The following is a 57,421-nucleotide window of genomic DNA, read 5'->3' as shown; positions in this document are numbered from 1 at the left end:
TGTGCCAGTGCAGGCCGCCGTCGTCGGAGCGCCAGACACCGTGGTGGTTCTGCTGATAGAGGCGGTCGCCGTGGGCGTGCTCAAGGTGGTGCACGCAGAAGCCGGTGTGGCCGTCGGATCCGGCCGCGGGGTGGGTGTTCCCCTCGCCGTCGGCGGCATCGGCGAGGTCGTTGCGCCGCTCCCAGGTCACACCGCCGTCCTCGGTCGCGAAGACGCCTGCGGCGGAGATGCCCACCCACATCTTCTCGGGGTTCTCGGGGTCGACGACGATGGTGTGCAGCACCAGCCCGGCGGCGCCGGGTCCCCAGTCGGGCGCGGACGGATGATCGGTCAGGCCCTTGACCGTCTGCCAGGTCTCGCCGTCATCGTCGCTGACCAGCAGCGTGGCCGGTTTCGTCCCGGCGTAGAGCCGGCCACCGCCACGGCCGAGGGACCACACCTGAGAGAAGTCGGCCCCGAACGGCACCGGTGTCTCGGTCCAGCCGATCGACGCGGCGAACTCGGGGTCGGTCGCCGCCCAGCTGTCCATCTGTCCGGTGGTCAGCTTCGCCGGCTCCCAGGTGTGACCGCGGTCGCGCGAGCGCCATACGCCCGCACCGGTCCAGTCGCCCCCACCGCCGGCCCACAGGGTGCCGGACGCGGCGTCGCCGATGACGTGGTTGATCGGCCACCCGTCGCAGTAAGGGCCGCGGACCGTCCAGCGGGTGCGGTCGCCGGCACCGTCGAGGATGAAGGCGCCCTTGGTCGTGCCGACCAACAGGTGGATGGCTGTGTCGGACATGGGATGCCTCTTCCTCACGGTGCGCCCCGGTGTGGGACAAGATTTCATTCTGGCGCCGTACGAGCTGCTGGGGCAATGCTCGGTTTTCGCGGATCGGGAAGTTTTCCGCGGACCGATGTCGAAGATGTCGGAGGCTGTTCGACGTACGTGTGACAAGCAAGCCGGACCAATCAAGTGGGAGTGATCGACATGCCGCGTTTCATGGGATTCGTGCGGATGGAAGAGGGCATCGGGATGCCGCCGAAGGCGCTGTTCGAGGCGATGGACGTCTACGTCGGGGAACGGGCCGCCAGTGGCGTGTTCCTCGACGGCGGCGGGTTGTTCGGCACCGAGGATGCCGTCAACTTCGTCGTCCGCCACGGCGAGGTGAGCCGAGTGGACGGTCCGTATGCCGAGGCGAAGGAGGTCGTCGGCGGGTGGGCCATCACGCAGTACGACACGCTGGAGGAGGCCGTCGCCGACCAGGAGAAGTTCGCTGAACTGCATGCCAAGCACTGGCCGGAGGTGACCGTGATCGCGACCCTGCGGCAGATCTCCGACGGCCCGGAGGAGCCCGCGCAGTAACGGCGGGGTCACTACGCTGGCCGGGTGCCGGCACACACGCAGACGGGTGATCCGCACGCAGCGATCGTGGCGGCGTGGCGGGCCGAATCGGCCCGCCTCGTCGGCGCGCTCACCCGTATGACGCGAGATCTGGCGCTCGCCGAGGATCTCGCCCAGGATGCGCTGGTCGCTGCGCTGGAGCAATGGCCGGCGACCGGCGTCCCGGACAATCCGGGCGCGTGGCTGATGACGACCGCGAAGCGGCGGGGCATCGACCACTTCCGGCGCGCGGACGTGCTGCGCCGCAAGGTGGCGGAGTTGGAGTCCGCCGGTGGGGGAGAGGAGGGCTCGGTGCCCGATCTCGACGCTCAGGTCGACCACATCGAGGACGATGCGCTGCGGCTGATCTTCCTGTCCTGCCACCCGTCGCTGACGGCCGAGTCACGTGCGGCGTTGACCCTGCGGTTGGTCGGTGGGCTGACGACGGCGGAGATCGCGCGGGGGTTCCTGGTCAGCGAATCGACCATGGGACAACGGATTGCGCGTGCGAAGAAGACACTGGCGCGGGCTCGTGCGGAGTTCGAGCTGCCGACCGGGCAGGAGCGGACCCGGCGCCTCGACGACGTCATGGCAGTCATCTACCTGATCTTCAACGAAGGGTATGCCGCAACCGCCGGCGCCGACTGGATGCGTCCGGAGTTGGCGCACGAGGCGATCCGGCTTGCTCGCATGGTGGCGGCGCTTGCTCCGGGCGAGCCGGAGGTGTTCGGGTTGGTGGCGCTCGTGGAGTTGCAGGCGTCCCGGATGCCGGCCCGGTCGGGCGAGGACGGCACGCCGGTGCTGTTGGAGGCGCAGGATCGGACACGCTGGGACGGTCGGCTGATCCGGCGTGGCCTGTCGGCGCTGCATGAGGCGCAAGTCCTTGCCGCGCAACGGAAACCGGTCGGGCGCTACTTTCTGCAGGCGTCGATCGCCGCGCAGCATGCGCGGGCCGTGCGTGCGAAGGACACCGACTGGCGCCGGATCGCTGCGTTGTACGACGTGTTGGCGGACGCGGCCCCGGGTCCGGTGGTCGAGGTCAACCGCGCGGTCGCGCACGGGCGTGCCTTCGGGGCGGCTGCCGGACTCGAGGTGCTGGCGGCGGTCGCCGAAGACGCGTTGGGTGACTCACCGCTCGTGCCGAGTGTGCGCGGTGATCTGTTGGAGCGGGCGGGGCGGCATACCGAGGCGCGGGACGCGTTCACCGAGGCGGCGGCGCGGACCAGGAACGACAGTGAGCGCGCGATCCTGCGCCGGCGTGCGGGGTTGGCATGATGCGTGGCCGGGTGAAGGTTCAGAACGGTGGCTTCGGCTCGGGCAGCTCGAGGCGTATGTCGCGGGTGGGCCGGTAGATCTGCAGGTTGCAGCCGGCGCGGCGTTCGATGGCTCGGTCCTCGTGTTCTTCCTGGATGAGTTGCAGGTCGTCCAGGTCGGTGAACACGTTGGGTATGACGTCGTGTTCGCGGCAGAGAGCCAGGTGGATGCCGAGTTGTTGCTCTGCGCGACTGACCCTCGGGGGGGCACTGGTCATCGGGCCGATGATGGTCGAACGGCGTGGTGCGCAATCGTCGCGTCAGCGTGTGCCACGTGATGGTGGCATCGTCGTGTTGTCGGCTGGACCAGAACCTGCCGGTCTTGGTGTTGTGATGGCCGCGATGCATGGTGTGCAGATTGTCCGGATGCGTGGCACCGTCCGCCGGTGCGGTGGCGCCGGGTTGGTATTCGGTGTCGTGATCCAGGTCGCCTTCGTATGCCGGCACGCCGCAGTCGCCGGGTGACCGGCAGGTGTGGTCGCGGCCCTGCACCAGCCGCGCCATCGCGGCCGGCGCGCGGTAGGTGTTGGCGGCGTCGATCACTTCGCCGGTGACGGGGTCGGTGACCAACCGTGCCCAGGTCGAACCGGCCTGCAGTGCCACAGCACGGACCTGGTCGGGGGCCAGGAATCCGAGACCGGGCACCTCGGCCGGTCCCTGCGCCATTCCGGGAGCCGAGCGCCGCACGAGATCCTCGGGCAGCAGTGCGGCGAAGGGGACGATGACGTGCAACCGGCCCGCGGGCGCGTCGCCGAGGTGCGCATGGCCGGGAATGGTCCCGGAGATGAGCAGGTCGATGGCGATGTCGGCGCGCAACTGGGCCCGGGGCCGTTCGTCACCACCGGCCCGGGCCGCCTTGGCGAGGTTGGTGATGCGTTGTTGGGCGGCGAAAACGCGAGCCGCGTCACCGGATGCCTGGAACGTCGCGGTGCCGTCCCGGTCGGCGAAGCTGCACGCGTCCCGTGCCTCGAGAGCTTCGCGGTGTTTGCGTGCGCGGTCTGCTTTCGCGCCGTCGACCAGCGCGAGTTGGCGGCGGACCCTGGCGCGGAAACCGGCATGCGACAGCGGCACGGTCGCCATCCAGCCATCGACGGTCGTCGTGCGGTCCGGTGGTGCCAGGAGGCGCTCGATGACTTGTCCGGCCAGCACCGGGTCGAGGTGTGCGGTCTCGGCATACGCGATCCGCGCGCGCTGCCAGCTGCAGCCACCGGCGCGGAGCAGGTCGTGAGCTGCGCCGACACGTTCGCGCATCGCGGTGGCGAAGCGGACCTGCTCGCGCGCCGCTGTCAGCGTCGAACCGGTCAGCAATTGGATCTCGTGCACCACCGCCCGGCACGCGGCCTTGCGGTGCACGGCCACCTTGCGGGCGTATCGGGGATCGTCACGCTGGATGCCGTGCTCGCCGGCCACGTCCTCGACCAGTGCGGCGGTCGCCTCGAGGGACGAGGCGTCCGCGAAGGCCTTGACGGTCTCGGCTGCTTGCACCAGGTCGCCCATGCGCTCCCGCGGCACGTCCCGCCAGCCGGTGTGCCGCGCTTGTTCGGCGAGCTCGGTGAACGCGACGATGACGGCGTCGGGCAGGCCTGACACGTCGATGACACGAGCGGCGTCGCTGGGCGCGTTGGCACCGTCGTCGGAACCCATCACCGGTCACCTCCCACCGTCTCGTCGCTTCTTGATGTCTTCGACTCTAGCGGCGACCACCGACAACCCTCCTCGGCCAAAGCCCATGAGTCACAGAGACTTCCGCGACATGATGGTGGCATGCGCACACGCCGCGGACTCTTCGTCGCACCGTTCGATGCCCTGGCCGACCCACGGGTCGTTGCCGACTTGGCCGCCCGGGCGGAAGGAGCCGGCTGGGACGGGTTCTTCCTCTGGGACCACTTGCAGTACGGCGATCGCGTGGATGCCATCGCGGACGTGTGGACGTGCTGCGCGGCCGTCGCGATGCAGACCGAGCGGTTGCTCTTCGGCCCGATGGTGACGCCGCTGCCGCGGCGTCGACCGCAGGTGCTGGCGCGGCAGGCGGCCAGCCTGGCGGTGCTCTCCGCTGGCCGGTTCGTCCTCGGTCTCGGGCTGGGTGACGACTGGGTGGGTGAGTTCAGTTCCTTTGGCGACGAAGCTGATCCGAAGGTGCGTGGCCGCATGCTCGACGAAGGTCTCGAGACGCTCACCGCACTGCTGAGCGGCAACCCGGTCGACCGTGAAGGGACCCACTACGTCGCCCGGAACGCTCGTTTTCGTCCTGCTCCCGCCGTGCCGATCTGGCTGGCCGGACGCTTCGGCAATCGTGCGCCGTTGCGCCGGGCCGCGAGGTATGACGGCTTCTTCGTCATCGGCCTGGAGACCCCGGACGACCTGGAAGAAGTGACAGCTGCGGTGGCCGATCACGACCCGGCTCCGGGCTTCGAGATCGTGCTCGACCTTCGGCCCGATCAGGACCCTGGCCCATGGCTGGACCGCGGCGCATCATGGGTGCTCACCCGGATCGGTCCGTTCGACATCGATCTCGCCGATGTCCGGCGGATCATCGACGCGGGCCCCGGCGACTGAACGCAGGGCCCTCAGCGGTCGGTGCTCCGCGCGCCCGGAGAATAGGCTCGGCGTGCCTACCCCACGGCGCTCACGAACCGCTCACGAACGCTTTCGATTGGATGTAGATGACAACCACCACACAGATCCGGCTGGCGGCATACCCGGTGGGCATGCCGCAGGACAGCGATTTCGAGACGGTGACGGCCGAGCTGCCCGCGCTGGCCGACGGCCAGGTGCTGCTGCGGACGATCTACCTGTCGCTCGACCCCTACATGCGTGGCCGGATGAGCACCGCCAAGTCGTATGCCGCCTCGCTGCAGCTGGGTGATGTCATCGTGGGCGGCACCGTGTGCGAAGTGCTGGACTCGCGGGCGGACGAATTCGCCACCGGCGACATCGTGCTGGCCTACACGGGGTGGCAGACCCACGCCGTCGCGGCCGCCATGCAGCTGCGCCGGCTCGACCCCGAGCAGGCACCCATCTCGACGGCGCTCGGTGTGTTGGGTATGCCGGGGTTCACGGCATACGCCGGTCTGCTGGAGCTGGGAAAGCCCAAGCCGGGCGAGACCGTGGTGGTGGCCGCAGCGGCCGGCCCGGTCGGGTCCGCTGTCGGACAGATCGCACGCGTCAAGGGCGCACGCGCCGTGGGCATCGCAGGTGGTCCGGAGAAGTGCCGGATCCTGTTGGAAACGTACGGTTTCGACGCCGCGGTCGACCACTGGTCACCGACGTTCGCCGAGGACCTCGCCGCCGCGACACCCGATGGCATCGACGTCTACTTCGAGAACGTCGGCGGGCCGGTCACCGAGGCCGTCGTGAAGCGGCTGAACCTCTACGCGCGCATACCTGTCTGCGGGCTCGTCGCCGGATACAACGCCACCGAGAAGCCCACCGGTCCGGACCAGCTGCCCGGCTTCATGCAGCGCATCCTCACCTTGAGTCTGACGGTTCGCGGATTCATCCAATCCGAGTTCGTGCCCACGCATTACGAGTCCTTCCAACGTGACATGTCCGCCTGGGTCCGCGACGGCCAGGTCAACTACGTGGAGGATGTCGTGGACGGGCTCGACCAGGCGACCGAAGCGTTCCGCGGCCTGCTCACCGGCCGCAATGTCGGTAAGCTACTCGTCCGCGTCGGGGACGACCCGACGCCGGAGGCACGAGGTCAGTGAATCTGCTGGCGCAACAACGGGATCCGCCCACCGGCGAGCACCATGTCGACCTGGCGCGGCGACAACCGGTGCCGCAGCGTGTATGACGCCTCGCTCCGCGAGTTGGAGGCCTGCACCGTGTCGCCCGCTCGCAGCGCGTCGTGCAATCCCTCCAACACGAGGGTGTCGCCCAGCTTCAGGTCGTCGTAGTTGTCGGCGTCGTCGAACTCCAGCGCGAGGATCCCGAAGTTGGCGAGGTTCTGCCAGTGGATCCGGGCGAACGACGTGGCGATCACCACGCGCAGACCGAGGTAACGCGGTGCGATCACGGCATGCTCACGTGACGACCCCTGCCCGTAGTTCTCCCCGCCGACGATGATGTGCCCGCCGTCGTCCCGCACAGCCGTCACCCGTTCGACATACTCCGGATCCACCGCGTGATAGACGAATTCGGCGATCTTCGGGATGTTGCTGCGGTAGGGCAGCACCTTGGCGCCGGCCGGCAGGATCTCGTCGGTCGAGACGTTGTCTCCCACCTTCAGACCGACCGGTGCCTCGACGCGGTCGGGCAGTCCGTCGAAGTCCGGCAACGTGGAGATGTTCGGCCCCTTGACGAGCTCGACCTCACGCGCCTCCGTCTCGGGCAACGGCGCGACGAGCATCTCGGTGTTCACGCTGGCGTGCTCCGGCAGCGTCGGACGCGGACAGGGCATATCCAGTTCGCGCGGATCGGTGATCACCCCGGTCAGCGCAGCGGCCGCCGCCGTCTCCGGCGAACACAACCACACCGAGTCCTCTTGCGTGCCGGACCGTCCCGGGAAGTTGCGCGGCATGGTCCGCAGGCTGTTGCGCCCGGTGGCCGGGGCCTGACCCATCCCGATGCAGCCGAGGCAACCGGACTGGTGCACCCGCGCACCGGAGCTGATCAGGTCGAACAGCCAGCCGCCCTTGGTCAGGTCCTGCAGGATCTCCCGGGACGTCGGGTTGATGTCGACCGACACACCCCGGTCGGCATACCGGCCACGCATCGTCTCGGCGACGACCGCGAAATCGCGCAGCCCCGGGTTGGCCGACGAGCCCACGACCACCTGCGACACCGGCTCGCCCGCGACCTCGCGCACCGGCACGACGTTGCCGGGCGAGGACGGCTTGGCGATCAACGGCTCCAGGGTGGACAGATCGATCTGCTCCTCCACGTCGTATGACGCCCCGGCGTCGGCCAGGATCTGCTGCCAGTCGTCGGCACGGTCCTCGCTGGTCAGGAATCGTCGTACCTCGTCATCGGAGGGGAAAACGGTTGCAGTTGCTCCGAGTTCGGCTCCCATGTTGGCGATGACGTGGCGATCCATCGCCGTCAGGCCGGCCAGCCCCGGGCCGTGGTATTCGATGATCCGGTTGACGCCGCCCTTGACCCCGTGCCGACGCAGCATCTCCAGCACGACGTCCTTGGCCGACACCCAGTCGGGCAGTTCACCGGTGAGTTCGACACCCCAGATCTGCGGCATCCGCAGGTAGAGCGGCTCGCCCGCGAGCGCCATGGCCACGTCGAGCCCACCGACCCCGACGGCCAGCATGCCGATCGCACCGGCGGCGCAGGTGTGCGAGTCCGAGCCGGCCAGTGTCGCACCGGGCCGCCCGAACCGCTGCTGATGGGTCGGGTGCGACACCCCGTTGCCCGGGCCGGAGAACCACAGCCCGAACCGCTGCGCGGCCGAACGCAGGAACGCATGGTCGTCCGGGTTGCGTTCGTCCTCCTGCAGCAGGTTGTGATCGACATACTGCACGGCGACCTCGGTCCGGACACGGTCCAGGCCCAGCGCCTCGAGCTCCAGCATGACCATGGTGCCGGTGGCGTCCTGCACCAACGCCTGGTCGACACGCAGCGCGATCTCCGAGCCGGGCGTCGGCTCGCCGTCGACGAGATGGTCGCGAATCAGCTTCTGTGCCACGGTGAGCGCCACCGGCCGCTCCTCTCCGGTCGAGCCGCCGGAGGAAGGGCGCTCGGCCTCGTCGGGTCCTTCCACCCTAGACCGGACGTGCCCGACCGGCGCGGCTCACCGCTTCGCCCGGCCGCCGAGCTCGCGCCGGGCGCGGTCGTAGAACGCGTACGTCGCCTGCATCGCGTCGTCGAAGGTGACCCGCGGCGGACGTGCCCGGGTGGACGCCTTGAGCTGCTCGACGCGTTCGGCGTCGACCAGCAGCTTCGCCAGGCTCTCGACCATGTCGTCGGCGTCGTCGACCAACAGTCCCTCGACACCGCTCTCGACGAAGTCGGCCAGCCCGGTGAAGTTGTATCCGACCACCGGGACGCCGGCGCTGCGCGCCTCCAGTGCCGCGATCCCGAACGCCTCCTGCCGGGACGGGGCCACGAACAGGTCCGACTCGTGCAGCAGGTCGCGGATCTCCTCGGGGGTGCGGTGGCCCAGCAGGTGAACCCAGTCCCGCAGCCCGAGCTCGTCGATCTGCTTGGCCCGGTCGTCGTGCCGCGGGCCGGCACCGACGATGGAGACCGACACCGGCGTGCCGGCCGGCACCTCGGCCTGCACCCGGGACATGATCTCGATGAACTCGTCGATGTGCTTGCGCTTCTTCAGCCGGCCGACCAGCACCACCCGGAAGTCCGGGTCGCCCGCGCGATGCAGCGAAGGCGCCGCGGGGGACCACCACTGGGTGTCCACCAGATTGGGCACCACCGACACCTCACCGCAGCGTGGATAGACCCGCCGGATGTGCCGGGCGATCATCGTGCTCACGCCGGAGTAGACCACCCGCATCCGGGACGGCCCGAAGAACACGCCGCTGACGAAGCGGTGCACGGAAGCGACCTTCCACCACACCGAGTGCACGGTCACCGCAACCGGTATGCCGCGCCGGCTCGCCGCCCGGACCGCGTAGATCGCGATGGGGGAGGCGACCGTGAAATGCGCATGGACCACGTCCACGTCCTCGCGGTCGAAGACCTCGGCGACCATCGCGTGGTTGAGCGACGGGAACGCGATCGTCAGCCACCGGGTGCGCAGGCCGCGGTGCACGTCCAGGCTGGTCGGCGCCGCGCCGTCCTTGTTGACCGCGGTGATGATCGACACGTCGTGACCGTCGGCCTGTTCGGCGAGCGCGAGCGCCTCCACCTGCCGCTCGATGCCGCCGACGTCGGGCGGGAAGGAATCTGCGACGTGGACGATCCTCACCGGCTCCTCCGCGACGTGTCGGAGTGCTGCGGGGTCGTCGTCATGCCACGCGGCCGGGGGCGCTGTGCAGCCGGACCGGCAGCGAGTCCACGCCATACACGATGGACAGGTCACGGAAGGTGAGCTGCTCCGGCGGCACGGCCAGCTCCAGCTGCGGGAAGCGGCCCACCAGGCCGAGGAACGCCGACCGCAACTCCATCCGTGCCAGTTCGGCGCCGACGCAGCGATGGAATCCGTGACCGAAGCCCAGGTGGGTCGGGCGGTCCAGGTGCGGGTTGATCGTGTCGGTGTCGGCCCCCAGCGCACCGTCCCGGTTGGCGCCGGAGAGCGACACGATGACGACGTCACCCTTCTTGATCGGCTTGCCGAACAACTCCATGTCGTCCTTGGCGAACCGCGGGAAGGTGATCTGCACGACCGACAGATAACGCAGCAACTCAGCCACCACGCTGTCGACGTGCTCGGGCCGGCCGGCCAGCGCGTAGCTCGCCGGTTCGCGCAGCAACGCGAGGGTGCCCAGCGACAGCATGCTGGCGCTGGTCTCGTAACCGCCGGTGAAGACCCCGTCGGCCAGGCCACCGAGGTCGTCGTCGCTGACGTCGTCGCCGAGTTCGCGGATGATCTGCCCGATCAGCCCGTCGCCGGGCTGGAGCCGCTGCCGGTTCACCGCATCCTGCAGGAAGGCGCGTGACTCCGACATCGCCCCAAATGCGCCGGCGCCACCCTCGGTGATGTCGAAGCGGGCATGGCCCAGCTTGCGGAAGTGCTCACGGTCCTCCACCGGCAGCCCCAGCAGCTCGCAGATGACCAGGAACGGGATCGGGAACGCGAACTCCTCGACCAGATCGACCACCGGACCGGCGGCCTCCATGGCGTCCAGGCGTTCGCTGACCACGCGATCGATGACCGGTTGCAGCCGCGCCAGCCGGCGCAGGGTGAACTCCGGCGTGAGGATCTTGCGCAGCCGGGTGTGTTCGGGCGGGTCGGTGAAGCCCAGCCCGCCGATCGTGACGTCGCTGCCCATGCCCAGCATCGGACGGATGTCGGTGCTGTAGCTCTTGGTGTCGGCCAGGACGGCCTTGGCCTCGTCGTAGCCGGTGACCAGCCAGACGTTGATGCCGAACACCCGGCGCATGCGTTGCACCGGGCCTTGCTCGCGCATCAGCCCGAGCTCGGGGACGGGATCCATGCCGTTGCGCCGCAACGGCATGGTGAGCTTCTTGGGAAGCACCGGAAGTCCTGCCAGCCCCGAGGAACGACCTGCTGCGGCAGTTGACAGCAGTCGCTGGGCGACCCACCGACGGATCGATGTCGTCGCGTTCACTGTGGTTCGTCTCCTGGAAATACGGTGGATGCTGCGTGTCCCCTGTGCCGGGTCGCCGCGGTGTCGCGCGGCCTCGGCACCGTAGCGGAGCCGAGCGGGCAGCAGCATCAACCGTAACCGACAGGGGGTCCGTTCGCGGCCCGGCACGCTCACGCCGTGTCGAGCCGTCGGTCCACTGCCGTTAATCTGTCGGCCGTGTTGCTTCCAGCTGTTCCGCGACGAGGCGGGTCGTCATGACCGGTGACGACCGGCGCGCCCCCGCGAGCGCACACTTCGGGCACTACGAGCTGCACGAGGTCATCGGCACCGGCGGCATGGGCCAGGTCGCCCGCGCCACCGACACCCGGCTGGGCCGCGACGTCGCGTTGAAGGTGATGCACCCCTCGACCGCCACCGACGACGAATATCGCGCGCGCTTCCAGCGCGAGGCGGCGATCGTCGCCCGGCTCACCGACCCGCACGTCATACCGATCCACGGGTATGGCGAGATCGACGGCCGGCTCTACCTCGACATGCGGCTGGTCGAGGGCCGCAACCTGGCCCAGCTGCTGGACCGGGGGCTGCTGGAGGTGTCCCGCAGCCTCGACCTGCTCAGCCAGATCGGCGCCGCGCTGGACTCGGCGCACCGGGCCGGCCTGGTGCACCGGGACGTCAAGCCGTCCAACATCCTGGTCGACCCCAAGGGCTTCGCCTACCTGGTCGACTTCGGCATCGCCGCCAGCGTCACCCAGCAGGACCTGACCGCGACGGGGCAGATCGTGGGCAGTGCGTCATACATGGCGCCGGAGCGCCTGCAGTCACCACCGCGCTCGGACGCCCGCAGCGACGTCTATTCCCTCGCGTGCGTGCTCTACCAGGCGCTGACCGGCAGCAAGCCGTTCGTGGCGGGGGAGCAGGTGCAGCTGATCTCCGCGCATCTGAACGCCCCGCCGCCGTCGCTGCGGCAGCATCGCAGCGATCTGCCGGAAGCGCTGGACCGCGTGGTGCGCTCCGGTATGGCGAAGGACCCGGCGCAGCGGCCGGCCAGTGCGCCGGAACTGATGGACGCCGCACGCGCCGCGATGTCGCAACCACGCCGGCCGGTCACACCCGCGGCGCCGCGCCACGCCGCGCCCGCCGCTGCCGCTCCCCGCGCCGCGGACCGACCGCCGCAGAGCCACGGCGCCACCAGGACGCCGGGGCCGGGGCATGGCGCGACGCGCACACTGTGGGTCGTCGCGGCGCTGATGGCGCTGATCTGCGTCGCCGTGGTGGCGTACGCGATCGCCACCCGCTGAGCGGCGCCGAGTAATCTGTCACCGCGTCGCCGGGCGCTCCAGCTGTATGGCGAGCCGGCGCTCGCCATACACCCGCCATACCGAAGGAGAACACCCGTGTCAGCAGGCCCAGCCGCCCCCACCGCCGCCACCGGCCGACGGGTCGAGCAGGCCACGACGGGCACCGAACTCTTCGGCGACGACCGCACGATCGTGGCGATGACCGTCGACGGCGAACTGCAGGACCTGTTCCGGCAGATCCCGGCGGGCGCGCTCGTCGAGCCGGTCCCGATCGACTCGCCCGACGGCCTCAACGTGCTGCGCCACTCGACCGCGCACGTGCTCGCGCAGGCGGTGCAGCAGATCTACCCGGACGCCAAGCTCGGCATCGGGCCGCCGATCACCGACGGGTTCTACTACGACTTCGACGTCGACACCCCGTTCACGCCCGAGGACCTCAAGGCCCTCGAGAAGGCGATGCAGAAGATCATCAACGAGGGCCAGACGTTCCAGCGCCGCGAGATCAGCGACGACGACGCGCGCGCCGAACTCGCCTCGGAGCCCTACAAACTCGAGCTCATCGGGCTCAAATCGAAGGCCGGTGACGCGGCCGAGGGCGCCGACGCCGAAGTCGGCGAGGGCGGCCTGACGATCTACGACAACGTGCGCCGGGACGGCACCGTGGCCTGGGGCGACCTGTGCCGCGGGCCGCACCTGCCGTCGACCAAGCTAATCGGCAACGCCTACAAGATCATGCGGTCGGCCGCGGCCTACTGGCGCGGCTCGGAGAAGAACCCGCAGCTGCAGCGCATCTACGGCACCGCGTGGCCGACCAAGGCCGAGCTGAAGGCCTACCTGGACCGGCTCGCCGAGGCGGAGAAGCGCGACCACCGCAAGCTGGGTGCCGAGCTGGACCTGTTCAGCTTCCCCGAGGAGCTCGGGTCCGGGCTGCCGGTCTTCCACCCGAAGGGCGGCGTCATCAAGCGCGAGATGGAGGACTACGTGCGCGCCCGGCACCTGGAGGAGGGCTTCCAGTACGTCGGCACGCCGCACATCTCCAAGGACGGGCTCTTCCACACCAGCGGCCACCTGCCCTACTACGCGGACACGATGTTCCCGGGCATGGAGCTGGAGGGCGCGCAGTACCGCCTGAAGGCGATGAACTGCCCGATGCACAACCTGATCTTCTCCTCGCGCGGACGTTCCTACCGCGAACTGCCTTTGCGTTTGTTCGAATTCGGCTCGGTCTACCGCTACGAGAAGTCCGGTGTCGTGCACGGACTCACCCGGGTGCGCGGTATGACGCAGGACGACTCGCATTCCTATGTGACCGCGCAGCAGGCACCCGACGAGATCCGGCACCTGCTGAACTTCGTGCTGTCGCTGCTGCGCGACTTCGGCCTGGAGGACTTCTACCTGGAGCTGTCGACCCGCGACACCGAGGGTGACAAGAAGGACAAGTTCATCGGCACCGACGAGCAGTGGGAGACCGCCACCGCGATCCTGGAGCAGGTCGCCACGGAGTCGGGCCTGGAGCTGGTCCCGGACCCGGGCGGTGCGGCGTTCTACGGCCCGAAGATCTCGGTGCAGGCCCGCGACGCCATCGGCCGCACCTGGCAGATGTCCACCATCCAGTACGACTTCAACCAGCCGCACCGCTTCGGGCTGGAGTACCAGGCTGCCGACGGCACGCGCCAGGAGCCGGTGATGATCCACTCGGCGAAGTTCGGGTCGATCGAGCGTTTCCTCGGGGTGCTGGTGGAGCACTACGCGGGCGCCTTCCCTCCATGGCTGTCACCGGTGCAGGTGCTCGGAGTGCCGGTGGCCGAGGAGTTCGCGCCATACCTGCAGGATGTGCTGGATCAACTGCGCGCCAAGGGCGTTCGCGTCGAGCTGGACGACTCCGACGACCGCTTCCCGAAGAAGATCCGCAACGCCAGCAAGTCCAAGGTGCCGTTCGTGCTGATCGCCGGCGAGGAGGACCGCTCGGCCGCCGCCGTGTCGTTCCGCTTCCGCGACGGCTCGCAGCGCAACGGCGTGCCGGTCGCCGACGCCATCGCCGAGATCGAGTCGGCGATCCGGGACAAGCGGCAGGTCTGAGCGGACCCGGTGAGCTGGGAACTTCCTGAGCGCACCGCCGGTTGAACACAGTGCAGCCCCCACGGACACTCGAGGCCCCGGGGGCTGCACCACGTTCTTGACCTCGCCCCAAGGGCAGGGTTCAGACTCATGGGCATGCAGGAACTGACCGCCGGAGACTTCTCCCGAGCGACCGGGCTGAGTCCCAAAGCCCTTCGGCTGTATGCCGACTCGGGCCTGTTGCTGCCGCAGCGGATCGACGAGCGCAACGGCTATCGCTACTACGGCGCGGAACAATTGGCTCGCGCGCAGCGCATCACCCTGCTGCGTCGTGCCGGTGCCCCGTTGTCGATCGTCGAGGCGGTCGTCGATGCGCCGGACCGGATCCGTGCGGCACAAGTCCTCGATCAATGGTGGCGTGGCCACGAGCAGCTGCATCGCGAACAGCGGAACGTCGTCGATCACCTGCGCGCCGAGTTCGAGTCCGGTGCAACCGCGGCCGTCGAGCTCGACGTCCGACGTCGCACGGCGTCCGAGCGCACGGTCGCATCCGTGACTCGCCGGGTGCTGCAGCCCGGACTGGTGGCGACGTTCGTCGAGGCGGAACAACTCATCTGCGAGCACCTGAAGGCTCACGATGCGAGCCGAACCGTCGAGTTCTGGGTGATCTACCACGGCGTGGTCAGCCCGGACAGTGACGGGCCGATCGAGATCTGCGTGCCTTTCGAAGGGTCGGTGCCACCGACCGCAGACGTGATGATCCGGGTCGAACCCGGCGGCGATCAGCTCTACACCGAGATCGGCGCCGCACTGTGCGGCTATCCCCAGATCCTGCAGGCGTATGCCGCGGTAGCGCGTGCCGCGCACGGGCTGCAACCGATCGGCGCACCCCGCGAACGCTACGTCAGTGACTGGGACGGCAGCCCCGGGGCGCAGCACGTCGCGGACATCGTCCAGCCGATCGCCACGAATCACTGAGAGAACGGAACTGCGCATGACAACACTTGCTCCCACCGGCACGATCGATTACGCGACCCACACGCCATACAGCGACCCCGGGCGCTTCGCCGGCCGGCTCGAGGCAGTTCCCACGGACTTCGACCGGCTCTGCGCCGTGGTGCGCAACGTGATCGAGCACTACCGCGCGTCCGAGTACGAACTCCCGGCGGACACCATCGGCGACATTCACGCGCGGTGGATCGATCGCACCCTCCGGTCGGACGACGACCGGCACGGTACCGACCTCGCCGCGCCGCGTGAGCCGCGGTCCCGTGTGCAGGGATGTTGTCGCGACCACACGCTGCTGAGCATCGCGATCCTGCGCCAGCACGGCATACCCGCGCGCTCGCGGATCGGCTTCGCCGACTACTTCGTCGACGGCTGGCACCACGACCACGTCGTGCCCGAGGTGTGGCTGAGCGGCCGCTGGGTCCGGTTCGACCCGGAACTGGCAGCGCCGACACCGCTGCTGCCGGATCCACGGGACATTCCGGCGGGCAACGGATTCCACACCGCCGCAGAGGTATGGCGAGCCCATCGTGCCGGCACGATCGACGTCGAGACATACGGGGTGGATCCGTCGATACCGGTGGCGCGCGGTGCGTGGTTCGTCCGCAACTATGTCGTGCTGGAGGTGGCACACCGCTTCGGCGACGAGCTCTTGCTGTGGGACAACTGGGGGACGATGGCCGGCCCCGGCTCGGATGGCCAGGACGCCGACCTCGTCGACGACGTGGCGGCGCTGCTAGTGGCAGCGGACACCGGTGACCGCGGCGCCGAGCGACGCCTGCTGGAGTGGTACCGCGCCGACGATCGCCTGCACCCGGGTGATCATGTGCTCCGGGTGAGCCTGCCGGGCGAAGACGTGGTCCTGGACTCGCTCCGCTGACCCAGCCGGCGCGTCGACACGTACACCTGCCGGGTTGATACGCCAGTCTCGAGAGGTCGACGGATGCCGTCAAGCCGAATCCTCACGACATCCGGTGACCTCTCGGTGCTCGGAGGCGGTGACAGGGCGTGGCCGTCAGACGCGATACGGATCAATACGTTTCGCGACGAACGTATCGACGTCTGACCGCCCATGGGACACTCGCCCTGTGACCGACGAACTGGACGGCGTGCGCATCGAGCGAGCCGCGCCCGAGGACGCCTTCGTGCTGGCGGCGATGACGCTGCGGTGGGATCTGGAGGGTGGATCGCCCCGCCGGGACGGGTTCATCGACGAGTTCGCCGAGGCGTGGCTGGCGCAGGGGGAGACACGCCCGGCCTGGCTGGCCAGGCGGGCCGATGGTGACCCGGTCGGCTTCGTGATCGGCATCCTGGCCACCAGCCTGCCCAGTCTGCGCCGACCGACCGGTGGCTGGCTGCACCTCAGTTCCTTCTACGTCGTCCCGGCACTGCGCGGCCACGGCCTGGGCGAGCGGATGATGCAGGAGGTGCTGGACTGGGCGCGTCGCAAGCAGCTCTACCGGCTGCAGCTGAACGCGACCGACCAGGCGCGCGGCTTCTACCGGCGGGCCGGGTTCGGCGGTCCGCAGGACACGCTGATGCAGTACGTACTCACCGACCGCTTGCCCACGTCCTGAGTGCCGCGCGGGCTACTCGGGACGACGCTCGTCCGACGGGGAGGTCGGTTCGACGACGAACACCGGGATCAGTCGGTCGGTGTTGGCCTGGTACTCGGCATACGGCGGGAAGGCAGCCACCGCGCGCTCCCACCACTGCTCGCGCTCCGCGCCGCTGATCTCGCGCGCGATGCCGTCGTGTTTCACCGCGCCGTCCTGAACCTCTACTTCAGGGTTGGCCTTGATGTTGTGGAACCAGGCGGGGTGCTCGGGAGCGCCGCCCTTGGACGCCACGGCGGCATACACGCCGTCGTGCTCGACCCGCATCAGCGGGACGCGGCGCAGCTTGCCGGTCTTGGCACCGCGGATCGTGTAGACGACGACCGACATCCCGTTGACGTCCACCGAGGCGGTGGTGCCGGTCTCGTCGATCTTCGCCAGTTGGTCCTTGACCCATCCGGTCTTCTCGTCGGCGTATTCGCCCTGCAACGGCATGTCGTCTCCTCAGTGCATCTCGGGAAGTCCTCCTCGCTCGTCAACCGAGACGGGACGGCGGTTGTTCCACGGCCACGACATACCATCGCGGTATGCCGCAGGAGATCGAGCCCGAAGCCGACTTCGCACGCGTCCCGGACGGGTTCGAACGGCTGTGGACCCCGCACCGGATGGCCTACATCGAGGCCGCCAAGCCGGACCATGACGACGACGGCGCGTGTCCGTTCTGCGCCGCGCAGGGCCGAAGCGACGAGCGGGCGCTCATCGTGCACCGCGGCCGGACCTGTTTCGTCATCCTCAACCTGTGTCCCTACAACCCCGGCCACCTGCTGATCTGTCCGAACCGGCACATCCCGTCCTACCTCGATCTGACCGACGAGGAGACGACCGAGTTCACCGCGCTCACCCGCCAGGCGATCCGCGCACTCACCGCGGCGTCGGCGCCGCACGGGTTCAACCTGGGCATGAACCAGGGCGAGGTCGCCGGGGCCGGCGTCGCCGCCCACCTGCATCAGCACGTCGTGCCGCGCTGGGCGGGCGACTCCAACTTCCTGCCCATCGTCGGACAGACCAAGGCGCTGCCCGCACTGCTGGCGGACACCAGGTCGCGGCTCGCCGACGCCTGGCCAAGGGACTGAGCCCGACCGACCGGTAACCTGACGGCACCATGCTCAACCGTTACGCCCGGGCGGCGATCACCACATTCTTCACGCCACTGGCGAAACTGCTGCTGCGGCTGGGCATCTCTCCCGACGTCGTCACCATCGTCGGCACGCTGGGCGTGTGCTTCGGCGCGCTCGCCTTTTACCCCCGCGGCAGCTTCTTCTGGGGCACGGTCGTGATCACCCTGTTCATCTTCTCCGACACCCTCGACGGCAACATGGCCAGGATGTCGGGCCGCTCCAGCGTGTGGGGCGCCTACCTCGACTCGACACTGGACCGCGTCGGTGACGCAGCCATCTTCGGCGCCCTGGTGCTCTGGTATGCCGGTGACGGCGACAACCTCGTCATGGCCGGTCTCGCCCTCGCCTGCCTCATCCTCGGCATGGTCGTCTCCTACTCCAAGGCCCGCGCCGAGGGCCTGGGTATGACGGCCAACGTCGGCATCGCCGAACGCTCCGAACGCTTGGTCGCAGTGCTGGTCACCACCGGACTGGTCGGGATCCCGTGGCTGCACCTGCCCACGGCGGTGCTCGGAGTGGTCCTGGCGCTGCTGGCGATCGCCAGCCTGGTCACCGTGCTGCAGCGGATGCTGACCGTGCGCAGCCAGGCGCTGGGCGGAGCCGGGGAACTGCCGAAGTGACCCTGCGGGACCGCGCGGAGGGCGTGGCCTATCGCGCCGCCTGGCGGCTGGTCCAGCGCCTACCCGAGCGCGCCGCCTACGGCGCCTTCGACCGCGTCGCCCGGACCATGCACCGGCGCAACGGTCGCTCGGTGCAGCGCATGCGCGACAACTACGCGCTGGTCCGCCCGGAATTGGACCAGGCCCGGCTGGATGCGCTGGTGGCGCAAGGCGTTGCGTCCTACCTGCGTTATTGGTGCGACGCCTTCCGGCTCCCGCGGGAGACCCCCGCGACACTCGACGCGCGGATCCGGCTGACCGGACACGACGCCGCGGCCCGGGCCATCGTCGAGCGCGGCGAGCCGCTGATCCTCTTCCTCGGGCACCTGGGCAACTGGGACCACTGCGGCGCCTGGGCGACCCACCACTTCGCGCCGGTGACCACGGTCGCCGAACGGCTCGAGCCGGCGTCCGTCTTCGACGCGTTCGTCGACTTCCGGGAGTCCCTCGGCATGCGGATCCTGCCGCTGACCGGTGGCGACAACGCCTACCCGCAGCTGCGGCAGGCCGTCGCCCGTGGTGGATTCGTGCCGTTGCTGGCCGACCGCGATCTCACCCGCAGTGGCGTCGAGGTCACTCTGTGCGGACACCGCACCCGGGCGGCCGCCGGGCCGGCCCGGCTGGCGCTGGAGACCGGTGCCGCGCTCTTCCCGCTGGCGATCACCTATGAGCCGATCCAGGGGCGGTCGGCGCACCGGGTGGTCGCCCGCTTCGGCGCCCGGGTGACGGTGCCTGCCGACGGCTCGGATGCCGAGCGGGTGCGCGCGATGACGCAACAGTGCGTCGACGACCTCGGGGAGACGATCAGGGCGCGGACCCAGGATTGGCACATGATGCAGAAGGCCTTCGTCACCCCGCGGGACCCGCGATGAGGATCGGCATGGTCAGCCCCTACGCGTTCAACGTGCCCGGGGGCGTGCAGTTCCACGTGCGCGACCTGGCCGAGCACCTGTTGTCCCAGGGGCACGACGTGCGGGTGCTCGCCCCCGCCGACGAGGACGCCGACCTGCCCGACTACGTGGACCCGGCGGGCCGAGCCGTGCCGGTGCCCTACAACGGGTCGGTCGCCCGGTTGCTCTTCGGCCCGGTCACCGCAGCACGGGTCGGCCGCTGGATCGACCGCGGCGGCTTCGACGTGCTGCACGTCCACGAACCCTTCGCCCCGAGCGTCTCCATGCTGGCGATGATGGCCGCCGACGGCGCGGTGGTGGGCACGTTCCACTCCAGCACGATGCGCTCGCGGGTGCTGCTGACCCTGATGCCGTTGCTGGAGGCTCAGCTGGAGAAGTTGAGCGGCCGCATCGCAGTGTCGCCGGAGGCGCTGCGGACCATCCACCGGCACGAGGGCGCCGCCGACGCGCTGATCATCCCCAACGGGGTGTATGTCGATCGGTTCGCCGGCGCCCCGCTCGTGCCGCGCTGGCGGGGGAGTGACGACCGTCCCACGATCGCCTTCTTGGGCCGGCTCGAGGAGCCGCGCAAGGGTCTGTCGGTGCTGCTCGAGGCGATGCCGCGGCTGCTGGATGCGCGTCCCGGCCTACGGCTGCTGGTCGCCGGTCCGGGTGACCCCGGAGAGGCGCTGCGCCATACGACGACCAGGGTGCGAGCGGCCACCGAGTTCCTCGGCATGGTCAGCGAGCCGGACAAGGCCTCGCTGCTGCGGTCGGTCGATGCGTATGTCGCGCCCAACACCGGTGCGGAGAGCTTCGGCATCATCCTGGTGGAGGCGATGAGCGCGGGAGCTCCCGTGGTCGCCAGTGACCTGCCGTCCTTCACCGATGTGCTGGCCGACGGCGCCGCCGGTGCCATGTTCCGCACCGGCGACCCGGACGCCCTGGCCGGGACCGTGGTGCGGCTGCTCGGTGACCCGGGCGAGCGTGCCGCGTTGTCGGCAGGCGGCGCGCTGCGGGCGCGCGACTTCGACTGGCCGAGAGTGTCGGCGGACCTGATGGATGTCTACGAGACCTGTCGTGCGGCGCGGCCCGGCGGTGTGCGAGCGGCGTCCACCGGGCGTGCCAAACGAGTGCTGCGGGGGCGTGACTGATGCGGATCCTGGCGTGGATCGCGCTGGTGGTCGCTATCGGTGCGCTGGTCGCCTGGTACCTGTCCTACACCGCGGCCCGGCTCGACCGGCTGCACACCAAGGTCGAAGGGTCGGTGTCCTCGCTGGACGCGCAGCTGGTGCGGCGTGCCGAAGTGGTGCGCGAGGTCGCCGGCTCGGGGGTGCTCGATCCGGCCAGCGCCGCACTGCTGGCCGATGCGGCCAGCGCATCCCTGGACGCGGCCGACGTGGTCGCACTGCACGACAAGGTGCGCGCCGACGGGATCGGGGCACAGCGCGCCGGCACCGAGACCATGCTGACCGAGGTGCTGCGCGCCACGCTGACCGCCGACGTGATCGCCGAGCTGCGCGACGAGAACGCCGGCTGGCCGGAAGTCGTCGAACGACTGCGCTCGGCAGGACAGCGCGTGGAAATCGCGCGGCGCTTCCACAACGAGGCCGTCCGGGACGTATGCCGCCTGCGACGCCGGCCGCAGGTGCGCTATCTCGGGCTGGCCGGGCACACCCCCTTGCCGTCGCCGGTGGAGTTCGACGATCGACTGCCCGACGGCATCTGACGCACCATCGCTGGCCGGTAGTCGCCGTGGCCTGAACCTGCCATGGCGACTTGTATGGCATGAAGCTGCCGAATCCGGCGGTACGCTGGGCGAAACATCCACCCCGCGACGAGGAGACCCAGAAGTGACTGCACAGGCCGAGACCCGGACCGGGACCGCGCGGGTCAAGCGCGGTATGGCGGAGATGCTCAAGGGCGGCGTCATCATGGATGTCGTCACCCCGGAGCAGGCGAAGATCGCCGAGGACGCCGGCGCGGTCGCGGTCATGGCGCTGGAGCGGGTGCCCGCCGACATCCGCGCGCAGGGCGGCGTCTCCCGGATGAGTGATCCGGACATGATCGACGGCATCATCGAGGCCGTCTCCATCCCGGTGATGGCCAAGGCCCGGATCGGTCACTTCGTCGAGGCGCAGGTGCTGCAGAGCCTCGGTGTCGACTACGTCGACGAGTCCGAGGTGCTCACCCCGGCCGACTACGCCCACCACATCGACAAGTGGGAGTTCACCGTCCCCTTCGTCTGCGGTGCGACCAACCTGGGCGAGGCGCTGCGCCGCATCACCGAGGGCGCGGCGATGATCCGCTCCAAGGGTGAGGCCGGCACCGGTGACGTCTCCAACGCCACGACGCACATGCGGCAGATCCGCCAGGAGATCCGCCGCCTGCAGAACCTGCCGGAAGACGAGTTGTATGTCGCCGCAAAGGAATTGCAGGCGCCATACGAGCTGGTCAAGGAGGTCGCGGCGGCCGGCAAGCTCCCGGTCGTGCTCTTCACCGCCGGTGGTATCGCCACCCCGGCCGACGCCGCGATGATGATGCAGTTGGGCGCCGAGGGCGTCTTCGTCGGCTCCGGCATCTTCAAGTCCGGCGACCCGGCCAAGCGCGCCGAGGCGATCGTGAAGGCGACCACCTTCTACGACGACCCCGACGTGATCGCGAAGATCTCGCGTGGCTTGGGCGAGGCGATGGTCGGGATCAACGTCGAGGAGATCCCCGAGCCGCACCGGCTCGCCGAGCGCGGTTGGTGACCTGACTTGCCGAGAGGCACACTCACGCATTGAGGGGCATACCGACAAGGTATGCCCCTCAATGCGTTGCGCTGCCTCTCGGTGGCTACTTGATCAGCGGCGCCAACGCCTCGCCAAGCAACTGCACCCGGCCCGGGATGTGCCCATTGGCAGGGGCATTCACGGTCACTCCGTCGATGCCGGTCGCCAGGACCTCGGTGTATGCCGCAGCCACCTCGTCCGGCGACCCCACGATCGCCGAACCGGCGCGCTCTCGAGCAGCGGGGTTGCGTTCGAGATAGGCGTCGAGGTCACGTTGCGCTTCCTCGTGTGTCGGCGCAATGCACGCCGTCGTCTGGTAGCTGACGGTGACCTCAGATCGGTCCCTGCCCAGCCGTTCGCAGTGCTCGTCCAGCGCCTTGAGCTTGGTGGGAATCTCCTCGCGGGCACAGATGATGTTGGACTCGTCGGCATACTGGGCGGCCATCCGCAGGGTCTTGCGCACGCCGCCGCCACCGATCATCACCGGCACGCGGCTGAGGGGAGCGGGGGAGTTGACCGCGTCCTTCACCCGGTAGCGCTTGCCGTCCAGCGTCGGCCGCTCGCCACGAAGCATCGGCAGGATGATCTGCAGCGACTCCTCGAGCCGCTCGAACCTATCCGTGAATGTATCGAATTCGTAGCCGAGAGAGTCATGTTCGAGTTCGTACCAGCCGGCGCCGATGCCGAGCTGGGCGCGGCCGCCGGAGACGACGTCGAGTGCGGTGATCTCCTTGGCGAGCAGGGTGGGGTTGCGGTAGGTGTTGCCGGTGACCAGCGCCGACAGCCGGACACGCTCGGTGTGCTGGGCGAGTGCCGCCAGCAGGACATAGCACTCGAGCATCGGTTCGTCGGGCTCGCCGAGCCCGGGGAGTTGGTAGAAGTGGTCCATCACCAGCACGGTGTCGAAGCCACTGGCGTCGGCCTCTTCGGCCTGCTGGACCACGGTCGGGAACAGCTGGCCGGGGGAGACGTCGGGGTAGGTGAAGTTGGGGATCTGGTAGCCCAGTTTCGTCATACCGATCGACGCTACTCCTGGTTGTGACCGGATCGGTCCTCACGCGGCAGGATCATCAGGTGGATCGGTAGGTCGGTGCCGGGATGCCACGGCGCCTGGGTCGTTTCAATGATGCGCCAGCCGCGGCTGAGGTACAGCTCGATCGGGATCCGGTGCGCGGCGACGACGTCGAGCACCGGATATCCCTCGGCCAGCGCGGCGTCGGTGGCGGTCGCCAGCAGACGTGACCCGATGCCTTGGCCGGATCGGCTGATGTCGGCGAAGAACACTGACACGCATCGCAGTTCGTCCACTGTGACGTTGTGTGCCTGCGCCCACGAGCGACCGATCGGATCGTCACGGACGCTCTCGAGCGCCACATGCCCGACGAGCTCGCCGTCGAGCTCGGCGACCCACGCACGAAGCTCCGTGGGCCTCTTCAAGAACTCCCCGATCGGCCTGGGGAACGGCCAGACGAACGGGTAGCGCGTCTGGGCTTGCTGTCGTCCCAGCAGTTCGGCGAGACCGGACAGGTCGTCGTCCTGCCGTTGCCGTATGACGAGATCCACATCCGCACCGTAGCCGGACGCCGCGGAGCACCCGCAGCGGGTCAACCCGCGAGGGGAGCGACCGGGCGTTGGCCGGCGCGAGCGCGGCGTACACGTTTCCCCGGGCCGTTGCGCAGCAACTGCCGCAACCGCGTCTTGTCGTAGGTCGACGCAGGTGTCGACGCCATGAAGTCGCGGACGAATCGCACGAAGTCATCCGGGTGATCCCGGTGCGGGAAGTGGCCGCTGTCCTCGATGATTTCAATGCGCGCCCCGGGGGCGAGCGCGTCCACGTTGCGGGCCTGGGCGGAGGGGATGATGGCGTCATCGGCTCCCCAGATCACCGCGAGCGGCATCGACTCGGTGAGGTAGGCCCGATCCGTCATCGTCACGATCTGGCCCTTCCGGTCGACCACCGCGCGCAGGACGTGGTGCACGGCGGCCCGCGCCTGCCGGTCGCGGAACGAGTCGTAGATCGATGCGAACTCCTCGATGTCCTGGGTGCCGGGCAGGTGGACCGCGTGCGCGAGACGCAGTCCGGCGAGGCCGGCGTGGCGCACGCCCGGCAGCGTCAACGCACCCATCAGCTGCTCGAACCCGGGCACGGTCGCCATTCGGATGATCGGACTCACGTCCGGTCCCAGGCCACCGGGGGCGACGAGGACGAGGCGCTCGGTCAGCTCGGGGAACTGGTAGGCGAACTGCATGGCGACCCCACCGCCGAAGCTGTGCCCGACGACCGTGGCCCGCTCGATCTTTAGGATCGACAGCAGGTCTCGCATCCCGTTGGCGTAACCGCCGAGCGTGTAGTCGGCGCGCGGTTTGGCGGACTGTCCGTGGCCGAGCAGATCGGGCGCGATGACCGTGTAGTCCTTCGCCAGTGGAGCGATCACGCGGTTCCAGGTGGAGTGGTCGCAGGCGACTCCGTGCAGCAGCAGGAGGGCAGGGCCGGAGCCGACCTTGACGAATGCCCGGCGGTGGCCGTGGACATCGACGAATCGGACTCGGCGGGAACCACTCATGAACGGGGAGTCAATCATGTGCGGACGCTCCGGGGTACGAATCGGTAACTTCGTGTCTGCTTCGTTGTCATACGCTCGGGCCCGTGGGGCGGGACGACGAGAAGACGGCTGCGGCACGAAGTCCGGCCCTCACCCGAGGTCGAATCCTCGAGGTGGCGGGTGACCTCGTCCGCGGGGAGGGCGCGCCCGCGCTCAGCATGCGGACCCTGGGCGCTCGGCTGGGTGTGACGCCGATGGCGATCTATCGGCATTACGCAGGCCGCGACGAATTGTTGGTCGCACTCCTGGACGAGGAGTTCGCGCAGGTCACCTGGCCGGAGCTGCCTACACCGGGCGCCGAACGTGCTCTGGAAGTGCTGCTGCTGCTGCACGGAGAGCTTGTCCGGCGGCCGTGGGTGCTGGACGCGCTGACCCGTGGCGACCTGATGGCCCCGTCGGCCGCGACCGCCACGGACGACGTGTTGGGTTCGCTGTTGGCAGCCGGCTGCTCGCCGGAGCAGGCGGCACATCGGTACTCGACAGCGTGGCGTTTGATCCTCGGTGCCGCGCAACTCGACGCGCGCAGCGCCGAGGCCGAACAGGGGCTTCGGCGACCGACCGTGCAGGAGAGTGTGCGTCGCGATGCCGCGGACAACGGCTTGGCGGCGCTGGCGGAGTGCGGTCCGGCGCTGGCCGAGCAGCGAGCGAACTTCGGCATACGCGGCGCGCTGGTCTTGATCGTGTATGGCGCCGAACAGTAGCGTGTACGCGTAAACATCGGCACCAAGGAGCACTCATGCCGCAGACGTCGATCTTCGAGGCCGCCGGTGGTGCGGACGGTATGACGCGCATCGCCGCTGCCTGGCACCGGCGTGCGATGGCCGACCCGGTTGTGGCGCACGCCTTCCATGGCGGCGCGAAACCGGACCATGTCGAGCGGCTGGCGGCATACCTGGGTGAGGCGCTCGGCGGACCCGCGCGCTACACCGAGACGTATGGCGAGCATGCCGACGTCGTCCGCATGCACAGCGGCGACGGTGAGCACGACGAGATGAACGAGCGCGCCGTCGAGTGCTTCGCGGCTGCATTGCGGGACGCCGGCATCGACGCGAGTCTCGAAACGTACCAGGCAGTTCTGGACTACTGGAGCTGGGCGACCTGGCACCCGATGAACAGTTACAACCGGTCTGCGGATGACGTGCCGACCGACCTGCCGATGCCGCACTGGAGCTGGGATGCACGCGTCACCTATGGATCGGAGACGCAGTGATCACGCCATACCTCACGGTTGCGGACGCGCGGGCGGCGATCGACTGGTACCGCAGCGCATTCGGCGCGCGTGTCTCCGTCGAGCCGATCGTCATGGATGACGGGCGGATCGGCCATGTCGAGCTCACCATTGGTAAGGACAGCCGATTCATGCTGTCCGACGAGTTCGAGGGTGCCGGTGTCGTGGCGCCGGATCCCGCGCGACGTAATTCCGTCTCCCTGCACGTCGAGACGACCGCCGTGGACGTCGTTGTCCGGCAGGCGAAGGCCGTCGGTGCGCAGATCGATCGGGAGCCTGCTGACACGCCGCACGGTCGTATTGCGGTGCTGCACGATCCTTTCGGTCACCGCTGGATGTTCAACCAACAGAACGACGATCCGGAGCGTCCGACCGGACCGGCTCTCGCCCGGGCCCTGACCGCCAATCTGCCGGTGCCCGACCTGGACCGCATCGACGGTTTCTGGGGTGAGTTTCTCGGCCTCACCGACGAAGGCTTCAACCTCGGGTGGGTCGCGCATCGCAGTGCGCCGCAGTCCGGCGCGTGCGTGCAGTTGGTGACCCGGGATGCCACCGCACCGGTCGACTCGGCGGTCTCGGTGCATGTCGCCGATGTCGACGCCGCGTATGCCGAGGCACAGCGTCGCGGCTACCGGATCGTGCACCCGCTGACGCGCGAGGAGTGGGGCGTGCGTCGCTTCTTCGTGCAGGCGCCCGATGGCACCGTGGTCAACATGGTCAGCCACGCCGATTGAGTCGCGATAAGGCCTCGGCCTACTCGACCAGCATGGGCTCAGAGGCGTTCGCGCAGCCAGGCGATGTCGGCCTTGTGCTCGTCGGCGCCACCGGGAGTTTCACAGATCACCGGTGCGTCCGCAGCACGCACGACGGAAGCCAATTCGTCCGGATCTATCTGTCCCGCACCGAAATTGGCGTGCCGGTCGGCCCCGGAGTCGAAGGCGTCACGACTGTCGTTGCCGTGGACCAGGTCGATCCGGCCGGTGATCTCATGGATGCGTTCGGCCGCTTCGGCAAGCGCGATGCCGCCCGCCCAGGCGTGACAGGTATCCAGGCAGAAGCCGACCTGCTCGTGGCCGTCGGCGTGCGTGATGGCTTCCCACACCGCGGCGATCCGGTCCAGGTGACGAGCCATCGCGTTGTCGCCGCCCGCGGTGTTCTCGATGAGCAGCGGGATCTTGCAGTCGGTGGCCTCGATCGCTTTGCGCCAGTTGTCGAAACCCTTCGCCGGGTCGTCCGAGGCGTTGACGTGCCCGCCGTGCACGATGAGCCCGGCCGCGCCGATCTCGGCTGCCGCATCCATGTGCTGCTGCAGCAGTTTGCGGCTCGGAATGCGGATCCGGTTGTTCAACGTGGCGACGTTGATGATGTACGGCGCGTGCACGAAGACCGTGACGCCGGCAGCCTCCGCGTCGGCGCGCAGCTTCGTCGCGCCACCGTCATACGCGATCACCGGACCCTTGTAGCTCTGCGGATCGCCGAGGAAGAACTGCACGACGTCGGTGCCGCGTGCGGCGGCCTCCGCGATCGGGTCCTGCTGGTCCACGTGTGCGCCGATGGAGATCGTCATACCGACCAGCCTACGAAGCTGGTCGGACATCGCGCCCGGGCCGGTCGAGCGGCCGCCCGAGCAGCAGATCCGGATACCCCCTCCGTTTTCGCCGCGGGGAGGCGTAGCGTTGACGTCGTGACGGATTCGACCACTGCGACACCTGCACCCACCATCACGACCGTCGGCGCACTGCGCGCCTCCGGGCACCGGCAGCGCGGCATCCGGGAGGAGCTGCGTGACAACCTGCTGGCGAAGCTCGCAGCCGGCGAAGACCCGTGGCCCGGCATCCAGGGCTTCGAATTCACCGTGCTGCCGCAGCTGGAACGTGCGCTGCTCGCGGGGCACGACATCGTGCTGCTCGGCGAGCGCGGACAGGGCAAGACCCGCGTGCTGCGCACCCTGGTCGGCCTGCTGGACGAGTGGACCCCGGTGATAGCCGGCTCCGAGTTGGGCGAGCACCCGTACGAACCCATCACGCCCGCATCCCGGCGGCGTGCGACCGAGCTCGGCGACGACCTGCCGATCGCCTGGCGGCACCGAGATGAGCGGTATGCCGAGAAGCTCGCCACCCCGGACACCTCCGTCGGCGACCTGGTGGGCGACATCGATCCGATGAAGGTGGCCGAGGGCCGCAGCCTGGGCGACCCGGAGACGATCCACTTCGGTCTCATCCCGCGCGCCCACCGTGGCATCGTGGCCATCAACGAACTGCCCGACCTGGCCGAGCGCATCCAGGTCGCCATGCTCAACGTCATGGAGGAACGCGACATCCAGGTGCGCGGCTACACGCTGCGACTGCCGCTGGACGTGCTGGTGGTCGCCAGCGCCAACCCGGAGGACTACACCAACCGCGGCCGCATCATCACCCCGCTGAAGGACCGCTTCGGCGCCCAAGTCCGCACCCACTACCCGCTCGAGGTCGAGGGCGAGATCGCCGTCATCGAGCAGGAGGCGCATCTGGTGGCGGGGGTTCCGGCATACCTGATCGAGATCCTGGCGCGATTCACCCGCGCACTGCGGGAGTCGAGCGCGGTTGACCAACGCTCAGGTGTGTCAGCGCGATTCGCGATCGCGGCGGCCGAGACGGTGGCTGCGGCGGCACTGCACCGGGCGACCGTCCAAGGCGAGCGCGAGGCGGTCGCGCGCGTCATCGACCTGGAGACCGCCGTCGACGTGCTGGCCGGCAAGGTGGAGTTCGAGTCCGGGCACGAGGGCCGGGAGGAGGCGATCCTCGAGCACCTGCTGCGCACCGCGACCGCCGAGACCGCCCGTAGCCGGCTTCGCGGCATCGACCTCGGACTCCTGGTGCGAGCCCTGGAGCACGGCGCACGCGTCACCACCGGCGAACAGGTCAGCGCCGCAGAAGTGCTCGGCGGGCTCCCGGTGCTGGGGGAGTCCGACCTCTACGACCGGATCGCCGAGCGACTCGACGCCACGACGCCCGGCGCACGCGCCGGGGCCGTCGAACTCGCCCTCGAGGGGCTCTACCTGGCCAAGCAGGTGAGCAAGGACTCCGACGACGAGGGCAACGCCGTCTACGGCGAGAGCGAGCAGGGATGACGACGCGCGCAACCCCCTTCCGGCGACCGCGCAGGACTAGCGTCTGAAGGATGTTCACCCACACTGCATCGAAACGCTCCCTGCGCCTTGCCGGGGTCCTGACCGCGGCGTGCGCCACCGCCGCACTCGCCGCCCCGACCGCGTCCGCTGCATCGGCGCACTATCCCGCGCACCACCAGAATTACTCGTGGTCGCCACGTCCGACCGGCGTGCAGGAGCAGTTCCGTGGCCTGGCCGCCGTCAACGCACGCGTTGCGTGGGTCAGCGGCGAGCAGGGCAGCGTCCTGCGCACGACCGACGGCGGACACAGCTGGACAGACGTGTCGCCGGCCGTCGCGAAGGCGGACGGACTGGCACTGCGCGACATCGAGGCGTGGGACAGCCGGCATGCCGAAGCGCTGTCGATCGGGGAAGGCGGCGACTCGCGGATCTTCCGCACGGACGACGGCGGACAGACCTGGCAGCAGGTCTTCACCAACACCGATCCCGCCGCGTTCTACGACTGTATGGCGTTCAGCTCACGAGGGATCGGCCTGGCGATGAGCGACCCGGTGGACGGCTACTTCCGGATCGCGCGCACGACGGACGGCGGGAAGTCGTGGAAGGTGCTGCCCACCCAGGGAATGCCTCCGGCCTTCGCGAACGAGTTCGGTTTCGCCGCATCCGGCACCTGCCTGGTCTCGGCACAGGACACGCGCGGTGCCCGACCGGGCGAGTTCTGGTTCGCGACCGGCGGACAGTCCCCGCGGGTCTTCCACACGACCAACGCAGGCACCAGCTGGACCGCGGAGACGACGCCCGTGCGCGCGGGGGACGCAGCTGGCATCTACAGCATCGCGTTCAAGCACCACGGCACAGGCGTCGCGGTCGGCGGTGACTACACCGCGCCGACCGATGGCACTGACGCCGCTGCGACCCAGCACGGCACGTCGCCGTGGAAGGCAAGCCGCACTGCGCTGGGCGGCTACCGCTCCGGCGTGGCCTACGTGCCGGGCCGCGGCAATGTGGTGATCGCGGTGGGTCCGACCGGCAGCGACGTGAGTCGCGACGGTGGGCGCACGTGGACGACGTTCGACGGCACCGACTACGACGGGATCCACTGCGCCACCGACGGCGCGTGCTGGGCGTCCGGCCCGGACGGAGCCGTCGCGAAACTGATGACCCCGCGGCACACCCACGGCCAGGAATAGCGCATGGAGGCGTATCTCGTTGACACGTAAGCACACTCACCGCTCACGCTATGGCCGGTATGCCGGCGGGCCCGACCCGCTGGCGCCACCGGTCGATCTGGCCGAGGCGCTCGACGCGATCGGCGAGGACGTCATGGCCGGCTACAGCCCCGAGCACGCGATGCGGGAGTTCCTGCGGCGCGGCGGGCGGCAGCAGCGTGGGCTGGACGATCTGGCCCGGCAGGTCGCGGAGAAGCGCCGCGAGTTGCTGGCCAAGCACAACCTGGACGGCACGTTCGCCGAGATCAAGCAGCTGCTGGACGACGCGGTGCTCGCCGAGCGCAAGCAGCTGGCGCGCGACCTGGACGACGACGCGCGGTTCGCGGAGATGCGCATCGAGAACCTCCCACCCTCTACTGCTGCCGCCGTCAACGAACTCGCCGACTATCCCTGGCGCAGCAGCGAAGCTCGCGAGAAGTACGACCAGATCAAGGATCTGCTCGGCCGGGAGATGCTCGACCAGCGGTTCGCCGGGATGAAGCAGGCACTGGAGGGGGCGACCGATCAGGACCGGCAGCAGATCAGCGACATGCTGCGCGACCTGAACGACCTGCTCGAGGCCCACGCCCGCGGCGACGACAGCGATCAGCAGTTCGCCGACTTCATGGCGAAGCACGGTGACTTCTTCCCGGAGAACCCGCAGAACATCGACGAGCTGCTCGACTCCCTCGCGCAGCGCGCCGCCGCCGCTCAGCGGATGCTCAACTCGATGACGCCCGAGCAACGCCAAGAGCTCATGGAGCTGTCGCAGCAGGCGTTCGGTTCGCCGGAGCTGATGCAGCAGCTGGCGCACCTGGACGGCAACCTGCAGGCGCTGCGGCCGGGGGAGGACTGGTCCGGTTCGGAGCAGTTCGGCGGCGAGCAGGGGATGGGCCTCGGCGACGGCACCGGCGTCATACAGGATCTGGCGCAGTTGGACGATCTGTCCGAGCAGTTGTCGCAGCAGTATGCCGGCGCTCAGCTGGACGACCTGGATCTGGACGCGCTCGCCAGGCAGCTGGGCGACGCGGCGGCGGCCGACGCCCGCACCCTTGCCGCACTGGAGCACGCGTGGCGCGAACGCGGTTATCTGACAAAGGATTCCACCGGCGAGCTGAAGCTGTCGCCACGCGCGATGCGTGAACTCGGCCGCACCCTGCTCAAGGACGTGGCGACCCGGCTCAGCGGCCGGTCCGGCTCACGGGACGCGCGCCGAGCGGGTATGGCGGGGGAGCCGACCGGCGCCGCCCGGGAGTGGCAGTTCGGTGACACCGAGCCCTGGGACGTGACCCGGACGCTGACCAATGCCGCGTTGCGCAGGGCCGGTGGCGACGACACCCGAATGCTGACCATCGCCGACGTGGAGGTGCAGGAGACCGAGGCCCGGACCCAGGCCGCGGTCGCCCTGCTGGTCGACACGTCCTTCTCGATGGCCATGGACGGGCGCTGGGTGCCGATGAAGCGCACCGCACTCGCCCTGCACCACCTGATCCAGACCCGCTTCCGCGGTGATTCGTTGCAGCTCATCGGTTTCGGGCGGCATGCCCGGTCGATGGACATCGACACCCTCACCGCGCTGTCGGCCGAATGGGACCCGCGCACCACCCAGCATCACGCACGGATGCTGGCCACCCACCACTTCCGGCGACACCCGAACGCCCAGCCGGTCCTGCTCATCGTCACCGACGGCGAGCCGACGGCGCACCTCGAACCGGACGGCGAGGCGTGGTTCAGCTATCCGCCGCACCCGCTGACGATCGCCTACAGCGTGCGCGAGCTCGACACCGCGGTGCGGCTCGGCGCGCAGACGACGATCTTCCGGCTCGGCGAGGACCCCGGCCTCGCCCAGTTCGTCGACCAACTCGCCCGACGCGCCGACGGCCGGGTCGTCGCACCCGAACTCGACGAGCTGGGTGCAGCGGTGGTCGGCGGCTACCTGGGCGGACGCGGCGGTCGGCCCACGTACGGCGCCTTCGGCGACTGGGGTCTGCGCGGCGGCTGGGTCGGCTGATTCGCCGGCCGCGCCCAGCCGGCACACCGCTGCCTCCGGGCTGCGAATCAGGTTCTCATCAGCCTTCATTCGATGCATTGACGCGCTCATATCGGCGGGTGTCTATTGCATAGGCCGGCCGATCGGCCAGCGCTCGATCTCCTCCACGTATCGGTGAGGTGTCTTGATGAAACAACCCACGTCGCGCACCACAATTGTCGCGATCGCAACAGCAGGAACTCTGGCGGCAGGCATGGGCCTCGCCTCCGCCGGCGCCGCCACGGCAGCGTCCGGCCCCAGACATCAGCTGCAAGCCCGACCGACCTGGCTGGGCAAGGCGCACGCCAAGGGCGCGCTGCCCAGTGGGCAGACCCTGAGTTTCAGCATGCTGCTCGGCATGCGCAACCAGTCGGGAGCGGACGCCATGGTCCGCGCCCTCAGCGACCCGTCCAGCCCCAAGTACGGAAAATGGTTGAGCCTCAAGCAGTTCGACGCGGCATACGGCCCCCGCGAGGCCGACATCACCGCCGTGACCTCCTGGGCCAGGTCGCACGGCCTGCACGTCTCCTCGGTCGCGCCGAGCGGGATGCTGGTCAACGTCAGCGGTTCGACCAGCACGGTCAACCGGGTCTTCGCCACCACCATGGCGTCCTACTCGTTCCTGGGTGTCACCGTCCGGGCGAACACCACCGCGCTGACCTTCCCGAGCGACACCCCCGCCGCCGTGCTGACTGCCGTGCAGGGTGTGGTCGGCCTGGACACCGGCGCCACGGTCAAAAAGCCGGCGGCCACGCTGCCCGGCCCGCCACCGGGCGGCCGCTACGGTGTCCAGCCGTGCTCGTCCTACTACGGCCAGAAGACCGCGGCCGACCAGCCCGCGGCATACGGCAAGAAGTGGCCGTACGCCGTCTGCGGCTACACCCCCAAGCAGCTGGAGAGCGCCTACGGCGTCGACCAGCAGCTCAAGCACGGCTACTCGGGCAAGGGCCAGACGGTCGTCATCACCGACGCGTTCGCGGCGCCGACGATCGCGGCGGACCTGCGCAAATACAACGCGAAATACGGCCTGCCGCAGTTCAAGAAGGGCCAGTTCAGCCAGCAGACCCCCGGGCCGGACGGGTACGACCTGGTGAGCGAGTGCGGCGGCAACGGCTGGTACGGCGAGGAGACCCTCGATGTCGAGGCGGTGCACTCGATGGCGCCGGGCGCCAAGATCGTCTATGCCGGCGCCCCGGACTGTGCCTCCGGGCTGGACAACACCTGGGCCGCGGCGATCGACAACCACACCGGCGACATCATCACCAACTCGTGGGGCGACGGCGTCGACACCGTCGCCGACCTGGGGCAGTCCTACATCGACTTCTACCAGCAGTACTCCACCGAGGCGGCCCTGCGCGGGATCACGGTGAACTTCTCCACCGGCGACGACGGCGACCAAACCTCCGGCGGCACCGACCTGGGCGCCAAGAGCCTGAGTTTCCCCTCGGACCTGCCCTACGTGACCGGCGTCGGCGGCACCAGCCTCGATGTCGACAGGAAGGGTGCCTGGACCGGTGAATGGGGCTGGCAGAACGCCTATGCGCAACTGTCGCCGGACGGAACCTCCTGGGTGTCACCTCCCGGGAAGTACTCGTCCGGCGGTGGCGGCGGCACCAGCCAGCTGTTCGCGCAGCCGTGGTACCAGAACGGCATCGTCCCCACCGCGGTGGCCGACTACTACGGCAGCACACCGATGCGGGCGACACCGGACATCTCGACCGTCGGTGATCCGAACACCGGCCTGGTGGTCGGCGAAACGCAACAGTTCCCGGACGGAACCTATTGGGACACCTACCGGATCGGCGGAACCAGCCTGTCCTCGCCGGTGATGGCGGGCATCGTCGCAGTGGCCGGTTCCCGGGCTCATCGGACACTGGGGTTCGTCAACCCGCTGTACTACTCGCTGCTGGACAGCCGGGCACTGCACGACCTGAAGGCACCGACGCAGCCGCTGTCACAGGTCCGCACCGACTACGTCAACGGGCTGGACCGATCCGGCGGTCTGCACTTCGAGTTGCAGCGCATCGACGTGCAGAGCTCGACGCTGCACGACACCCGCGGCTGGGACAGCGAGACGGGCGTCGGTTCGCCGGCCGCCGCGTTCTTCCGGATGGCAGCACGCCGGTAGAGGTCGGCCGTTCGGAGGTGGCAGCGCGTCACACGCGCGCTGCCGCCTCCGCCTCGGCGTCGGACGCGATCTGCTCGTCCGTGGCGTCCGGCACGTGGCGCAACGTGCCCGGCCACCAGATCTTCGGGCCGATGTCGAGGGTCAACGCGGTGACCAGCACTGCGCGCACCACGATGGTGTCCAGCAGGACACCGAGGGCCACGGCGAAGCCGATCTCGGCGAACGCGACCAGCGGCAGGGTTCCGAGGACCGCGAACGTCGAGGCGAGCACGAGACCGGCCGAGGTGATCACCCCGCCGGTCGCCGACAGGCCGACGATCGCGCCGCGTCGGGTGCCGTGCTGACGCGCCTCCTCACGGACGCGGGTCATCAGGAAGATGTTGTAGTCGATCCCCAGCGCGACGAGGAAGACGAAGACGAACAACGGCAGTGACGGGTCGGTGCCGGCGAACCCGAAGACGAAATGGAACACCAGCGACGACAGGCCGAGCGCCGCGCCGAACGACAGGATCACCGTCAGGATCAGCAGCACCGGAGCGACGAGCGCCCGCAGCAGCACCGCCAGAACGGCCAACACCACCAGCAGTGTCAGCGGGATGATCACCCTGCTGTCGTGATCGGTGGCGTGCTGCACGTCATACGTCGTGGCGGTGTTGCCGCCGACGAGCGGGTCCGCGCGGGGTATGCCGTGCACGATGCCCCTGACCTGCGCGATCTGATCGAACGCCTCGGCGCTGTACGGATCGCCGGAGATGGAGGTCTGCAGCAGGGTGCGGTCGCCCCGGACGATCGGCTTCGCCGCCGGTGCGAAGCCCGCGGCCGACAATCGCTGCGTCACCGCGTCCGATCGGGCAGAGTCGACCAGCACATAGACCGGGTCGGACGCGTTGGATCGGTAGTGACTCTGCAGGATCTTGCTGGCGGTCACCGAGTCCGGGTTGCCGGTGAAGCTCTGGGTCGTCGACAGGCTGTGCGAGTGGAGCTGGGTCAGTCCGGCGGTGCACAGCAGCAGGACGCCGACGGTGACGAGCCACACGGTGCGCGGGCGCGGGCGAATGAATCCACCGACCCGGGACCACAGACCGCTCTGCGTCGGCTCCGCGCTCCCGTAGGTGGGACGTCGTGGCCAGAACACCCATCGGCCGACGGTCACCAGCAGCGCCGGCAGGAGCGTCAGCATCGCGAGCAGCGCGAAGACGATGCCGAGCGCGGCAACGGGTCCCAGCCCCTTCGTCGAGTTCATCTGCGCCGCGAGCAGGCACAGCATGCCGAGGATGACGGTGCTGCCACTGGCCAGGATGGCCGGCCCCGACCGATGGAGCGCGAATGCCATTGCCTCATGCCGGTCCTCGTGCCGGCGCAGCTCCTCGCGATAGCGCGCCACGAGCAACAGGGCATAGTCCGTGCCGGCCCCGATGACCAGCACGGTGAGGATCCCGTAGCTCTGGCCGTTGACGGTCAGCCCGGTGTGGTCGACCAGCAGGTAGATGAACGCCTGTGCGGCCGTGAGCGCCACGCCGGCGCTGAGGATCGGCAGCACCCACAGCACCGGGCTCCGGTAGGTCAGCAGCAGGATCAGGATGACGACGCCGAGCGTGCCGAACAGCAGCGTGCCGTCGATGCCCGAGAAGGCGTCGGCCTGGTCGGCGCCGAAACCGACCGGTCCGCCGAGATGCACGCCCATGCCGTGTGCCCCCTCAGTTGCGGTGGCACGGATCTGGTCGGCCGTCTTGGGCAGGTCGTTCCAGCCGGACTTCGGGTCGATGTGCAACGGGATCAGCGTTTGCAGGGTCGTCCCGTCCTCGGACGGGATCGGACCGACGACCGGGCCGGCCACGTGCGGTGTGTTCTTGTATGCCGCGGCGTCGGCGGCCGCCTTCGCGCGGTCGGCCGCGGTCAGTCCGCCGTCCCGGTGATAGACGACGATGGCCGGGATGCTGTTGCGGTCCACGAAGGCGCCCAACTGGTCGTAGGCCTTGGTGGACTCGGCACTGGCCGGTAGCCATGACGAGGTCTGGTTGTCCTGCGCGCCGGACAGTTTGCCGGCCAGCGGGCCGAGCGCGACGAGCGCAACGACCCAGATGACGAGGACTGCGTATTTGCTGCGGCGGCCGCACACCAGTGCCGCGAGTCGACGATCCATCCGATGACCCCTCCGTCAGATGTGGATGCGCGGCAGATACTTAGCTTTCCTCACTGTCGCGATATATCGTGATTTTACGGGATGACGCCCATGACGTGCAGGTATTTCTTTGTGGGACGCTGGCAGCGTGAAGTCACTCATCGGCGTGCTCGCCGTGCAAGGCGATGTCCGCGAGCATGCTCGTTCTCTCGAATCCGTCGGAGCCGCAACGCGATTGGTTCGCCGGCCGGAGGAGCTGGAGGGCCTCGACGGGATCGTGCTCCCCGGTGGGGAGTCGACCACGATGGACAAACTGCTGCGCGCCTTCGAGCTGCGGGACCCACTGCGGGAGCGGTTGACGGCGGGCCTGCCGGCATACGGCTCGTGCGCCGGGATGATCCTGCTGGCCGACCGCGTGCTGGACGCGACGGCCGGCCAGCAGACGCTCGGCGGCCTGGATGTCACGGTGCGGCGCAACGCCTTCGGGCGGCAGGTCGACTCGTTCGAGGAGGACCTCGAGATGCCGCAGATCGTCGGGGAGTCGGCGCCGCCGGTGCGGGCGGTGTTCATCCGGGCTCCCTGGGTGGAGGCGGTCGGCCCGCAGGTGCAGGTGCTCGGCACCGTGACGACCGGCCCGGCGGCCGGGCGGATCGTCGCCGTGCGCCAGGGCAATGTGCTCGCCACGTCGTTCCACCCGGAGGTCACCGGCGACCACCGGATCCACGAATACTTCCTGCGTATGGCGCACCAGCGGCGCGGCGATAACATTGCCGGTCGAGACACCAGCACGTTCTAGCCAGAAGAGGGATGTATGTCAGGTCACTCCAAGTGGGCGACAACCAAGCACAAGAAGGCTGCGATCGATGCCAAGCGCGGCAAGCTGTTCGCCAAGCTGATCAAGAACATCGAGGTTGCGGCGCGCTCCGGTGGCGGTGACCCGGCAGGCAATCCGACGCTCTTCGACGCCATCCAGAAGGCCAAGAAGTCCAGCGTCCCCAACGACAACATCGATCGCGCGGTCAAGCGCGGCTCCGGTGCCGAGGCCGGTGGCGCCGACTACCTGGCGCTGACCTACGAGGGCTACGCGCCCGGTGGGGTCGCCCTGCTCATCGAGTGCCTGACCGACAACAAGAACCGCGCCGTGGCCGAGGTGCGCACCGCGCTGTCGAAGAACGGCGGCTCGATGGGCGAGTCCGGCTCGGTCGCGTTCCTCTTCAACCGCAAGGGCGTCGTGATCGTCCCCAAGAAGCAGCCGGAGGGCGAGGCCACCGAGGACGGGCTGCTCGAGGTGGTGCTCGACTCGGGTGCCGAAGAGGTCAACGACCTGGGCGAGTCCTTCGAGATCGTCTCGGAGGCCACCGATCTGGTCGCCGTCCGCGAGTCGCTGCAGGGCGCCGGCATCGACTACGACTCGGCCGACTCCTCCTTCCTGCCGACCACCGAGGTGCCGCTGGACAAGGACGGCGCCCAGAAGATGTTCCGCATCATCGAGGCGCTGGAGGACAGCGACGATGTGCAGAACGTCTACGCCAACGGCGACGTCTCGGACGAGGTGCTCGCGGAGCTCGAGGCCGAGGACTGATCCCGTCGGTTCGCCGACGCGCCGCCGCAGCCTTCGCCGGTATGCCGCTGCCGCCGCCTAAGCTGACACGGACCGAACATATGTCGGACCCCGTATGTCGTGAAGGAGCTGCCCTGCTGTGCGAGTGCTCGGAGTCGACCCCGGCCTGACCCGGTGCGGTCTCGGCGTGGTCGAAGGAGGCATCGGGCAGCCGATGCGGATGGTCGCCGTCGGTGTCGTGCGCACGCCGGTCACCGACGACCCGGCCGAACGCCTGCTGAGCCTGCAGACCGAGATCGACGAGTGGATGGAACGCCACACACCCGACTCGGTCGCGGTCGAGCGGGTCTTCGCCAAGGCCAACATCAAGGGCATCATGGGCACCGCGCAGGCGTCCGCCATACCGATGCTGGCCGCCGCGCGGCGTGGCCTGCCGCTGGCGCTGCACACCCCCAGTGAGGTGAAGGCGGCCGTCACCGGCAACGGCCGTGCCGACAAGGCACAGGTCACCTCGATGGTCACCCGCATCCTGCGGCTCGAGGTCGCGCCGAAGCCGGCCGACGCGGCGGACGCGCTGGCCATCGCCATCTGTCATGTATGGCGCGGCGGCGCCCAGGACCGCATCGCGGCGGCCGTCGCCCAGCAACGCGCCGTCGCAGGTGTACGTCGATGATCGCCACACTGCGCGGGACCGTCCTGCAGGTCGGGCTCGACCAGGTCGTCGTCGAGGTCGGCGGCGTCGGACTGCTGACCCACACCACGCCCGGCACCGCTGCCGCGCTGCGGACCGGGGGAGAGGCGACGCTGTCCACGACGCTGGTGGTCCGGGAGGATGCACTGACGCTCTACGGGTTCGGCACCGCGGACGAGCGGGACCTCTTCGAGCTGGTGCAGACGGTCAGCGGCGTCGGTCCGCGGATCGCGCTGGCGATGCTGGCCGTCGCCAGCCCGGACCAGATCCGGGTGGCCATCGCCGGCGGTGATGTCGCCGCGCTGGTGAAGACGCCCGGCATCGGCAAGAAGGGCGCCGAACGCATCGTCCTGGAGCTCAAGGACAAGGTCGGCCCGCTGCTCGCCGGCGACACGACCGACACGCGCCCCGCACCGGTCGGTGGCGGGCACGACCAGGTCAGCGAGGCGCTCATCGGGCTCGGCTGGTCCGCCAAACAGGCCGATGACGCCGTCGCGAAGGCCACCGCGGCCGACCCGGCACTCACCGAGGTGTCCGCGCTGCTGCGGGCGGCGCTGCGCGAGCTGGGACGATGACGGGCGTGGAGCACGAGACAGAGCTGAACCCCGACGGCTCCTACGATGCGACGTCCCGCATCGTCGACCCGGGCGGGGACGAGGAGGAGCGCCGGCTCGAGGTCGCGCTACGCCCCAAGCGGCTGGCCGACTTCCCCGGTCAGCCGCGGGTGCGCGACCAGCTCGGCCTCGTGCTCGAGGCCGCGCGCCGCCGCCAACGGCCACCGGACCACGTGCTGCTGTCCGGACCGCCCGGCCTCGGCAAGACGTCGCTGGCGATGATCATCGCCGCCGAGCTGGAGCAACCGATCCGGATCACCAGCGGGCCCGCCATCCAGCACGCGGGCGATCTGGCCGCGATCCTGTCCTCGCTCGCCGAGGGCGAAGTCCTCTTCCTCGACGAGATCCACCGGATGGCCCGGCCGGCCGAGGAGATGCTCTATCTGGCGATGGAGGATTTCCGCGTCGACGTGGTCGTCGGCAAGGGCCCGGGCGCCACCGCCATACCCCTGGAGCTGCCGCCGTTCACCGTCGTCGGGGCCACCACGCGAGCCGGCCTGCTGCCGGCGCCACTGCGCGACCGGTTCGGTTTCACCGGGCACCTGGACTTCTACGCGACCGAGGACCTGGCCGCGATCCTGACGCGCAACGCCCGCCTCCTGGGCATCGACTCCACCGCGCAGGGCATCGACGAGATCGCCGGACGGTCGCGCGGCACACCACGCATCGCCAACCGGCTGCTGCGCCGGGTCCGCGACTACGCGCAGGTGCACGGCAAGGACGTCGTCGACCTCACGGCGGCGCGGGCGGCCCTGTCCCTCTTCGACGTCGACCAGAGCGGTCTGGACCGGCTGGACCGTGCCGTCCTGGAGGCACTGTGCCGCCGGTTCGGCGGCGGTCCGGTCGGCCTGTCGACCCTCGCGGTCGCCGTCGGGGAGGAGCCGGACACGGTCGAGACCGTCGCCGAGCCCTACCTCGTCCGGGAGGGCTACCTGGTGCGCACACCGCGCGGCCGGGCGGCCGCCCAGCTCGCCTGGGACCATCTCGGTCTCACCGCGCCACCCACGGCGGTCGCCGGCGCCATACCCTTGCCACTGGACGAGGACGGCGGCGGTCGATTCAGCGACTGAGCCCGACACGCTCGGAACCCGGACGCCCGTCGATGACGTTGCTCACTTAGACTCACCCGTCGGCCGCTGATGCTGCCCGACACCCACCAATCCAAGGACTGACTTTTCGATGTATGCACTGGAGCAGACATGGGCTCTCTGATCATTCTGCTGCCCTTGCTGTTGCTGGCCTATCTGTTCTGGACGCAGCGCAAGCGCCAGCAGCAGATGCGTTCGGCCCAGGACTCGATCCAGGTGGGGCAGGAGATCAGCACCACGTCCGGGCTGCTCGGCACGCTGGTCGCGCTCGACGACGAGGAGGGCACCATCGAGGTGTCACCCGGCGTGCAGCTGCGGTTCGTGCGCCGGGCGATCGTCCCGCGCAGCCAGGTCGGCGCGCCCGCGCCGGCGGAGACGGCGGACGCCGAGTCGACACAGATCGAGCCGACGCCGGCCGAGTCCACGCCGGCCGACGTCGCGGAGCCGGGCCCCGTCGACCTGGGCAAGCGTGAGGGCGTCCGGCAGGACGACCACACCCCCGAGACGAAGGCCGAATAGGTGGCCAGCCGAGCCCGTCGATCCACCACCGGCAAACCGCGGCAGATCCTGACGATCCTGTTGCTGCTGATCGTCGCGCTGTATGCCGGCATCGCCGGCACCGCAGCCTGGGCGTCGCCCAAGGGCAAATGGGTGCCGCTGCTCGGCCTCGACCTCGAGGGCGGCCGGCAGATCACCCTGCAACCGCTGGTCGGCAAGGGCCAGCAGGTCAACGCCGGGCAGGTCCAGCAGGCCGTCGACATCATCCGCAACCGCGTCAACGGCAACGGGGTGTCGGAGGCCGAGGTCTCCACCCTCAACAACTCGCTGATCGTCGTGTCGCTGCCGGGCAACCCGAGCGAACAGACCCTCAAGTCGCTCGCGCAGTCCTCGCAGCTGGCCTTCCGGGCCGTCATCCAGGCGCAGCCGATCCCGGCCCCCGCACCGAGCGCGAAGTCCACCCCGAAGTCGAGCCCGACGTCGAGCCCGTCCAGCTCCGGCACGGCGACTCCGAGCACGTCCACGCCGAGCACGTCCACGCCGAGCACGTCCGCGTCGAGCAAGGGTGCCAACGACCTGCTGCCCCAGGCGTTCCTGCGCGACACGAAGTCGCCGTCCTCGACGCCCTCGTCCAAGGCCTCGCCCAAGGCGTCGCCTTCCTCGACCCCGGCGTCGACCCCGGCGTCGACCCCCACGGCGACGCCCACCCCGACGCCCACGCAGCCGTCCCGGCAGCTCCCGGGCGCGCGCCCGGAGCCGACCTCGCCCAGTGACACCGCTTGGGGCACCATGCCGGTGGACAACATCTGGGTCGAGAACAACCTCGCGACGGCGGGGGAGACCTACTCCGAGCTCTTCGCGGCATACCCGTGCACCGCGGCCCAGGTCACCAAGGGCGGTGCCTCCGTGGAGAAGTGGCGCGAGGTCGGTGCTCAGGCTCCGCAGGACCAGCCGAGCGTCGCCTGCTCCGACACCGAGAAGTTCCTGATGGGCCCGGCCGAGGTCACCGGCTCCGAGGTCACCGATGCCTCCTGGGGCAACGAGACCAACCAGCAAGGCGTCGCCACCAGCACCATCGGCGTCAACCTGACGTTCAACAGCAAGGGCAAGGACGCCTTCGCGAAGGTGACCGAGCGGCTGATGCAGCACCAGGGCACCGACCAGAACCGCTTCGCGATCACCATGGACGGTCGGGTCATCTCGGCGCCGCAGACCAACTCGGTGATCACCGACGGGCACGCCCAGATCACCGGCAACTTCACCGAGTCCGAGGCCAAGACCTTGGCCAACCAGTTGAAGTTCGGTGCGCTGCCGTTCTCCTTCAAGGAACTGACCTCCAACCAGGTCAGCCCCGAGGTCGGCACCGACCAGTTGCAGAAGGGCATCATCGCCGGCCTGATCGGCCTGCTGCTGGTCGTCCTCTACTCGCTGCTGCAATACCGCGCGCTCGGTTTCGTGACCGTCGCGTCGCTGATCGTGGCGGGCGTGCTCAGCTACGGCCTGGTGACGCTGCTCGGCACCACCAGCGGCTTCCGCCTCACCATGGCCGGGGTCACTGGTCTGATCGTCTCCATCGGCATCACCGCGGACAGCTTCATCGTCTACTTCGAGCGGGTGAGAGACGAAGTCAGATCCGGCAGGCCCCTGCGGGCCGCCGTCGAGACCGGATGGGCCCGGGCCCGCCGGACCATCATCATCTCCGACATGGTCAACTTCCTGGCCTCCGCGGTGCTCTACGTGCTCAGCGAGGACAACGTCAAGGCCTTCGCGTTCACGCTCGGCCTGTCGACCGTCGTCGATCTGGTCGTCGTCATGATGTTCACCCACCCGGTGCTCACCCAGCTGGCCCGCACCAAGTTCTTCGGCAGCGGCCACAAGTGGTCCGGGTTCGACCCCGACCGGCTGGGCGCCGCGGGAGTCACGTATGCCGGTCGCGGTCGGGTGACGATCGCCGACCGCAAGGCGGCCGCCGGCTCGGCCACGGTCGAAGGAGGGCAGGCCTGATGGGCAGCTTCGCGCAGTTCGGCAACGACCTGTTCACCGGTCGGCGGCAGATCAACTTCATCGGCCGCCGCCGCACCTGGTACCTGCTGACCGGTGTGCTGCTGGTCATCGCGGCAGTGGGGCTGTTCGGGCGCGGGCTGAATTTCAGCCTGGAGTTCGAAGGCGGTTCCCACCTGTCGGTGACCAACATCCAGAACACCAGCAACTTCGACCAGCGGGCCCACGACGCCGTCAAGTCCGCAGTCGGTTCCGCCGACAACCTGCAGGTCACCAAGGCCGGCGCGAGCACCGTCAACGTCGAGTCCAAGAAGCTGGGCAAGGGCACCTCCGCCGACACCGACAAGGTCGCGGCCGCGCTGGCCAAGGAGTTCGGCGTCAAGGACAGCGCCGTCACCACGCAGTTCATCGGACCGTCGTGGGGCAGTTCGGTCACGCACAAGGCGATCCAGGCACTGATCGTCTTCCTGCTGCTGCTGGCGATCCTGCTGTCGGTCTACTTCCGTACCTGGACGATGGCGGCAGCCGCGCTGGTCGCGCTGGTGCACGACCTGTTCTTCACCGTCGGCATCTACGCGTTGACAGGCATCGAGATCTCGCCGGCGACGATGATCGGCTTCCTGACCATCCTCGGCTACTCGATCTACGACACCGTCGTCGTCTTCGACAAGGTCCGGGAAAACACCGACGAAGCCATCCGCGACGGCAACCGCACCTACGCCCAGGCGGCCAACTACGCGGTCAACCAGACGCTGGTGCGCTCGATCAACACCTCCGTCGTGGCGTTGCTGCCGATCACCGCGATCATGGTCGTCGGGATCTTCCTGCTCGGACCCGGCACCCTGCTCGACCTGGCGGTCGCGCTCTTCTTCGGTATCGCCGTGGGCACCTACTCCTCCATCTTCATCGCGACCCCGCTGCTGACATCGCTGCGGCACCGCGAGGCCTCGATCAAGGAGCTGGACCGCCGCGCGAAGGCCTACCAGGCCAGCCAGGCCAGCGTGCTGGCACGGACCGGCACCCGCGAGGAGCACACGCCCGGCGAATCGGTGTCCGGTGTGATCGAGCCCGAGCACGCCAAGGCCGCGCGCGCGGCCGCTGCGACGAAGGTGCGCAAGCGGGAGATCCACCCGCTCGCCAAGCGGAACGCGGATGACTGACACCGCGGCGCAGGTGCTGGCCGCGCACACCCGCGAGGTCGCGGACTTCCCCAAGCCGGGAGTGAAGTTCAAGGACCTGACACCGCTGTTCCGCGAGCCGGGGGCGTTCAGTGTCGTGCTGGACGACATCGCGGGCCGCTGGACCGGCCAGGTCGACGTGGTCGCCGGCGTCGAGGCGCGCGGCTTCATCCTGGGCGCGCCGCTGGCCATGCGGATGGGGCTGGGTTTCGTGCCGATCCGCAAGGCGGGCAAGTTGCCCGGCGACACCCACACCCGCTCCTACGACCTCGAATACGGCACCGCCACGATCGAGGTCACCACGGACGCATTCGCTGCCGGCCATCGCGTGCTGCTGGTCGATGACGTGCTGGCGACCGGCGGCACGGCGGCCGCGGCGTGCGCGCTCGTCGAGAGCGCCGGCGCCGAGGTCGTGGCCCTGGAGATGCTGCTGGAGCTGAGCTTCCTGCACGGCCGGGACAAGCTGCCGGGTCGGGACGTCCGCGCGATTCTGGTCGATTGACCCCCACTACACTCGGTTTATGAGTCAGGACGAGCGCACCAGCAATCCGTCGGGTGCCTCGCGGGTCCGAGCCAGGCTCGTGCGGTTCGGGGCTCCCCGGCCCAGCAGCAACCGGGAGATCGAGCCGTTGCTCGCCATCGTCCGGGCGACCCACCCGAAGGCAGACCTGGCCGTCATCGACCGCGCCTACGGTGTCGCCGAGCGCGCCCACCGTGGTCAGCTGCGCAAGTCCGGCGACCCCTACATCACCCATCCGCTGGCCGTCGCCACCATCCTGGCCGAGCTTGGTATGACGCCACCGACCCTCGCCGCGGCGCTGCTGCACGACACCGTGGAGGACACGGCATACAGCCTGACGCAGTTGACCGACGAGTTCGGTCCCGAGATCGCCATGCTGGTGGACGGTGTCACCAAGCTCGACAAGGTGACCTACGGCGACGCCGCGCAGGCCGAGACGGTCCGCAAGATGGTCATCGCGATGGCCAAGGACATCCGGGTGCTGGTCATCAAGCTGGCCGACCGGCTGCACAACGCGCGGACCTGGCGCTACGTGTCGGCCGAGTCCGCCCAGCGCAAGGCCACCGAGACGCTGGAGATCTACGCCCCGCTGGCGCACCGGCTGGGCATGAACACCATCAAGTGGGAGCTGGAGGACCTGTCCTTCGCGACGCTCTACCCCAAGGTGTACGACGAGATCGCCCGCCTGGTCGCCGACCGCGCGCCGGCCCGGGAGGAGTACCTGCGCGGCGTCCGCGAGCAAGTGACCGGCGACCTGCGGGCCGCGAAGATCAAGGCGACCGTCACCGGCCGCCCGAAGCACTACTACTCCGTCTACCAGAAGATGATCGTCCGCGGTCGCGACTTCGAGGACATCTACGACCTGGTCGCCATCCGGGTGCTGGTGGAGTCGGTGCGCGACTGTTACGCGGTCCTCGGCACGATCCACTCGCGGTGGAGCCCCCTGCCCGGGCGGTTCAAGGACTACATCGCGATGCCGAAGTTCAATATGTACCAGTCGTTGCACACGACGGTCATGGGCCCGCAGGGCAAGCCGGTGGAGATTCAGATCCGCACCTTCGCGATGCACCGCCGCGCCGAATACGGTGTCGCGGCGCACTGGAAGTACAAGGAGGACGCCAACAAGACCGGCGGTGACAGCGACGGGGACGGGCCCGGCAACGACATGTCGTGGCTGCGGCAGCTGCTGGACTGGCAGCGCGAGACGGCCGACCCGGGGGAGTTCCTGGAGTCGCTGCGTTTCGACGTCGGGTCGCGTGAGGTCTACGTCTTCACCCCGAAGGGCTCGGTCATCGGGCTTCCGGCGGGGTCGACGCCGGTCGATTTCGCGTATGCCGTGCACACCGAGGTGGGCCACCACACGATCGGCGGGCGGGTCAACGGCCGGCTGGTGCCGCTGGAGAGTCCGCTGGAGAACGGCGACGTGGTGGAGATCCTGACCTCCAAGGCCGACGGTGCGGGCCCGAGCCGCGACTGGCTGGGCTTCGTCAAGAGTCCACGGGCCCGCAACAAGATCCGCCAATGGTTCTCCAAGGAGCGGCGCGAGGAGGCGATCGAGAACGGCAAGGACGCCCTCGCCCGGACGATTCGCAAGAAGGGCCTCGGCATCCAGCGGCTGATGTCGCACGAGTCGCTGACCGCGGTCGCCGAGCAGCTGAAGTACCAGGACATCGACGCCCTGTATGCCGCCATCGGCGACAGCCACGTCTCGCCCGACCATGTCGTCAAGCAGCTGGTGACGATGCTCGGTGGCGAGGAGGGCACGACCGAGGACCTGGCCGAGGCGACCAACCCGGTCCGGCGCAATCGCCGCTCGTCCGAGGCCGACCCGGGCGTGACCGTGGTCGGCACCGACGACGTGTGGGTCAAGCTGGCCCGCTGCTGCACACCGGTGCCCGGCGACGACATCATCGGCTTCGTGACCACCGGCAACGGTGTGTCGGTGCACCGGCGTGACTGCACCAACGCCGAGCAACTGCTGGCCCAGCCGGAGCGGCTGATCAACGTGGCGTGGTCGCCGTCGGCGGCGTCGGTCTTCCTGGTCCAGTTGCAGGTCGAGGCGCTGGACCGCAACCGGTTGCTGTCCGACGTGACGCGGGTCCTGTCCGACCAGCACGTCAACATCCTGTCCGCCTCCGTGCAGACCACCCGCAACCGTGTCGCGATGTCGAAGTTCACCTTCGAGATGGGCGACCCCAACCACCTCGAACACGTCATCAAGGCGGTCCGCAAGATCGACGGCGTCTTCGACGTCTACCGGATCACCGGATCCGGCCACCGCAGCACCGAACACGCCGCCCAGGCCTGAGGTCTGCCTCGCGACACTGTGGATAACTTCTGCGCGCGTCCGCCGCACGGGGGCAAGCTCTGTCGGCATGACTCCTTCACCGCAGCAGCGCAAGCCGATCCGGACCGACGCCGACCTCTTCGAGCGATGGGAGGACCTGATGGGGCCGGGTGGCTTCGGCCGCCGCAGCCTGTGGCTCATCTTCCTGGACGAGGACGGGCACCAGTCCGACCTGATCGTGCCGATCGACGACATCCCGATGCTCCCCGACGCGCGTGACATCGTGTCGATCACCGACCTGATCGCACGGATCCGGGACGAGGTCGGGATCGCGCAGGTGCCGATGCTCATCTCCCGTCCCGGCCCGTCGGCCATGACCGAGGGTGACCGCCGTTGGGCGGTTGCGCTGACCACTGCACTGCGCGACCAGCACCCGCGCTGGCCGATCCATCTGGCCACCCGCGACCGTGTCCAGGTCTTCGCCGCCGACGATCTGGTCGTGCCCCGGGCCGGTTGAGCGGCCGCGACGCTCAGCCCAGCAGCAGCACCGGACGACTGCGGCCGGCGGTCGAGCGCGGACCGCTCAGCCCGGCCAGGTCGGCCAGCAGCACCGCAGTGCCCGCGACACCGTTGAACAGGGCCAGATCCCCGTCGGCGGCCGCCAGGCCGCACGGCCACTGGCCCGGGTCGTCGCCGGCCAGGTCGAGGAACGCCGCAGCCGTGTCCAGGGCCAGCACCCGGTGTGCCGGCTCCTGGAGCACTCGTGCGGCCAGGTCTAGAGCTCCCACCGGCCCGCCCACGCCGTGGCACAGCGTCCAGCCCTGACCCAGCGCGTCGGCGCCATACGCGGACCACGCCTCGCGCTCGCACCACACCTCGGCGCCGCACGCCTGGATCGCCACCTCCGCCTCCACCCGAATCGACTCCTCCGACCACGGCGCCCGCAATCCCTGCGCGCCCAACTCCAGCAGCCGCAGCCGTATGACGGCCGCTCCCGCGGCGCCGTGACACCACCGGGCGGCCCACACCGGTTCGGGACCGCGCAGGTCCGGCCAGCCTCCGTGCATCGGATCGGACCACGACGCCTCGAAGCGCAGCGCGTCGTGTGCGAGGGGCAGCGCCGACCCGGCGAGTTGCGGCCAGCGCCAGGCGGTTTCGGCCAGCGCCCAGGCGATCCCGCCGGCGCCGTGCGCCATACCGCACAGCGGCCGTGCGCCGGAACCGTGCTGCGTGGGATCCGGCCAGCCGCGGCCCCACAACTGCCGGTCCGACCGCTGCCACAGGGCATCGACCAGCCGGGCCGCGACCGAGGGATCGGCGTGCGGTGCCCGGGTCAGCGCCAGCAGCACACCGGCCAGGCCGGAGGTCAGATCGCTGGACGGCAACCGCCCCGCCAGCTGCTCACCGGCATCACCGGCGGCGCCGGCCGGTGGGCGGCGGCTCCCGGAAGGCCGCACCAGCTCGACGCCGGCGGTGCCGGACAGCAGACCCGGATCGGGAAGCGGCGCGCGGCGCGTGACCGCCCGGCCGGCCCGCGCGGCGAGCTCGACGACGTCCGCCCGGTGCAGTGCCGCCCCGAGCCGGCGCAGTGCCCACGCGATGCCGGCGTCACCGTCGTAGAACGAGGACCGGCCGCCGGTGCAGCGCTCGGGCGTCCCGTCGGCGGCAGGGTGCCAGGTGGGCCAGGTGACCTCGTCACCGTCCTCGATCGCCGTCGCCTGCAGCAGGTCCACGCAGTCCGCGACCGTCTCGCGCAGCCGGTCGACCGTGCGCACCACGCCCGGCGCCGGCGGGCCGTCCGTGGCGGCCGGCAGCAGCGTGGCGCTCATGCCGGCACCGGGACGGCGCGCAGATGGGCGGCGACCGGGTCGACTCCGTGCTCGCGGAACACCTCGGCCACGACGTCGGCGAACGCGCTACACCGTGCCTCGGCGCGACGGTGCGCCTCGCCGAGCCAGCGGCAGCGCAGCTCACCGAAGCTGCAGCCGTCCCCGGGGTCCTCGCTCCACGCGATCCCCGGCGCCAGCACCTTGGTGAACGGCGGCGACGCGTTGCGGACGTGCGCGGCGCAGCAGGTCGCCACCGCCTCGAACGCCGCGGCGCGGCAACCGTCCGGCAGGTAGAGGACGACGGCATCGGCTCGGTCCAGGGCGGCCGCGTCGGTCGCCACCTTCAGCGACCACTGCGCGGTGATCTGCGGTATGACGCGGGTGATCTCGTGCACCAGGCGCGCGACCTCGACGCGGCGTGGCGCGCAATAGAGCCGGGTCAGGTCGTGCGGGACCCGGTCCGCCGGCCAGTCGTCACCCCAGGTGCGCCACCAGCCCTGGTCGGCGTGACCGCCCCGGCGGCGGCTGAGGCGCAGCCGGGCGCCGACCGTCGGCGCGAGGCCGGCCCCGGAGTGCACGCTCAGGTAGTCGCCCCGGCCCACGGCGCGGCGGCGCCGGCGAGGGCCGTCGGTGACCACGACGGCGCCAAACCCGCCGACGGCGAGCACCTCCTGCTCCTGCGGCGACCAGGCGAGCGCACCGGCGTGCGCCGCACGCAGCGCCCAGCCGATCGGTGGGTCCCATCGACCCCGGCTCGTGCCGCCGGGCCGCGGCGCCGCCCACCAGTGCTCGTAGAGCGTCGTCGCGAGGTCGTCGGCGTCCGCCATGACGGTGAGGACGTGCTGCGCGGCCTGTAGTTCGGCGGTGGTGTGTCGGTCCCAGCTCATCGGGATGCCTCCTGCATCGGCGACGCGCTGCGGCGCGTCCTGGTGAAGTCACTGGCCCGGGCACTGGCCCGGGCGTCGGTCAACAGCCGTTCGACGAGCCGGTGGTGGTCGGCACCGGGTGCCGCGGCGTACTGCCACGCGGTCACCAGGAAGCGCACGGTCCGCCACCCGGATGGACACGGCAGTGCCGGGCCGCCGCCCGCGGCATACGCCCGGCGAAAACGATGGAGGGGCAAGCCGATCGACGTCAGGGACTGCTCGAGACTAACCAGGTCCCAGCACGGGTCGCCGCGTCCGGCGGACTCCCAGTCGACGAAGGTGATCCGGGAATCACCGTCGACGAACACGTTCGACGCGGACAGGTCGCCGTGCGTCCAGCGGGCGGCTCGCGCCCAGCTGTCCCGCAACGGTGCCAGTGCGGCGCGCACGACGGGTTCACGCCAGGTGGCCAGCACCGCGTCCCGGTCGGGGCCGGCCGGATGCGTCGTCATCGACGCAAGCGGTGCGTCCAGCAGCGGCCACGGTGCCCGAGCGGTCGGCACGTCCGGGTCGACGGGCGCGCGGTGCAGTGCGACCAGGGCAGCGCCCAGCGCGTGCGACAGCCGCAGGGCGGACTGCTGGTCGAGCGACAGGGTCGTCAGGTCGGTCCCCCGTACGGCGGCGGTCCACACCACCGCTGGTCCCCCCTGAGGGATCAGCGGCGGTGTCAGACCGAGGTGACGCAGCCGGGTGAGGGCCGACCGCTCGGCCGCGACGACGTCGTCCCCGTCCAGCCGGCTCGCCACCCCGGGCTGCTTGGCGTAGGCGAGGGGTCGGCCGGACCGCTGCACGCAGTGCACACCGTTGGTGCGGGTGACCGGCACGGCGCCGGTGACTCCGGAGATCACGTCCCGGCCGGCGACCATGCCCGCTCGGACGGCGAGGGACAGGATCTCCGGAGTGGCCTTCATGCCCATCCCCTCCTACCTCGGGGGCAAGCGATCGCCGCTGCGCCTGTGGGCGCGCTGCGCGCACGCATCTCAGCCCCGGTCCGACCGGTCGGGTTCGTCGAGCTGGTCGATCTCCTCCAGCGCCGCGAGGTAACCCGCCCAGTACTCCTCGGGCACATCGGCCGTCGCGCCGTACCCGTACCCGTGCCCGTCGTCGACCGGACCACCCTCCACGGGTCCCGGGCCGGGGACGGGCACCTCGCAACCGGCGCGGGTCAGGACGTTGCACGTGGCCGGCACCCGCGTCACGACCGGGCACCACGAGGCGCGCGTGATGTTGCACGCCACCGCCCGGGTGACCAGGCACGACGGGGTGCGCGTGACGTTGCAGCTCACCGTCCTGGTCAGCACGCACGCCGCCGGACGGGTGATCGTGCAGATCGCCAGCCGCGTGTTGAGGCAGGTCACGATCGGGCGGGTGACCACCGGGGCGACGAGCAGGTCGACGTTCAGCTCGTCCAGCACCGACTGGATCGGGTTGGCGAACGTCCACTGACCGTCGCTCGACCCGGCGAAGAGCAGACCGACGACCATCCGGTTGTCGTCCATGACCACCGAGCCGGAGTCGCCGTGGTCGGAGAACCGGGACGACCGGCTGGTGTCGGTCTGCACGCGGATCTGGTGGTGCAGCGTCCGCGATCCGACATCACTGCCGTAGTTGATCGACACCGTGAAGTCGGTGGAAACCACTGTGCCGTAGGTCAGTTCGGTGGTCCGGCCGCGTTTGCGCACGGCGGCGCCGACGGTCGCGGCGGTGTGGCCGGCGACATCACCGATGTCCTGGACCGTGGCGCTGGTGGACTTGCCGGTGTCAACGGTCACCACCGCGCCGTCCACGTCGTCGGACAACGTGGCACGCGTCAGACTGCCGAACTGGTTGCCACTGGATCCGCCGTCGAGCAGCGACGGCTGCACCATGCGGTCACCCACCGACCAGGTGTTGTTGACGCACGCCACGTGGAAGTTGGTGAGCGCCATCGTCGCGCCGTTCCCGCGGTCGCGCACCATGGCGCCGAGGGTGCCGGCGAAGATGTAGTAACCCGCGGAGGTCACGTCGGGCGGGGTGAGGTAGACGCTGCGCAGCGGACCCATCGAGATCCCGCCGTGCAGCGTCGTGTACATTGTGGTGTCGACCTGCGGGGTCAGCTGATCGACCAGTTCCCGCGAGGGCCCCTGCAGCTCGACGGTCATCTGCTGCACGTCGGTCGGTATGCCGTCGATCTCCTCGGGCACCCGGTCGGCGGCGGCGAGCTTCGACCTCGGCTGCTTCTCCTCGACGAACACCACGATGGCCAGTCGCCCGGTGGTGCGGCCGTCGGTCTCCTTGTCGGCGATGTCGACGCCGATGACGTTCTTCCTGGCCAGCAGGTCCGCCTCGGCGGCCTGCTTCACGCCGCGGATCTGTGCCCGAGCGCGGGCTCGTTCGTCGGCCATGGGACTTCCTTTCCCTCGGTGCGGCCCGCGAGTCGGGCTCGTTGCCAGCAAGGAGGGTCGGGATGTGCCTTTGATACGTGCGAAGAAGTGTGCCCGTGCAGGTATCACCGCGCTGGGCGACGCGCTCCTGACAGGTGACGGCCGACCGCCCCGGGCCGGCCCAACCTGCACGGACCAGTGGCAGCACCGGATTCCTGGCGCCATACTGGGAGCCACCGGGTCCACGGTCTCGAGGAGACACCCATGAAAGCTGGCACCCGTTCCGAACCGCCCGCCGCACAACCGGTTTCGCCGGTGATGACCGTGCCCGCATCGGCCGCCGCGCGCTTCTCCGTGCGCCGGCTGGACCCCGACCAGTGGCCGGCCGACGACGACGGCCGGCCCGCCGCACCGACGTTGTATGTCGGCGACCGGATCGTCGTGCCGGGTCTGCCGGGACGAGGCGCGGACTCCGCGATCGAGACGATCAGCAAGCTGCTCGACGGACGCGCACGCGTCATGGTGCCTCGAGGCCTGCGCGAACGCACCGCCGTCTATGCGCGCTTCGATCTGCTGGACCGCCTCGAACCGGTGGCCGCGACCGTCCTGCGGCTGCTTCCCGCAGCGGCCGACCGGCGCCCGGTGGACGCCGCGCCGTGGGTGTTGCGTGCCCGGGACGCCGGGATCCACGCCGGGCTGAGCCACGTGCTCACGGTCGCGGGCTACCTGCAGGGCGTCGGTTACCTGCAAGGCGTGGGCTACCTGCAGGGCGTCGGTTACCTGCAGGGCGTCGGCGCGGAGGCCGCCGGGGCGTCACGGGCACCGGTCAGTTGGGCCGCACCGGACCCGTCGGACGGTGCCGACACCGCCGACGGACCGGTCGTGGCGTTGCTGGACACCGGCATCGGCACCCATCCCTGGTTCACTCACGGCACGGAGCGCGACCCTCGACTCGCCGGTGAGCCGATCGGGCTGCGCTTCGACCCGTCCGAGGACCCGGAGCGCAGCGGCGTCACGATCGACCGGGTCAACGGCACGCTCGACCCGCTCGCCGGGCACGGGACGTTCGTCGCGGGCATCGTCCGACAGCACTGCCCGAGCGCGCAACTGCTCAGCGCACCCGTGATGTATGGCGACGGCGCCGCCAACGAGTCCGATCTGCTCGCCGCCCTGACCGACCTGTACGCCTACCACCTGCTGGCGTGCGAAGGCCGGGTCGACGCCCGACCCATCGACGTGCTGTCGCTGTCGATGGGTTATTACGCCGAGTCGCCCGGCGCCGCCGTGCACGGCAGCGCACTGGCCGGCAACCTGCGCGCGTTCGGCGACGCCGGCGTGAGCGTGGTCGCGGCGGCCGGCAACGATGCGACCACCACACCGTTCTACCCGGCCGGGCTGGCAGGGGGAGCAGGCGGCGACGATGCCGCCGGCGGGGTGCCGCTGATCGCGGTCGGCGCGACCGACCCCGGCCGCACGCTGGTGTCGGTCTACTCCAACACCGGTTCCTGGGTGACGACCTACCGCGCCGCCACCAACGTCGTCAGCACCATGCCGACCACCTTCAACGCGGCGGCCCGTGCGGCGCTGTCGACCGGGCCCGGCGCGTTACCGGCCCGCTCGGCCGTCGATCTGGACGACTACTCGGCAGGGTTCGGCATCTGGAGCGGCACCTCCTTCGCGGCGCCGGCGTTGGCCGGGGATGTCGCCGCGGCGTTGGGCGGCGGTGCCGGAGCCGATCTCAGCGGCCGCCGCGACCGGCTCGACACCGCGGTGCGCACCTGCCTGGCAGGTGCGTGGTGACCGCCGTCGGGTCCCGGCGGGACGGCCTGGCGGACCGGGCCGCCGGTTGCTTCCGCGACTACCGCGCAGGTGACGAGCTCGCCATGGGTCGGCTGGTGGACGCCGTCACACCGGTCATGTGGCACACCGCACGCGCCGCCGGGCTCGACCAGGGCACCGCCGAGGACGTGGTCCAGGAGGTGTGGCTGACCCTCTACCGGCGTGCCGATCGCATCACCGACTGCCAGGCGGTCCTGCAGTGGCTGCTGGTCAGCACCCGCCGCCGCGCGTGGGCGGAGGCGCGCCGCGCCGGACGGACCCGCCCGGCCGACCCGGGAGCGGAGGCCGACGTCGAGCACACCGCTCCGCCGGACGACGGGCCGGAGCAGGTCGTGCTGCGCTCGGACGCGGACCGCACGCTGTGGCGCCACTTCCGGGCGCTGTCGCCGCGCTGCCAGGCCTTGCTGCGGGTGGTCGCGGCGGGGGACCGGCCGGACTACGCCGGTCTGGCGGCCGCGATGGGTATGTCGGTCGGCAGCATCGGGCCGACCCGCGGCCGGTGCCTGGCCACACTGCGCGCCTCGCTGGAGGCCGACCGGCACTGGGAGGGCGCGCGATGAACCGCCTCGACGAGCTGAGCAACGGTCCGATCGACGCCGCCGACGAACGAGTGCTGCGCGCACTCGGCAGCATCCTGTCCGCGAGCGACCCGGCCCCGGCGGGCCTGGCCGACCGGGTGAAGTTCGCGCTCACCGTGGAGGCCCTCGGTGCGCAGGTCGCCGAACTCCTCGAGCCCGCACCGGTCGGCGTGCGTTCGTCATACGACACCATCACCACGGTGACGTTCAGCGGCGACGAGGTCACCGTGCTGCTGACCCTGGAGCCGCAGCGCCGGCCGCGCCGGCGGATCACCGGCTGGCTGAGCACGGCCGACGCGACAGCACGGGTCCACGGCCCCGACGGTCCGGTGGACGCCGCGATCGACGAGGACGGCCGATTCGAGATCGAGTTCACCCGAGCCGGCCTGGTGCACCTGGTGATTCAGCTGCCCGGCGACCCGCCCGGCCGCCCGGTCGTCACCCCGCCGATCCAGATCTGAGGTGCGGAGATCAGCACGCCGTATGCCGAACGCGACCTCGCCCGGGCCAAGCAGCTGAACACCCTGGGGCAGTGGTCCGCGTCGCGCAGCGCGCTCAGCGGCGCGGTCGAACGCCTCGTGGCCGAGGACCCCGCGCAACCGGAACTGCTCGGCCGGGTGTTGGTGACCCGGGCGCTGCCCGACCTGCACCTCGACGGGCCGGTCGCCGCGCAGCGGACACTGGAGGAGGCACGCCGCGCCGCCACGGCCGCCGGGTCCCGGTACGTCGCAGCGCTCGCGCTGGTCCAGGAGGGCACCATCGCCATGTACCGCGGTGACTGGACTGCCGGGCTTCTCGCGCTGGATCGGGTGCGATTGGACGATCTGCGCTCACCGGCCGAGGTGCTCGCGGTGCTGCTCAACCGCGGTCTGGCCAACACCACCCTGCGGCATCCGGTCGCCGGGCGCCGTGACCTGCGGGCCGCGTTGCGGCTGGCGATCCGGCAGGACTGGCCGGAGGTGGTGTTCAAGGCCCGGCACAACCTGGGCTGCCTGGAATTCTTCGTCGGGCACCTGCCGGAGGCGATCCGGCTGATGCAGGAAGCCGACGAGTCGCCGGTTCGGGTGGACCGGCTGCAGTCCCGGCGGGACATCGCCGCCGCGCTGCTGGAGGTCGGGCTGATCGATCCGGCCAGGCACCTGCTGGGCCTGGCCCTGCGCAGCGCCCGGCGCAGGGGGTTACGACTCGACGAGGGCAACATCCTGCTGGACCTGGCCGGCGCGCACCTGCTGGCCGGTGACACGCGGTCGGCCGCACGCGCCGCCGCATCGGCCGCCCATGCCTTCCGGGCGTATGACGACGCCGACCTGGCCGCGCACGCGCAGCTTCTGCTGGCTGCGGCGGACCTGACACGGGGGCGTCCCGCGCTCGATCCGGCCCTGCTGGACCGACCGGGCCCGACCGGCCGGATGGCCGCACGACTGCTGGCCGAGGCGTCGATCGACCGGGGCGACCTCGACCGGGCCGACCGCCTGCTGCACGGGCTGGGCCGGCAGCCGACCGACGGCATCGACGCGGTGATGCACGAGCATCTGCTGCGCGCCCGGCTGGCGACATACCGCAGCGATCAGCGCAGCGCCGAACGCGAATTCGCCGCTGCGGCACGGAAACTGGCGCGCATGCAGGCATCGGTGGCCGGTCCGGAGGCCCGCGCCGCCGTGGCCGTGCACGGGACCCGGCTGGCCCGGAACGACATCGGGCAGGCCATCCGCCGCGGCGACCCCGAGCACGTCTTCCGGTCCGTCGAACGCTGGCGCGCCGCGTCGCAGCGGCTGCCGGCACTGCATCCTCATCCGGACCCCGTCGTGGCGTCCTGGGTGATGCGGCTGCGGCAGGTGCGGCACGACGCACAGTCCGGTCACGACGGTCCGGCAGTGCGGGCCGAGATCGCCTCCCTGGAAAGGCAATTGGCTCGACGGCTGTGGGCGGCGGGCGCCGACGCGGTGGGGACCGGGCTACCGCCCGCGGCATACCGTGTGGTGCGCGCGAAGCTCGCCGAGAGCGGGGCGACGTTGCTCTACTACTTCCGGCAGGACAGGAGGGACCACCTGCTGACGATCGGCGCGCGGCGACCGGTGATCCGTGTGCTCGCGCCGGCCACCCGGACGGAGGCAGCGGTGGCCCGGCTGGAGTCGGCTCTGCGGGCGCGCGCCCACGCCGGCCCGGACGCCGCCCTTCGCGCCGCGATCGACCGCAGCGTGGCCCGCGACGTCGAGCAGCTCGCCGCGTTGCTGCTGCCGCCGGATGCCATCGGTGCCGCCGGTCCGGTGCTCGTGGCGCCGACGCGCGCACTCGCGTCGATCCCGTGGAGCATGCTCCCGGCGTTGTCGGCGCGGCCGGTGGTCGTCGCGCCCTCGGTGTCCCGCTGGTGCGCGGCCGGACCCACGACGGGCGAGATGCACGCCGCCGCACTGCTGCTCGGCCCCCGGATCGCCCACGGCGCACCCGAACTGCGTGCCGTGGAGCGGGTATGGCGGCGGGCCGGTCGTGAGGTCCGGACCCATCTGCACGGCACGACGCGTGACCTGCTCGGCGCGTTCGCGGGTGCCCAGCTGGTCCACGTCGCCGCGCACGGCGAACACGCCCAGCAGAGCCCGATCTTCTCCCGGCTGGACCTGCACGACGGGCCGCTGTTCGCCCACGAGCTCACCGGTCGTGCCCAGGTGCCGGATCACGTGGTGCTGTCCGCCTGCGACGTGGGCCGGTCCGCCGTCGGGCCGGGGGAGGAGCCACTGGGTCTCGCG

53 protein-coding genes (1 of these 53 cut by a window edge) are annotated in these 57,421 nt (G+C 70.0%); 38 read left to right on the top strand and 15 right to left on the bottom strand.

The genetic code is table 11. From position 1 onward, the window contains the following. A protein-coding gene (locus ACTHL4_RS10090; RefSeq protein ID WP_440282629.1) for an exo-alpha-sialidase crosses the window boundary here: on the bottom strand, positions 1–781 show its 5' portion. Its footprint begins 380 nt before the window's first position; only the first 781 of its 1,161 coding nucleotides appear in the window; the start codon lies at positions 779–781; its stop codon lies beyond the left edge, outside the window. A 189-nt stretch (positions 782–970) separates the two neighbouring features. On the opposite strand from ACTHL4_RS10090, the gene ACTHL4_RS10085 reads away from it, so the two are divergent. Beyond that, a complete protein-coding gene (locus ACTHL4_RS10085) occupies positions 971–1,345 on the top strand; it encodes a YciI family protein (protein ID WP_440282628.1) in 375 nt (124 codons plus the stop codon). Positions 1,346–1,369: 24 nt separating this feature from the next. Further along, positions 1,370–2,638, top strand: a complete 1,269-nt coding sequence (locus tag ACTHL4_RS10080; RefSeq protein ID WP_440282627.1) for an RNA polymerase sigma factor — start codon at positions 1,370–1,372, stop codon at positions 2,636–2,638. Between the two features lie 19 nt (positions 2,639–2,657). Here the strand turns inward: ACTHL4_RS10080 and ACTHL4_RS10075 are convergent, their stop codons facing one another. After that, positions 2,658–2,894 carry a hypothetical protein gene (locus tag ACTHL4_RS10075; protein ID WP_440282626.1) on the bottom strand — a complete coding sequence of 79 codons (237 nt, stop codon included), beginning with the start codon at positions 2,892–2,894 and terminating at the stop codon, positions 2,658–2,660. Between the two features lie 256 nt (positions 2,895–3,150). On the opposite strand from ACTHL4_RS10075, the gene ACTHL4_RS10070 reads away from it, so the two are divergent. From ACTHL4_RS10070 to ACTHL4_RS10060, 3 genes are all read left to right on the top strand, one after another. Next, complete coding sequence (locus ACTHL4_RS10070; protein WP_440282625.1) at positions 3,151–4,263, top strand: hypothetical protein; 1,113 nt, start codon at positions 3,151–3,153, stop codon at positions 4,261–4,263. A gap of 177 nt (positions 4,264–4,440) precedes the next feature. Next, on the top strand, positions 4,441–5,232 hold the full coding sequence (locus ACTHL4_RS10065) for an LLM class flavin-dependent oxidoreductase (protein ID WP_440282624.1): 792 nt from the start codon (positions 4,441–4,443) through the stop codon (positions 5,230–5,232). 107 nt (positions 5,233–5,339) lie between these two features. Further along, the gene (locus ACTHL4_RS10060; RefSeq protein ID WP_440282623.1) at positions 5,340–6,386 is read left to right on the top strand and encodes an NADP-dependent oxidoreductase; all 1,047 of its coding nucleotides are present in this window, start codon (positions 5,340–5,342) and stop codon (positions 6,384–6,386) included. Here ACTHL4_RS10060 and ACTHL4_RS10055 read toward each other — a convergent pair. The 3 genes from ACTHL4_RS10055 to ACTHL4_RS10045 all read right to left on the bottom strand — a co-directional run bounded on the left by ACTHL4_RS10055 (position 6,380) and on the right by ACTHL4_RS10045 (position 10,784). Beyond that, positions 6,380–8,326: an aconitate hydratase gene (locus ACTHL4_RS10055; protein WP_440282622.1), complete on the bottom strand. Its 1,947-nt coding sequence runs from the start codon at positions 8,324–8,326 to the stop codon at positions 6,380–6,382. The genes ACTHL4_RS10060 and ACTHL4_RS10055 overlap by 7 nt on opposite strands. A gap of 93 nt (positions 8,327–8,419) precedes the next feature. After that, positions 8,420–9,553, bottom strand: a complete 1,134-nt coding sequence (locus ACTHL4_RS10050; protein WP_440282621.1) for a glycosyltransferase family 4 protein — start codon at positions 9,551–9,553, stop codon at positions 8,420–8,422. A gap of 40 nt (positions 9,554–9,593) precedes the next feature. After that, a complete protein-coding gene (locus ACTHL4_RS10045) occupies positions 9,594–10,784 on the bottom strand; it encodes a cytochrome P450 (protein WP_440282620.1) in 1,191 nt (396 codons plus the stop codon). 326 nt (positions 10,785–11,110) lie between these two features. On the opposite strand from ACTHL4_RS10045, the gene ACTHL4_RS10040 reads away from it, so the two are divergent. From ACTHL4_RS10040 to ACTHL4_RS10020, 5 genes are all read left to right on the top strand, one after another. Beyond that, entirely contained in the window at positions 11,111–12,154 is a 1,044-nt protein-coding gene (locus ACTHL4_RS10040; RefSeq protein WP_440282619.1) for a serine/threonine-protein kinase, read from the top strand. Positions 12,155–12,250: 96 nt separating this feature from the next. After that, on the top strand, positions 12,251–14,233 hold the full coding sequence (gene thrS / locus ACTHL4_RS10035) for a threonine--tRNA ligase (RefSeq protein ID WP_440282618.1): 1,983 nt from the start codon (positions 12,251–12,253) through the stop codon (positions 14,231–14,233). A gap of 135 nt (positions 14,234–14,368) precedes the next feature. Next, the gene (locus ACTHL4_RS10030; RefSeq protein WP_440282617.1) at positions 14,369–15,190 is read left to right on the top strand and encodes a MerR family transcriptional regulator; all 822 of its coding nucleotides are present in this window, start codon (positions 14,369–14,371) and stop codon (positions 15,188–15,190) included. 16 nt (positions 15,191–15,206) lie between these two features. Further along, positions 15,207–16,100, top strand: a complete 894-nt coding sequence (locus ACTHL4_RS10025) for a transglutaminase-like domain-containing protein (RefSeq protein WP_440282616.1) — start codon at positions 15,207–15,209, stop codon at positions 16,098–16,100. A gap of 208 nt (positions 16,101–16,308) precedes the next feature. Continuing rightward, the gene (locus ACTHL4_RS10020; protein WP_440282615.1) at positions 16,309–16,797 is read left to right on the top strand and encodes a GNAT family N-acetyltransferase; all 489 of its coding nucleotides are present in this window, start codon (positions 16,309–16,311) and stop codon (positions 16,795–16,797) included. Positions 16,798–16,809: 12 nt separating this feature from the next. Here the strand turns inward: ACTHL4_RS10020 and ACTHL4_RS10015 are convergent, their stop codons facing one another. Next, a complete protein-coding gene (locus ACTHL4_RS10015) occupies positions 16,810–17,271 on the bottom strand; it encodes a nitroreductase family deazaflavin-dependent oxidoreductase (protein ID WP_440282614.1) in 462 nt (153 codons plus the stop codon). Between the two features lie 92 nt (positions 17,272–17,363). Here ACTHL4_RS10015 and ACTHL4_RS10010 point away from each other — a divergent pair, with 92 nt between their 5' ends. From ACTHL4_RS10010 to pdxS, 6 genes are all read left to right on the top strand, one after another. Then, complete coding sequence (locus ACTHL4_RS10010) at positions 17,364–17,909, top strand: HIT family protein (RefSeq protein WP_440282613.1); 546 nt, start codon at positions 17,364–17,366, stop codon at positions 17,907–17,909. Between the two features lie 29 nt (positions 17,910–17,938). Beyond that, positions 17,939–18,574, top strand: coding sequence for a phosphatidylinositol phosphate synthase (gene pgsA / locus ACTHL4_RS10005; RefSeq protein WP_440282612.1), 636 nt, complete (start codon positions 17,939–17,941; stop codon positions 18,572–18,574). Beyond that, a complete protein-coding gene (locus ACTHL4_RS10000) occupies positions 18,571–19,485 on the top strand; it encodes a phosphatidylinositol mannoside acyltransferase (protein WP_440282611.1) in 915 nt (304 codons plus the stop codon). Before pgsA ends, ACTHL4_RS10000 begins: the two co-directional genes overlap by 4 nt. A gap of 8 nt (positions 19,486–19,493) precedes the next feature. Beyond that, positions 19,494–20,657 (top strand): glycosyltransferase family 4 protein, encoded by a 1,164-nt coding sequence (locus ACTHL4_RS09995; RefSeq protein WP_440282610.1) that lies wholly within the window; start codon positions 19,494–19,496, stop codon positions 20,655–20,657. Continuing rightward, complete coding sequence (locus tag ACTHL4_RS09990) at positions 20,657–21,232, top strand: hypothetical protein (RefSeq protein ID WP_440282609.1); 576 nt, start codon at positions 20,657–20,659, stop codon at positions 21,230–21,232. The genes ACTHL4_RS09995 and ACTHL4_RS09990 overlap by 1 nt, the downstream gene beginning before the upstream one ends. Before the next feature lie 124 nt (positions 21,233–21,356). Beyond that, a complete protein-coding gene (pdxS, locus tag ACTHL4_RS09985) occupies positions 21,357–22,256 on the top strand; it encodes a pyridoxal 5'-phosphate synthase lyase subunit PdxS (protein WP_440282608.1) in 900 nt (299 codons plus the stop codon). Between the two features lie 85 nt (positions 22,257–22,341). On the opposite strand, the gene ACTHL4_RS09980 is transcribed toward pdxS, so the two are convergent. Genes ACTHL4_RS09980 through ACTHL4_RS09970 form a run of 3 tightly spaced genes read right to left on the bottom strand, consistent with a single transcriptional unit; the run spans position 22,342 to position 24,841 of the window. Then, the gene (locus ACTHL4_RS09980; protein ID WP_440282607.1) at positions 22,342–23,292 is read right to left on the bottom strand and encodes an LLM class F420-dependent oxidoreductase; all 951 of its coding nucleotides are present in this window, start codon (positions 23,290–23,292) and stop codon (positions 22,342–22,344) included. Positions 23,293–23,303: 11 nt separating this feature from the next. Beyond that, entirely contained in the window at positions 23,304–23,840 is a 537-nt protein-coding gene (locus tag ACTHL4_RS09975; RefSeq protein ID WP_440282606.1) for a GNAT family N-acetyltransferase, read from the bottom strand. Positions 23,841–23,881: 41 nt separating this feature from the next. Continuing rightward, positions 23,882–24,841 (bottom strand): alpha/beta fold hydrolase, encoded by a 960-nt coding sequence (locus tag ACTHL4_RS09970; RefSeq protein ID WP_440282605.1) that lies wholly within the window; start codon positions 24,839–24,841, stop codon positions 23,882–23,884. Between the two features lie 83 nt (positions 24,842–24,924). Between ACTHL4_RS09970 and ACTHL4_RS09965 the strand changes: the two genes are divergently transcribed. From ACTHL4_RS09965 to ACTHL4_RS09955, 3 genes are read left to right on the top strand one after another with little or no spacing between them, the layout of a single operon-like run. Continuing rightward, positions 24,925–25,581, top strand: a complete 657-nt coding sequence (locus ACTHL4_RS09965) for a TetR/AcrR family transcriptional regulator (protein ID WP_440282604.1) — start codon at positions 24,925–24,927, stop codon at positions 25,579–25,581. A 35-nt stretch (positions 25,582–25,616) separates the two neighbouring features. Continuing rightward, positions 25,617–26,090 carry a globin domain-containing protein gene (locus ACTHL4_RS09960; RefSeq protein ID WP_440282603.1) on the top strand — a complete coding sequence of 158 codons (474 nt, stop codon included), beginning with the start codon at positions 25,617–25,619 and terminating at the stop codon, positions 26,088–26,090. Next, a complete protein-coding gene (locus ACTHL4_RS09955) occupies positions 26,087–26,842 on the top strand; it encodes a VOC family protein (protein WP_440282602.1) in 756 nt (251 codons plus the stop codon). Before ACTHL4_RS09960 ends, ACTHL4_RS09955 begins: the two co-directional genes overlap by 4 nt. Positions 26,843–26,880: 38 nt before the next feature. Here the strand turns inward: ACTHL4_RS09955 and ACTHL4_RS09950 are convergent, their stop codons facing one another. Beyond that, the gene (locus tag ACTHL4_RS09950) at positions 26,881–27,675 is read right to left on the bottom strand and encodes a deoxyribonuclease IV (RefSeq protein WP_440282601.1); all 795 of its coding nucleotides are present in this window, start codon (positions 27,673–27,675) and stop codon (positions 26,881–26,883) included. Between the two features lie 117 nt (positions 27,676–27,792). Between ACTHL4_RS09950 and ACTHL4_RS09945 the strand changes: the two genes are divergently transcribed. From ACTHL4_RS09945 to ACTHL4_RS09930, 4 genes are all read left to right on the top strand, one after another. Continuing rightward, on the top strand, positions 27,793–29,217 hold the full coding sequence (locus tag ACTHL4_RS09945) for a sigma 54-interacting transcriptional regulator (protein ID WP_440282600.1): 1,425 nt from the start codon (positions 27,793–27,795) through the stop codon (positions 29,215–29,217). Positions 29,218–29,267: 50 nt separating this feature from the next. Beyond that, entirely contained in the window at positions 29,268–30,407 is a 1,140-nt protein-coding gene (locus tag ACTHL4_RS09940; protein ID WP_440282599.1) for a WD40/YVTN/BNR-like repeat-containing protein, read from the top strand. Between the two features lie 19 nt (positions 30,408–30,426). Next, positions 30,427–32,436 (top strand): hypothetical protein, encoded by a 2,010-nt coding sequence (locus tag ACTHL4_RS09935; RefSeq protein ID WP_440282598.1) that lies wholly within the window; start codon positions 30,427–30,429, stop codon positions 32,434–32,436. Between the two features lie 166 nt (positions 32,437–32,602). After that, a complete protein-coding gene (locus ACTHL4_RS09930; protein WP_440282597.1) occupies positions 32,603–34,582 on the top strand; it encodes a S53 family peptidase in 1,980 nt (659 codons plus the stop codon). A gap of 28 nt (positions 34,583–34,610) precedes the next feature. Here the strand turns inward: ACTHL4_RS09930 and ACTHL4_RS09925 are convergent, their stop codons facing one another. Continuing rightward, the gene (locus ACTHL4_RS09925) at positions 34,611–36,725 is read right to left on the bottom strand and encodes an MMPL family transporter (protein ID WP_440282596.1); all 2,115 of its coding nucleotides are present in this window, start codon (positions 36,723–36,725) and stop codon (positions 34,611–34,613) included. Positions 36,726–36,852: 127 nt separating this feature from the next. Between ACTHL4_RS09925 and pdxT the strand changes: the two genes are divergently transcribed. From pdxT to ACTHL4_RS09870, 11 genes are all read left to right on the top strand, one after another. Next, positions 36,853–37,500 (top strand): pyridoxal 5'-phosphate synthase glutaminase subunit PdxT, encoded by a 648-nt coding sequence (gene pdxT, locus ACTHL4_RS09920; RefSeq protein WP_440282595.1) that lies wholly within the window; start codon positions 36,853–36,855, stop codon positions 37,498–37,500. A gap of 15 nt (positions 37,501–37,515) precedes the next feature. Beyond that, complete coding sequence (locus tag ACTHL4_RS09915) at positions 37,516–38,286, top strand: YebC/PmpR family DNA-binding transcriptional regulator (protein ID WP_440282594.1); 771 nt, start codon at positions 37,516–37,518, stop codon at positions 38,284–38,286. A 118-nt stretch (positions 38,287–38,404) separates the two neighbouring features. Then, positions 38,405–38,938 carry a crossover junction endodeoxyribonuclease RuvC gene (gene ruvC / locus ACTHL4_RS09910; RefSeq protein WP_440282593.1) on the top strand — a complete coding sequence of 178 codons (534 nt, stop codon included), beginning with the start codon at positions 38,405–38,407 and terminating at the stop codon, positions 38,936–38,938. After that, on the top strand, positions 38,935–39,531 hold the full coding sequence (gene ruvA / locus ACTHL4_RS09905) for a Holliday junction branch migration protein RuvA (RefSeq protein ID WP_440282592.1): 597 nt from the start codon (positions 38,935–38,937) through the stop codon (positions 39,529–39,531). The genes ruvC and ruvA overlap by 4 nt, the downstream gene beginning before the upstream one ends. Continuing rightward, the gene (ruvB, locus tag ACTHL4_RS09900) at positions 39,528–40,640 is read left to right on the top strand and encodes a Holliday junction branch migration DNA helicase RuvB (protein ID WP_440282591.1); all 1,113 of its coding nucleotides are present in this window, start codon (positions 39,528–39,530) and stop codon (positions 40,638–40,640) included. Before ruvA ends, ruvB begins: the two co-directional genes overlap by 4 nt. A gap of 129 nt (positions 40,641–40,769) precedes the next feature. Continuing rightward, the gene (yajC, locus tag ACTHL4_RS09895) at positions 40,770–41,177 is read left to right on the top strand and encodes a preprotein translocase subunit YajC (protein ID WP_440282590.1); all 408 of its coding nucleotides are present in this window, start codon (positions 40,770–40,772) and stop codon (positions 41,175–41,177) included. Next, positions 41,178–43,160: a protein translocase subunit SecD gene (gene secD, locus ACTHL4_RS09890; protein WP_440282589.1), complete on the top strand. Its 1,983-nt coding sequence runs from the start codon at positions 41,178–41,180 to the stop codon at positions 43,158–43,160. After that, positions 43,160–44,317, top strand: a complete 1,158-nt coding sequence (secF, locus tag ACTHL4_RS09885; RefSeq protein ID WP_440282588.1) for a protein translocase subunit SecF — start codon at positions 43,160–43,162, stop codon at positions 44,315–44,317. Before secD ends, secF begins: the two co-directional genes overlap by 1 nt. Beyond that, positions 44,310–44,837, top strand: coding sequence for an adenine phosphoribosyltransferase (locus ACTHL4_RS09880; protein WP_440282587.1), 528 nt, complete (start codon positions 44,310–44,312; stop codon positions 44,835–44,837). The genes secF and ACTHL4_RS09880 overlap by 8 nt, the downstream gene beginning before the upstream one ends. Before the next feature lie 19 nt (positions 44,838–44,856). Then, complete coding sequence (locus ACTHL4_RS09875; protein ID WP_440282586.1) at positions 44,857–47,163, top strand: RelA/SpoT family protein; 2,307 nt, start codon at positions 44,857–44,859, stop codon at positions 47,161–47,163. Positions 47,164–47,230: 67 nt separating this feature from the next. After that, on the top strand, positions 47,231–47,659 hold the full coding sequence (locus ACTHL4_RS09870; RefSeq protein WP_440282585.1) for a hypothetical protein: 429 nt from the start codon (positions 47,231–47,233) through the stop codon (positions 47,657–47,659). A 13-nt stretch (positions 47,660–47,672) separates the two neighbouring features. Here ACTHL4_RS09870 and ACTHL4_RS09865 read toward each other — a convergent pair whose 3' ends face one another. The 4 genes from ACTHL4_RS09865 to ACTHL4_RS09850 form a co-directional block, all read right to left on the bottom strand. Beyond that, positions 47,673–48,971, bottom strand: coding sequence for a lanthionine synthetase LanC family protein (locus tag ACTHL4_RS09865; RefSeq protein ID WP_440282584.1), 1,299 nt, complete (start codon positions 48,969–48,971; stop codon positions 47,673–47,675). Next, positions 48,968–49,858: a T3SS effector HopA1 family protein gene (locus ACTHL4_RS09860; RefSeq protein WP_440282583.1), complete on the bottom strand. Its 891-nt coding sequence runs from the start codon at positions 49,856–49,858 to the stop codon at positions 48,968–48,970. Before ACTHL4_RS09860 ends, ACTHL4_RS09865 begins: the two co-directional genes overlap by 4 nt. Further along, positions 49,855–50,808: a phosphotransferase family protein gene (locus ACTHL4_RS09855; protein WP_440282582.1), complete on the bottom strand. Its 954-nt coding sequence runs from the start codon at positions 50,806–50,808 to the stop codon at positions 49,855–49,857. Before ACTHL4_RS09855 ends, ACTHL4_RS09860 begins: the two co-directional genes overlap by 4 nt. Positions 50,809–50,877: 69 nt before the next feature. Then, positions 50,878–52,281, bottom strand: coding sequence for a hypothetical protein (locus ACTHL4_RS09850; RefSeq protein WP_440282581.1), 1,404 nt, complete (start codon positions 52,279–52,281; stop codon positions 50,878–50,880). 243 nt (positions 52,282–52,524) lie between these two features. On the opposite strand from ACTHL4_RS09850, the gene ACTHL4_RS09845 reads away from it, so the two are divergent. The 4 genes from ACTHL4_RS09845 to ACTHL4_RS09830 form a co-directional block, all read left to right on the top strand. Next, positions 52,525–54,060, top strand: a complete 1,536-nt coding sequence (locus tag ACTHL4_RS09845; RefSeq protein ID WP_440282580.1) for a S8 family serine peptidase — start codon at positions 52,525–52,527, stop codon at positions 54,058–54,060. Further along, the gene (locus ACTHL4_RS09840; protein ID WP_440282579.1) at positions 54,057–54,659 is read left to right on the top strand and encodes an RNA polymerase sigma factor; all 603 of its coding nucleotides are present in this window, start codon (positions 54,057–54,059) and stop codon (positions 54,657–54,659) included. Before ACTHL4_RS09845 ends, ACTHL4_RS09840 begins: the two co-directional genes overlap by 4 nt. Continuing rightward, the gene (locus ACTHL4_RS09835) at positions 54,656–55,138 is read left to right on the top strand and encodes a hypothetical protein (protein WP_440282578.1); all 483 of its coding nucleotides are present in this window, start codon (positions 54,656–54,658) and stop codon (positions 55,136–55,138) included. The genes ACTHL4_RS09840 and ACTHL4_RS09835 overlap by 4 nt, the downstream gene beginning before the upstream one ends. 117 nt (positions 55,139–55,255) lie before the next feature. Further along, positions 55,256–57,421: CHAT domain-containing protein (locus ACTHL4_RS09830; protein ID WP_440282577.1), on the top strand; the 2,166-nt coding region annotated here is incomplete at its 3' end.

The organism is Flexivirga sp. (assembly GCF_051955415.1).
Lineage (GTDB): Bacteria > Actinomycetota > Actinomycetes > Actinomycetales > Dermatophilaceae > Flexivirga.
Note: the sequence above shows the minus strand (reverse complement) of the source record. Positions and strands in the feature narration are given on the sequence as shown.

Excerpts from the sequence above, each read along its gene's own strand:
- ACTHL4_RS09995 (WP_440282610.1), top strand. The coding sequence starts at position 19,494 with ATGGTCAGCCCCTACGCGTTCAACGTGCCCGGGGGCGTGCAGTTCCAC.
- ACTHL4_RS09960 (WP_440282603.1), top strand. The coding sequence starts at position 25,617 with ATGCCGCAGACGTCGATCTTCGAGGCCGCCGGTGGTGCGGACGGTATG.
- ACTHL4_RS09865 (WP_440282584.1), bottom strand. The coding sequence starts at position 48,971 with ATGAGCGCCACGCTGCTGCCGGCCGCCACGGACGGCCCGCCGGCGCCG.
- pgsA (WP_440282612.1), top strand. The coding sequence starts at position 17,939 with ATGCTCAACCGTTACGCCCGGGCGGCGATCACCACATTCTTCACGCCA.
- ACTHL4_RS09855 (WP_440282582.1), bottom strand. The coding sequence starts at position 50,808 with ATGAAGGCCACTCCGGAGATCCTGTCCCTCGCCGTCCGAGCGGGCATG.
- ACTHL4_RS10060 (WP_440282623.1), top strand. The coding sequence starts at position 5,340 with ATGACAACCACCACACAGATCCGGCTGGCGGCATACCCGGTGGGCATG.
- ruvB (WP_440282591.1), top strand. The coding sequence starts at position 39,528 with ATGACGGGCGTGGAGCACGAGACAGAGCTGAACCCCGACGGCTCCTAC.
- yajC (WP_440282590.1), top strand. The coding sequence starts at position 40,770 with ATGGGCTCTCTGATCATTCTGCTGCCCTTGCTGTTGCTGGCCTATCTG.
- ACTHL4_RS09930 (WP_440282597.1), top strand. The coding sequence starts at position 32,603 with ATGAAACAACCCACGTCGCGCACCACAATTGTCGCGATCGCAACAGCA.
- ACTHL4_RS09845 (WP_440282580.1), top strand. The coding sequence starts at position 52,525 with ATGAAAGCTGGCACCCGTTCCGAACCGCCCGCCGCACAACCGGTTTCG.
- ACTHL4_RS10010 (WP_440282613.1), top strand. The coding sequence starts at position 17,364 with ATGCCGCAGGAGATCGAGCCCGAAGCCGACTTCGCACGCGTCCCGGAC.
- ACTHL4_RS10085 (WP_440282628.1), top strand. The coding sequence starts at position 971 with ATGCCGCGTTTCATGGGATTCGTGCGGATGGAAGAGGGCATCGGGATG.
- ACTHL4_RS09835 (WP_440282578.1), top strand. The coding sequence starts at position 54,656 with ATGAACCGCCTCGACGAGCTGAGCAACGGTCCGATCGACGCCGCCGAC.
- ACTHL4_RS09850 (WP_440282581.1), bottom strand. The coding sequence starts at position 52,281 with ATGGCCGACGAACGAGCCCGCGCTCGGGCACAGATCCGCGGCGTGAAG.
- ACTHL4_RS09880 (WP_440282587.1), top strand. The coding sequence starts at position 44,310 with ATGACTGACACCGCGGCGCAGGTGCTGGCCGCGCACACCCGCGAGGTC.
- secF (WP_440282588.1), top strand. The coding sequence starts at position 43,160 with ATGGGCAGCTTCGCGCAGTTCGGCAACGACCTGTTCACCGGTCGGCGG.
- ACTHL4_RS10075 (WP_440282626.1), bottom strand. The coding sequence starts at position 2,894 with ATGACCAGTGCCCCCCCGAGGGTCAGTCGCGCAGAGCAACAACTCGGC.
- ruvA (WP_440282592.1), top strand. The coding sequence starts at position 38,935 with ATGATCGCCACACTGCGCGGGACCGTCCTGCAGGTCGGGCTCGACCAG.
- ACTHL4_RS09950 (WP_440282601.1), bottom strand. The coding sequence starts at position 27,675 with ATGACGATCTCCATCGGCGCACACGTGGACCAGCAGGACCCGATCGCG.
- ACTHL4_RS09925 (WP_440282596.1), bottom strand. The coding sequence starts at position 36,725 with ATGGATCGTCGACTCGCGGCACTGGTGTGCGGCCGCCGCAGCAAATAC.
- ACTHL4_RS10025 (WP_440282616.1), top strand. The coding sequence starts at position 15,207 with ATGACAACACTTGCTCCCACCGGCACGATCGATTACGCGACCCACACG.
- ACTHL4_RS10040 (WP_440282619.1), top strand. The coding sequence starts at position 11,111 with ATGACCGGTGACGACCGGCGCGCCCCCGCGAGCGCACACTTCGGGCAC.
- ACTHL4_RS09970 (WP_440282605.1), bottom strand. The coding sequence starts at position 24,841 with ATGAGTGGTTCCCGCCGAGTCCGATTCGTCGATGTCCACGGCCACCGC.
- ACTHL4_RS09940 (WP_440282599.1), top strand. The coding sequence starts at position 29,268 with ATGTTCACCCACACTGCATCGAAACGCTCCCTGCGCCTTGCCGGGGTC.
- ACTHL4_RS09980 (WP_440282607.1), bottom strand. The coding sequence starts at position 23,292 with ATGACGAAACTGGGCTACCAGATCCCCAACTTCACCTACCCCGACGTC.
- ACTHL4_RS09860 (WP_440282583.1), bottom strand. The coding sequence starts at position 49,858 with ATGAGCTGGGACCGACACACCACCGCCGAACTACAGGCCGCGCAGCAC.
- ACTHL4_RS09870 (WP_440282585.1), top strand. The coding sequence starts at position 47,231 with ATGACTCCTTCACCGCAGCAGCGCAAGCCGATCCGGACCGACGCCGAC.
- ACTHL4_RS10065 (WP_440282624.1), top strand. The coding sequence starts at position 4,441 with ATGCGCACACGCCGCGGACTCTTCGTCGCACCGTTCGATGCCCTGGCC.
- ACTHL4_RS09915 (WP_440282594.1), top strand. The coding sequence starts at position 37,516 with ATGTCAGGTCACTCCAAGTGGGCGACAACCAAGCACAAGAAGGCTGCG.
- ACTHL4_RS09990 (WP_440282609.1), top strand. The coding sequence starts at position 20,657 with ATGCGGATCCTGGCGTGGATCGCGCTGGTGGTCGCTATCGGTGCGCTG.
- ACTHL4_RS10030 (WP_440282617.1), top strand. The coding sequence starts at position 14,369 with ATGCAGGAACTGACCGCCGGAGACTTCTCCCGAGCGACCGGGCTGAGT.
- ACTHL4_RS10015 (WP_440282614.1), bottom strand. The coding sequence starts at position 17,271 with ATGCCGTTGCAGGGCGAATACGCCGACGAGAAGACCGGATGGGTCAAG.
- ACTHL4_RS09875 (WP_440282586.1), top strand. The coding sequence starts at position 44,857 with ATGAGTCAGGACGAGCGCACCAGCAATCCGTCGGGTGCCTCGCGGGTC.